We start from the raw sequence: 57,022 nt of genomic DNA, 5'->3' as shown, positions 1-57,022 counted from the left end.
GCTCCGCGTTGCGGCGGTCGATATCGACCAGCCGGCCCGGTTCAAGCTGCGGCGGTGTCTTATGGCGCAGGGCGGCCGACGGACTTGCTGGGCGTAAGGGTTCTCTACTTTTCGCAACCTTTGCCTTGCCCGCAGGTTTTTTGGCGGGCGCGGCCTCTGTTGCCGACGCCGTTTCATCGCTCTGGAGGACGGGTTTCTTTCGTTTGCTTTTAAGGGGCGCCACGGTCTCGGCCACACGAAACCAGAGAATCTCATCCTCCGGAGACAAGCGCGGGCCCCTGGCCATTGTCAGCCCTCGTCGCCGGCGGCAGCGCCAACCAAAATGACATGCAGGCGTTTGGGGCCATGCGCGCCCAATTCGATCCGCTGTTCAATGTCTCCGGTTCGTGAGGGCCCGGAGATCATATTAACCGTTCTTGGCATCACTCCCTCGCCAAGCTTCGCGCGCAAGCGGTCGAAAGCTTCCTCGTAAGGCCCGACAACCTCGTCGCGGCGCAGCACCACGATGTGGGTTTCCGGAAGGAAGGCCAAGGTGACCGGGCTCTCTGGGCCGGATGGCAGCACCAGAGTTCCGGTTTCAGCAACACCCGCAAGCGCCCGGGTGACGGAAACCGGATCCGGTTCTTCGGCCTTGCCGAAAGCCACCGCAAGAAGCGGCTGCGACGACCAATCGAGATCGGCGAGGTCCTTGGCGGGCGCAACCTTCAACTCGGGCGGCAGATTGTGCGATTTAAGGTATGCCGCTATTGCGTCAGGGACCTGCGCCATATCGCCGATCTCGTCGAAACTGGTTTGCACCTTTTCCGCCATCTGCCGAAACAACGCCACCTTTCTGGCCGCACCGCCATCACTGCGGGCCGGGACCAGATTGCGGTCATGTGCCGACAAACGCGCACCAACGCGGTCTTGCCGGTCCATTTCGGAGCCGCTGACCTTTAGAGCACGGCGAACCGCCCCCAGTATGTTGCTACGCGGGCCGCTCATGAGGCAGGCCCTTCCGACCGTTGGCGCTCCGCCCAAAGCTGCTGAAATGTCTTGCCCTCCGGTGCCGGAAAGTCGCGGTGTTTCGTCCAGCCCCCACCCAACAGCAAGGATTTCAAGCGCCCCTTGCGACCGGCAAGCCGTGCCATCATCGCCGCAGCGATGCGCCCGCCCAGATGATAGAGACGGGGGCGCGTCGCAAAGAACCGCCAGGCCGAAAGTCCGGACCGAACCGCTGCCGGTGACAGGTGCTTCTCGAACTCCCGCTCGCGCCAGTGGCGCATAAGCTTCGGCAAGGGAATTCGCATCGGACAGACGCTCTCGCAACGCCCGCAAAAGGTCGAGGCATTGGGCAGTTGTCCGGCCTTTTCGACCCCAATCAGGCTGGGGGTCAACACCGCACCCATCGGCCCGGGATAGACCCAGCCGTACGCATGGCCGCCAACCGCGTGATAGACCGGACAATGGTTCATACAGGCACCGCAGCGAATGCAGCGAAGCATCTCTTCGAACTCGGTACCCAGCATCGCGCTACGGCCATTGTCGAGCAGAATGACATGATAGGCCTCCGGACCGTCGGGGTCTTCTGCGCGGCGCGGCCCGGTGGAAAAGGTCGTGTAGGACGAAAACTCCTGGCCGGTCGCGGAACGCGCCAGAACGCGCAGGATCGTGCAGGTATCCTCCAGGGTCGGGACGATCTTCTCCAGACTGGCGATAACCACGTGGACCTTGGGCAAACTCTGCGTCAGATCGCCGTTCCCCTCGTTCGTAACGATGACCGAAGTCCCGGTCTCGGCGATCAGGAAATTAGCGCCGGTGATGCCGACATCCGCTTCCAGGTAGCGTTGTCGCAGCATTTCGCGCGCCTCGGCGACCAACAATTCGGCCTCATCCAGCTTGCGGTCATCTGGCAGGGTTTTGTGGTGGCTGCGGAAATCAGCCTCTACCTGTTCGCGCGTCACATGAACCGCCGGGGCAATAATGTGGCTCGGCGGCTCCTTGCGAAGCTGGATGATGTATTCACCCAGATCGGTTTCCACGACCGTCAGCCCTTCGGCTTCCAGGTGATCGTTGAGCCCGATCTCCTCGGAGATCATCGATTTGCCCTTGGTTACGGTTTTCGCACCCGCGGAGCGACAGATCTGAGCCACGGCATCTCGGGCATCGGCCGCCGTCGCGCACCAGTGCACCGTGCCGCCGGAGGCAATCACTTTTTCCTCATAGCGCTCTAGGTAGAGGTCGAGATGAGCCAACGTATGGTTCTTGATGTCGCGCGCAGCGTCGCGCAGCGCATCGAACTCCGGCAGAGCGGCGGCGGCAGCGGCGCGCTTGTCGATGAAACCGGTCTTGACGTTCGCGAGCGCTTTTTGCAGCTGCACGTCCTGAAGCGCCGCGCTTGAGCGTTCCTTGAAAGCATGGCTCTGCGACTGCATCAGTTCCGCTCCTCACCGATTGCGGGCTGCTCGATATGTCCTGCTAGAACCTCCGCGACGTGGCGCACCTCGACTTGAGAGCCCAGGCGTTTGAGCTTACCCGCCATATTCAGCAAACAGCCAAGGTCACCCGCCAGCAAGAGTTTTGCGCCGCTGGCTTCGATGTCCCGCACCTTGCTGGTCACCATTTCATTGGAGATATCCGGGTACTTGACGCAGAAAGTGCCGCCAAAGCCACAACAAACCTCGGACTCGCGGAGTTCGGTCAACTGCAGGCCTTCAACACTGTTTAGCAGTTTCCTGGGTTGATCCTTCACGCCCAGCTCGCGCAGGCCCGAGCAGGAATCATGGTAAGTCGCGTGCGCGGAAAGCCGTGCGGAAACGCCTTGAAGACCACGTACATCGACCAGAAACGAAATCAGTTCATGGGTTCGTTCGGCCAGGTGCCGGGCTCGCTCCCGCCAGACATCGCCATCCTTGAAAAGCGTGGGATAATGTTCACGCAACATGGCGGCGCAAGAGCCGCTGGGCGCAACCACATAGTCGAAGCCCTCCATGGCTTCGATGGTCGCGCGCGCCACGGCCTGTGCATCCTTGCGATCGCCAGAGTTGTAGGCGGGTTGCCCGCAACAGGTCTGTGACTGCGGCACTTCTACCACGCAGCCAGACGCTTCCAGCAACTCGACAGCAGCGAAACCCACACTGGGCCGGAGCAAGTCGACCAGACAAGTCACGAAAAGGCCGATGCGTGGTTTGGAATCACTCATATCTTGGACCTTTCCTTCAACATTCCGCCGCACCCGTTCACTGCTGGTTGATGGGGCGGACAATGGTATGACCACTTTACAAATGCAATACCATCTAGCTATCGGGTCGTGATAGTCGCTGGGCCACAGCCTGCGGCAATAGCAACCAGTACTTTCCCGTTGCCTTCATTCGCCCAGCCTCGGCCAATGCCGGTTCGCCCGAGCCGAAAAAGAAATCTCCCCGCACAGCGCCCTTGATGGCGCTCCCGGTATCCTGTGCCACCATCAGCCGCCCTCGCGGCTCGGATTCATCAGGAGTTGCAACCACCAACCACAGCGGCGCACCTAAAGGTATGACGCTGCGGTCCACGGCCAGCGAGCGACGTGGAGTCAGTGCCACCCCCTGCGTTCCGATGGGGCCTTCACCATTGACGATGCGGAAAAAAATGTAGCGATCATTGCGCGCCATTAATTCGCTGGCTCGATCAGGATTGGCACGCAGCCAGTCACGAATGCCCTGCATCGAAAGGGAATCCCGCGGCAGCTCGCCGCTCTCTATAAGTGCCCTTCCGATGGCGTAGAATTCACGACCGTTGGAAGCTGCATAACCTAGTCGCAGTTCGCTTCCGTCCGGCAGTGTCGCAACGCCCGACCCCTGAACTGAGAGAAAGAAAGCATCGACTGGATCGTCGAGCCAGATCAGCTCCAACCCTTGCCCGGACAGCTGCCCCGCATTGATCTCCGCACGGCTGTAATAGGGAACCAAGCGCCCTTGCGCCACTCTTCCGACCAGGGTTTGCTTTGGCAGATCCGCACCAAACGCGCTGAGATCGACCGTCACGCGATCTTGTGGCGGTTGATAGAGCGGCACGTCGTACTCGGCCAACGGCACAAGGCTGGCCCGAACCTCCGCTTCGTAGTATCCGGTGAACAAGCCGTCCGATTGGCCGCCTTCATCGACGACCGCGAAGGGCCGGAAATGAGATTCGAAGTAGGCCCGTACGGTATCGACCCCGGCATCGGATGCCGGCAGGTCGCCGCAGGCTTCGCGCCAGTCGCCTGCTGTCATGGCTAACGCCTCCGGTTCCATCACCCGCTCGAGCGGAAGCGTGTTCAATCGCTCGCAAGACCGGATCAACGCCGGCAACGCCTCGGTTTGGCGGTCCTCCGACCACCCTGGCAGGTCATCAAAGTCGAGAGGCAGTAGGCGTGCCTGCGAGCCCAGGTCTATTCCCGGGGGAGGCGTCGGTGTCAGGTACTCGGTAGGGGTGACGGTTTCCTCCGGCTGCTCCGTCTGTGGCTCATCACAAGCCGCCAACCCGACCAAGAGGAAACCCAACAAAGAAAACCATGCATAATGGCGCCTGGTCTTCTCTCGGCAATCAGTTGCCGCCATCGGTAGCGACCAGCGACCAATTCGGGTCGCGGCTCTTGGTGTTGCGTGCAAACGTCCAGATATCCGTGATGGCGCTGACCTTGTTGGGGTCACCGTCAAGAATCCGCCCTTCCTCGTCCTTGAGAACATTTATCTGCTCGGAAACAAAGGTGATGGTGACATAGGCGGTACGGTCGCGCAGCTCGGCATCGGTGATCTCGGCCTTCTGCATTCCGACGAAAGTCGTTTCCAGCGTTTGCTTGTCGGCCTCGCGCGCCTTAATTGCACCGGCAAAGTCTTCATAGACATCGCGGGCCAACAAGGGGCGTAGCGTCTTCGTGTCGCCGGCAGCAAAGGCCGAGATGATCATTTCGAAGGCCGCCGTGGCGCCCTGCAGGAAGCGGCCCTTATCAAAATCAGGGTCGGCAAGAGCGATCTGGGTCAACCCGGCTTCAGCAGCCTTGGACACCCCTTCGCCCGAAACATCCGGCTTGGCGTTCATAGCCGACTCTCGCCGGTCATTGCCAGGCAACTGGATCACGGAATCTTCGTCTTGAGGGTGCGCCGTCTTCTTTCCCGGACCTTCTTCGGTGTCTTCGAAGCCAGTCAGATCATTCGGCTCATCAAAGCCGGTCCGCCGACCCAAGACGCCTCGTAACCGGAAAAACAACACGCCGGCAATCACAGCCAGAATGAGGATGTCTATGAATTGAAATCCGTTCATGGGGTTGCAGTAATGCCCCTCTTCTCCCAAGTTTCAAGCCGGACCGCCATGAACGGCGGTACAGAGTACGGCTGCACAGGTTATCGTAGCCCTTCCTGAAGATAGGGCTTTTGTTGCATTCTACCAGACCTTCCACAAATAAGAACTACACAGACAAAGAGCAAGCATGCCAATCCTATTACTTCTCGCCATCATCGCTGTTCCGCTGGTTGAAATCGCGGTCTTTATCCAGGTAGGCGAGGCCATTGGTCTCATGGCGACGCTTGTAGCGGTGGTGTTGGGAACGATGGTCGGCGTGGCCGTGGTCAAGCAACAGGGCCTAGCCGTCTTGACGCGCGCTCAACAGCAGATGGACGCCGGCATCGTGCCCGACCGCGAGTTGTTCGACGGCGTGTGTCTGGTTATAGCCGGGTTCTTGATCCTGCTGCCGGGCTTCGTTACGGACACCCTCGGCGTGCTTTTGCTTTTACCGCCCATACGCGACCTATTGCGAAGCGGTACCGGGCGGTTCGTGAAGGTTCGACGCGACGGCACCCCACGCAGGCCTAGTCCGGGCGGCGGGGTAATTGAGGGCGAATTCGAAGAGGTCGACGAAAGCGCGCGCCGTGGTGAAGGGCCTCACGATAGTGATCCAAGGTCGCTACCATGATTCTTTTGCGTCATGCCCAGTCGCACTTCAATTTGCATTTCGGCAAAACCCGGCAAGACCCCGGGATTGAGGATCCCGAGCTGACCGAGGAGGGCTTTCGGCAAGCCCGGGCCGCTGCGGAACGTTTGGCGACCGTTGGCTTCAGCCGCATCCTTTCTAGCCCCTATACGCGAACGCTACAGACCGCCTCGATTCTGTCGGAAGCGCTGAAATTACCGATAGAGATCGAGCCGTTGGTGCGCGAGCAGGCCTATTTTAGCTGCGATATCGGGTCGAGCCGGTCGAAGCTCGCCGCCCGTTTCAGCGGATTGGATTTTTCCGATCTGGAAGAGATTTGGTGGTCCCCAGGGCCGGAAAGTGCCGCCGACCTGCAACATCGCTGCATTTCTTTCGTCGCCAAAACCCGAACCTCCCCCGACACTGACAAGACTCTCGTTGTCAGTCATTGGGCCTTTATCCAGGGCCTTACCGGCGAAGGACTTCAAAACTGCCACCATCTGACGTTCGACCCAAGCCGGCACTGACCGCAGATCGCCGTCGGCTGCTTGCGCCCACAGCATCAGCCGTGCTAGCAGAACGCCAGGAAACCCGTTCAGGAGAAGCGAACCCTCATGGCTGACGAAGCGCCCCGCAGCGCCATTCCCTTTTCAATCAACAATCAATACGTGCGCGATCTCTCTGTGGAGAATCCGAACGCGCCCATGATTTACGGATCCATGAAGAGCTCTCCGGAGATCGGCATTAATGTCAATGTCGAGGCGCGGCGCTTGCAGGAAACAAGCTACGAGGTGGTGCTTTCGCTGCAGGTCGAAGCAAAGTCCGGTGACCAAGCCGCTTTCATGATTGAACTGCAGTATGGCGCACTGGTGACGGTCTCTGCCGAGATGGACGACGAACGTCTACAGCAGATTCTGTTGGTTGGAGTCCCGCACCATTTGTTCCCCTTTGCGCGCTCAATCATATCCAGCGCCACCATAGAGTCAGGCTTCCCGCCGTTGTTGATTAGCCCGATCGACTTCCGCCAGTTGCTGTCCAAGCAGCAAGCCGCCGGGGCCAGCGAGAACGGTTCTGCGGCGAAGGCTTCGACCGAGCAGGGCGACGCGCCGCAAGGCTGACAACACTACTTTTTAGCCCAGAGCGGGTCCTTGAGTTTCTCAAGCATTTGCGCGTGCGCATCGCGTTCAGCCTGGGTGGCTGCATGGTGTCGTGGCTCACGAAACCTCCGCTCCTCGGCGTTTTGCACCTCGGAAGAAACGGTCGAGACGCTGGCCAGGGCCAATCCCTGTTGCTGGCCACCCCTTAGTTCGAGATAAACCTCCGCCAAGAGCTGGCAGTCGAGGAGTGCGCCGTGGTGCGTTCTGTGTGAGTTGTCTATCCCAAAGCGGCGGCACAGCGCATCGAGGTTTGCCGGCGCGCCCGGGAAGCGTTTGCGCGCAATCTGGAGCGTATCAATGGCCTGAGTTGAGGGTAAGGGCGGCCTCTCAAGCAGCGCCAACTCGGCGTTGATAAACCGCATATCGAATTCAGCATTGTGGATGACGAGCTTGTCGTCCTCAATGAAATCCAAAAACTCCTGCGCGACCTCGGCGAACTTGGGGTGCTGTCGCAAAAACTCTTCGGATAGACCGTGAACCGCGAAGGCTTCGGCGGGCATGTCGCGCTCGGGATTGATGAAGCGACGCCAATGACGCCCGGTCTGCACGTGATTCACCAACTCCAGGCAAGCGATCTCGACGATCCGGTGTCCTTCGGTGGGATCGAATCCCGTGGTTTCCGTATCCAGCACGATCTCGCGCATCCAACCTACCTCTATTCCATTCCCATGCCGTATTTCGGCGGCCAATGCCGCGACTCCAGCCCCCTGGCAAATTTGACGATACGTTTGAGACGCTTCAAGGCCCATCCCTTGGAAAGCCCATTTTTCAAAACGAAATCCGCACGACGTTGTTTTTCGTGGTCACTGACCTGTTGTGCCAGAATCGCGTCCAGCCGCGCCTGGGTCATCTCAGTTCGTTTGAGCACCCGTCCGCGCTGCACGAAATCCGGCGCCGTCACAACCAGAACAGCGTCCACCCGCGTCTCCGCGCCCGTTTCGTAAAGCAGGGGAATATCCAACACCACCAGCGGATGCCGCATGCGCGCCTGCCGCCGCAAGAAGGCTGCCGTTTCAGCCCGCACCATCGGATGCAAGATAGCTTCAAGCCGACGTAGTGACGCGGGGTCCTGGAAAACCTTCGCACCTAACGCCTTGCGATCAATGCCACCATTTGCGCCCCGGGTGCCGGGAAAAGCCTTCTCGATAGTCGCGACCGCCGCGCCTCCCGAAGCCATCAAGCGGTGTACGGCCGCATCGGCATCATGGACGGGCACTCCCATACGGCGCAGCATTGTGGCCGTCGTGCTCTTTCCCATACCGATAGAACCTGTGAGGCCAAGGATAACCAAGGCCTATCCTCCCAAAACGAAGGCCCTGAGGTCCTCCGTCACCTCCGGTTCAACGCCAAACCAGGAGGCAAAACCGGGGCGCGCTTGGTGTAGCAGCATGCCCAAGCCATCGACGATTCCGTTGCCACGCATCCGCGCAGCGGCAAGCAGGGCGGTCTCCAGCGGCGCGTAGACGATGTCATTGACCGTAGCTGTCGACGGCAGAGCCGCCAAGTCTATCTCCAGGGGCGGTTGGTCCTGCATGCCAAGCGCCGTGCTGTTCACCAACAGATCGCAATCAGCAAAGGCCGTGCGCCAATCTCCCCAGGGCACGACCCGAACGCGGTTTCCAAACTCATCGGCAAGCGCTGTCGCGCGCGCGACCGTGCGATTGACGATACGAACCTCCGGCACGCCCTCGTCCAATAGCCCCACCAGCACCGCCCGCGCCGCGCCGCCCGCGCCCAGCACGCACGTCGGCGCCGCGCCGGCCCGCCATGCCGGTGCGTTTTGCTTCAGGTTGGAAATAAAGCCAAAGGCATCCGTATTGCTGCCGACGAGGTGCCCCTCAGCATCCACGACAACCGTATTCACTGCACCGATTCGCCGGGCGAGCGGGTCCAGGCGATCACAGAGATCGAGCGCCGCCTCCTTGTGGGGAATGGTTAGATTGCACCCGCGAAAGCCGAGCTTTGGTAGCGCAGACAAAGCCGCACCAAGGTTGTCGGGATGAACGGCTAAAGGAAGGTAAGCGCCGTCGAGCCCATGTTTCCTCAACCAGAAACCATGTAATCGCGGTGATTTAGAATGTGTCACCGGCCATCCCATCACGCCGGCCAGCTTGGTCTTTCCGGTCAATATCTGGTCTGTCATCGCGGCACGACCTCATGGTTTCTCAGAAAATCGAGCAAAGGCAATAGTGGCAACCCCAAGATGGTGAAAAAATCGCCTTCGACTTTCTGGAAGAGCTGGGCGCCGCGTCCTTCAAGCTGATAGGCGCCAACGGACTGCAGCGCCAGGTCGCCGACTTCAGCAAGATAATCCTTGATAAAGACATCATTGAACGGCCGCATTGTCAGGCGTGCCATATCGTTATGATGCCACAAAACCTCGCCGCCCCGCATCACGGAAACGGCGGTCAGGAGTTCATGGCGTTTCCCGGCGAGTTGCCTCAGATGGTCTGCCGCTTGGGTCATGTCGCCCGGCTTATCGAACCAGACCTTCTCGCACACCAGCATCTGATCTGCACCGATCACGAGGGTTTCCGGATGGCGCCTGGATACGTGCCGGGCCTTAAGTTCAGCCAGGGTTTCCGCGACCTGTAGGGCGTTGGCGCCTTCGGCGCGCAGCGCTTCCTTAACCTCCGCTTCATCGACCGGCGCCGGTTCCGCTACAACCTCAACCCCGGCGTCCGCAAGCAGCCGCTGCCGGGAGCGGCTGGCGGAGGCGAGTATCACGGAGGGACTCATGACGCATCGACCTCCCGATGCTTGGCGAGCAGCGAGAGAATCGCAGCGGCCGTCTCCTCGATGGAGCGACGCGACACATCTATGATCGGCCACCCCTGGCGATTATAGAGCCGACGGGCGTCGGCCACTTCTTGCCTAACGGCTTCGGGGTCCACGTAATCGCTCTCGCCATCCTGATCCTCGTCTATTCGCAAACGATTGCGGCGCACCTGTACGAGGCGGTCAGGATCCTTGGTTAGCCCAACGATCAACGGCTTTTTCAGGGAAAAAAGCGGTTCGGGAAGCGGAAGGCCAGGAACAATCGGCACATTGGCGGCGCGAATACCACGATTGGCGAGGTAAATGCAGGTTGGGGTTTTTGAGGTGCGCGAAACGCCAACGAGGATCACATCGGCCTCGGCCAGTTTCTCACTCTGCTGGCCATCGTCATGACCTAGAGCATAGTTGACCGCTTCGATACGATCGAAGTACTCGGCATCAAGCGCGTGTTGAAGCCCCGGACGGCCGCTAATGGTTGCTCCGAAATAGGCTCCTAGCGTGTGTATGACCGGCTCCAGAACCGGGATACAGGGAACGCCCATTTCCCGACAGCCCTCGACGAGGCGTTGCCGCAAGACGTCGTTCAGGACAGTCATTAGCACCGGGCCGGGGGAGTCCTGGATACCGAGCAAGACCTTTTCCATCTGTCCTTTGGTGCGAACCAAACTCCAGACATGCTCTCGTGGCTCCACATTCTCAAACTGAACCAGACAAGCCCGGGCTACGGAGTTTAGCGTTTCCCCCGTAGAATCAGACACCAAATGCATATGTCGAACGATATTTTTCTTCATTGAACCGACTTCATTCATGGTGCCGAAATCTTATCCCCATCAAACGTGCATTACCGGGACAAATCGCTGTCTGTGCACAGGCGCTTCAAAACAATCCCTCAGCGCCAGCGGTGCTATCCTCAAGGCTGCCTGCTGGGTGCAAAGAATACAATGCTCTGGATAAATCCAGCCTTTGCATTTACTTCGTGCAAGTCATGCCCATCTTTCCATGGCGACACTAACACCAACGACTCGCCAGGGTTTCTAGCGCGGTGAAATTCGCTCCCCAGACTTATGCACCAAACGGGGTCATCAAAACGAGAGTCCATATCAGGCTGTGCGTGAATCGCTAACAACTCGCAATTACCGTGATTCACAGCCCCTACTACAACAACCACCTTTCTTTTTTTAGAAAAGGATTCTTTGTTGAAGGGAAGATTATGAAGCAACAGGAACAAGCTTTGGCTAATAGGAACGAAAAGACCCTTCTAGCCGTGCTAAACGGTAAATACGCCAAGCAACCGCCGATATGGTTGATGCGCCAGGCTGGCCGGTACCTGCCTGAGTACCTGGCGACACGGAAGACCGCCGGATCCTTTCTGGATCTTTGCTATACGCCGGAGTTTGCCGTGGAAGTAACGTTGCAGCCGATCCGACGTTTCGGTTTTGATGCGGCAATCCTGTTCTCGGATATTCTCGTGATACCCGATGGATTGGGCCAGAAGGTTTGGTTCGAAGCGGGTTCAGGTCCGCGGCTTGATGCTCTGGAGACCCTTGGTGCGATTGATCGATTGAAACCGGAGGGAATGACCGAGCGCCTGAGCCCGGTCTACGAGGCCGTGAGAGGTTTGCGGGCGGCACTGCCCCCGGAAACAACCTTGATCGGCTTCTCCGGCGCTCCCTGGACATTGGCGACCTACATGATCGAGGGCGGAACCAGTAAACAATTCACGCGGGCGAAAACCTGGGCGTTTTCCAATCCGGATGGTTTTGGAAAGCTCATTAGCCTGCTTGAGGATGCCGTGGTGGCGCACCTTTGCGCTCAGGTCCAGGCGGGCGCCGAGGCGTTGCAGATTTTTGATTCCTGGGCGGGCGCCCTGCCGCCTGCTGCCTTGAAACGTTGGTCGCTGGATCCCCTGACAAGGATCGTTGCGGTAGTGCGCGAGCGCCATCCGAATGTGCCGATCATATTGTTTCCTCGTGGTGCCGGGGAGTTCTACCGGGATTTTGCGACACACAGCGGCGCACAGGGGCTTTCACTTGATAGTGGATTATCCTGCCGGTGGGCCGCGGAGACTCTTGATCGAAACGTTGTGCTACAAGGTAATCTTGATCCCATTTACTTGGTTGCGGGAGGGACTGCGATGGAAGAGGCGGCCCTTGCAGTGCTAGAGGAGCTTTCCGGCAGACCTTTCATCTTCAATCTTGGTCACGGCGTCGTTCCCGAGACACCGCCCGATCATGTCGCCCGGTTGGTGGAGTTGGTGAAAGGCTGGTCGGGCGGGAAGGACTGATGGTGATATGAAGGGTTACGTACGAGAGGTTTGGCCGCAAGGTCATCCAGACCTGCCTGAGCCAGGAATTGGCGTCTTGTTGGTCAATCTCGGAACGCCTGCGGCGACCGATTATTGGTCTGTTCGGCGCTATCTGTCGGAATTCCTTAGCGATCGCCGTGTCATAGAGCTTTCGCCCTGGCTTTGGCAGCCGATCCTCCAGGGTATCATTCTCACAGTTCGTCCCGGGAAAAGCGGCCGCGCCTATGACGCTATCTGGGACCGTGAGACGAATGAGAGCCCGCTGCGGCGTATCACCCGTGAGCAGAACGATGCCCTGGCCGGCAGGCTAGGCGAAAAGTATCCAAGCGTTCAGGTGCGCTGGGCCATGCGGTATGGCGTGCCGTCACTGAAATCCGAAATTGGAAGCCTGATAGAGAGCGGTTGCAGACGAATTCTCCTGTTGCCGCTTTATCCTCAATACAGCGCTGCAACGACAGCCACGGCCTGCGATGAAGCCTTTCGTGTCCTCATGAAACAGCGCTGGCAAGCGTCGCTACGGGTCACGCCGCCATACCATGACGATCCGGCCTACATTTCAGCCCTGGTTGCGTCGTTACAAGGCATGTTGGAATCGCTCTCCTGGGAACCGGAAGTCGTCCTGGCCTCCTTTCACGGTTTGCCGCGCGAATGTCTTGAGAAGGGCGATCCCTATCATTGCCACTGCCAAAAGACCGGGCGACTGCTTCGCGAGGCGCTGGGTTGGAGCGAGGATAGGCTGAGAGTCACCTTCCAGTCGCGGTTTGGCCCGAAGGCCTGGCTTCAGCCCTATAGCGACGATACGGTGAAGCAGCTTGCCGGGGAGGGAATAAAGCGTCTGGCTATCCTGAGTCCCGGCTTTGCCGCTGATTGCCTCGAAACACTGGAGGAGGTGGCGATTGGTCTCAAGGAAACCTTCCTGGCTGCAGGGGGTGAGGAATTTTGCTATGTGCCCTGTCTCAATACGCGAGACGACCACATGGATTTTCTTGAGGGTTTGATCGAACGTGAGTTGAGCGGCTGGCTTTAAATCTCCGGCGGCAAGTCGGGGACAAAGAATTGTGAGGTGTTTGGAAGATGTCGGAAATTCTTGGGGCTGGCTTCCTTTGGTTCAAGGCGATCCATGTCATCTCGGTCATCGCCTGGATGGCTGGCCTGCTCTATCTTCCGCGCCTGTTCGTCTATCATTGCGACGCCGAGAAGGGCTCGACCCAATCCGAAACCTTCAAGGTCATGGAACGCCGCTTGCTGCGCGGGATCATGAACCCGGCGATGATCGCCACCTGGATCTTCGGCTTGCTCTTGATGGTCGATCTGGAAGCCTGGCGGGAGCCTTGGTTTCACGCCAAGGCGCTTCTAATCCTGGTCTTGACCCACCTCCACCACCTCTATGGTCGCTGGCGCAAGGATTTCGAGCGGGATGCCAACGAACGCTCGCCCCGGTTCTACCGGATCATGAACGAGGTTCCCGCCGTGGTGATGGCGATCATTGTCATCCTGGTGATCGTGAAGCCCTTTTGACCATGCCTTTGATTGTTGAAGCTGCTTCCTCCCTTTTCAAATAGTTGACCTGAACCCCTGTTTTGCGTTATGACCGCCTGCAAGTCTTCTTCCGCTGATCGCTGGCGGCTTTCCCACGTGACAGAGTAAAACCACGCGAGATCATCGACAATATTCAAAGAGCGGGCTTCCGTTCCACTTCCTTGTCCCAAGCGCCTGCACAAGACACCCCCCCTTCAATGACCTGAAACCCCTCAAAGAGGTTTCCAGCTTCCAGCCCCCACATAGCAAGATCGCTCAAAACCATGAACCTCCAAGAACTTAAAGAGAAAACTCCGATTGAACTTCTGGCTTTTGCCGAAGAGTTGGAGATCGAGAACGCGAGCAACCTGCGCCGTCAGGACATGATGTTCGCGATCCTTAAACAGATGGCCGAAAACGACGTGGCGATTTATGGATCGGGCGTCTTGGAGGTGCTGCAGGACGGCTTCGGGTTCCTGCGCTCGCCGGAGGCCAACTACCTGCCGGGTCCGGACGACATCTATGTGAGCCCAAGCCAGGTCCGTCGTTTTGGTTTACGCACCGGCGATACGGTCGAGGGGCAAATCCGTTCGCCAAAGGATGGAGAGCGCTACTTTGCGCTCTTGAAGGTCAACACCATCAACTTCGACCCGCCCGATGCAACCCGTCACCGCATTAACTTCGACAACCTGACGCCGCTCTATCCCGATCAGAAGCTCACCCTTGAGATCGAAGACCCGACCATCAAGGACATGACGCCAAGGGTGATCGATCTGGTGGCGCCGCTCGGCAAGGGGCAGCGCGCCTTGATCGTGGCGCCGCCGCGTACTGGTAAGACGATGATCCTGCAAAACCTAGCGAAAGCCATCGCGGCCAATCATCCCGAGGTCTATCTCTTGGTGCTGCTCATCGACGAGCGCCCGGAAGAAGTGACCGACATGGATCGTTCGGTCCAGGGTGAAGTGGTGTCCTCGACCTTCGACGAACCGGCGCAGCGTCACGTGCAGGTTGCCGAGATGGTGATCGAGAAAGCCAAGCGCCTGGTCGAGCATAAGAAGGATGTGGTGATCCTGCTGGATTCGATCACCCGTCTGGCGCGCGCTTACAACACCGTCGTGCCGTCCTCGGGCAAGGTTTTGACCGGTGGCGTGGACGCCAACGCACTACAGCGTCCCAAGCGGTTCTTTGGCGCGGCGCGAAACATCGAGGAAGGCGGCAGCCTGACGATCATCGGCACCGCCCTGATCGACACCGGTAGCCGCATGGACGAGGTTATCTTTGAAGAGTTCAAGGGTACGGGTAACTCCGAACTGGTCCTCGATCGCAAGCTTGCCGACAAGCGGACCTTCCCGGCGATCGACATCGGCAAGTCCGGCACTCGTAAGGAAGAGTTGCTCGTCGACAAGGGCACGCTCTCCAAAATGTGGGTGCTGCGGCGTATCCTGATGCCGATGGGCGTGACGGACGCGATGGAGTTCCTCGTGGACAAGCTCAAGCAATCGAAGAACAATGCAGACTTCTTCGACAGCATGAATCAGTAGCTTCCCGGGTGTGCCTTTCTCGGTTGCAGATTGACCGTGCAGGCAGGCGAGGGGAGCAGGTGAACCGAGGATGGTTGAACGCGGCAAAGAGGGAGACGGCGGGCCACCTTTCGGGGGGTTGGAGCCCAGCTCGGCCCTTTCCCGTGCCGGTGATTTGCTGCGCGAGGGCCGAACCGGAGAGGCCGAAGCGGTTGTCGCCGCCGCGCTGGAATCCGTCCCCGGCCATGTCGAATTGCTTGCCGCCCTTGGTGAGCTAAGACTGCGCCAGGGTCGTGCCGCCGAGGCGCTCGAGCCTCTGAAAAAGGCCGCAAAGAAAGCACCACAGGCCCTCGCCTTACAGAACAATCTTGCCACCGCGTTGCGCCTTTGCGGAGAGGCCGTTACCGCTGAGCAGGTTATCCGAAAGGCGCTGGCCGGGGCCGGGCGCGACCCCGCGGCGACGGCGATGCTGCACGCAACATTGGGGTCGATCCTGTTGGAGCGGGGCAAGCCGGGCGACGCCTTGGCAAGCTTCGATAAGGCCGCCGCCGGTCAACCAAACAACCCGCAAGTTCAAGTCAGTCGCGGTATCTGCCTGCGGGATCTGGGGCGCACCGACGAAGCGCTGGCAGCGTTGGACAAGGCGCTGGCTGCCCATCCCGGTTTCGGATCGGCTTTCTATCAGAAGCTTTTGGTTCTGGAGCGAGCCAGCCGTCTGGAGTCGGCGCAGTCCGTCGCGTCCATCGCCCTGAAGAAAGTACCCGATCATCCCGGCGTCCTTTTGACGACAGCCCGTCTGTACCGGAGGCTTGGCCGCAAGGACGAGGCGGTCGCAATGCTGGAAGGCATGAAGGCGACCGGCGATTTCGCTTATGAGCGGCCCTTCCAGTTGGGCCGGCTGTACGACGAAATGGACCGTCCGGCGGACGCCTTCGCAGCCTTTTCTGAAGGAAACCGTCTGCAGTCCGAGACGGTGATCGGCCGGGCAACGCGCAAGGAGCGTTTTCTGGAGCGCATTGCAAAGCTCGAAGAAACCGTCACCGCCGAATGGGTGGCCGGTTGGCAGCCCTTGGCGCAGCCCGACGATTGGTTGCGGGACCCGGTGTTTCTGGTCGGATTCCCCCGCTCGGGCACGACTTTGCTGGATCAGATTCTAAGCGGTCACTCCGACATCGAGGTGATTGAAGAGCAGCCGCTGTTGGAATCCCTGCGCAAGAAAATGGATAGCGGCGACCCGGGTTATCCGGAGCGGCTTTCGACGCTGTCGGTAAAGGACGCGGGGCGTTTGAGAACGCTCTATTCCGATGCTTTGAAGGAGGCCCTTGCCCAATCAGGCTGTACGGGAACAACGGCGATCCGGGTCGACAAGTTTCCCTTCAACCTGCTTGACCTGCCCTTGATCATGCGTCTTTTCCCGCAGTCAAAGGTTATCATGGCCTTGCGGCACCCTTGTGATGTGGTCTTGAGCTGCTTCATGCAACAGTTTCAGCTCAACAATGCAATGGCGCATTTCTTGAATCTGGAGGATGCCGCAAAGCTCTATGCGCGGGTTATGGCTTTGGGCCGCCGTTATGAGACGCTGTTGAGTTTACCGCTGCACCGGTTGCGCTACGAGGACCTGGTGACCGACACCGAGGGCCAGGCGCGCAAGCTGCTGACATTCCTGGAGCTGCCCTGGCAGGCTTCCGTCCTCGATCACGTCGCGACGGCAAAGGCACGCCATATTGCCACGCCCAGCTACGAACAGGTCACACAGCCGATCTACAGCCACGCAAGCGGCCGCTGGCACCGCTACGAAGAACAGCTTTCGCCGCTGCTCCCGATACTTCAGCCCTCCATAGAAGCTTACGGCTACACGATCGATTGAGGTTGGTCGGGATGTAGGGCCCCGCCAGGCGATTTCAGGCGGGGCCCTGCGATTCACTGAGATCAGGGCAGGAAAACCGTAGAGCCGGTGGTTTTGCGCCCTTCCAGATCGCGGTGCGCCTGAACGGCCTCGGCAAGCGGATAGGTCTGGTTGACCTCGATCTTGACCGCGCCGCTGGTGACCACGTCGAAGAGTGCCGTCGCGCTCTCCACCAGATCCTCTCGTGAGGCGGTGTAGGTCATCAGAGTTGGTCGGGTCAGATACAAGGAGCCCTTTGCCGCCAGCGTACCCGGGTTGAATTGGGAAATACCGCCGGAAGCGTTGCCGAAGTTCACCAATAGACCGCGCGGCGAAAGGCAGTCAAGCGACCCTTCCCAGGTATCCTTGCCCACACCGTCGTAAACCACGGGGACGCCCTTGCCGCCGGTCAGTTCCTTGACGCGCTCGACAAAATTCTCCTCACGATAGTTGATCATGTGATCAGCGCCGTGGGCCTTGGCCAGCGCCATCTTTTCGGGCGACCCGGCGGTGCCGATCACGGTCGCGCCCAGTTTCTTGAGCCACTGGCAGGCGATCAGCCCGACGCCACCGGCGGCGGCATGGAACAGAACGGTCTGGCCAGTCTCGACCCGAAAGGTACGGCGGATGAGATACTCCACCGTCATGCCCTGCAGCATCATGGCGGCACCGGTCTGGAAATCGATGCTGTCGGGTAACTTGACCAACCTGTGCCAAGGCATGTTGCGGGCTTGGGAGTAGGCGCCCAGCGGCGGATTTGCATAGGCCACCCGGTCGCCTTCCTTGAACTGCGTGACGCCCTCGCCGAGAGCTTCGACAGTGCCTGCGCCCTCCAGGCCCAGGACCAGGGGCGGTTGGACCGGATAAAGCCCGCTGCGGTGGTAGACGTCGATATAGTTGAGGCCGACAGCGGCATGCTTAACCCGCACCTCGCCCGGGCCCGGGTCGCCGAGGTCCACCGTTTCATAGGACATGACCTCGGGGCCGCCGGTTTCTTTGATGATGATCGCTTTTACCATGTGTTTTATGCCTCGATTAGATTGGTTTCAGGAAAGCTGTTGCTTGAAGAAGGCCGCGGTTCGCGCATTCGCGGCTGCTGCGGCCTGTGCGTCGTAATGGGCGCCGCCTTCGCGGGCAAAGGCATGATCGTTCCCTTCGTAGACATGAAGGGTGACGTTCGGGTGGCCCTTCAAACCCTCGCGGATTTTGACCTGAGCGTCCTTGGGAACGAATTGATCCTCGGAGGCCATGTGCATCAGGAGCGGCTTGGAGATGCTTCCGGCCTCGCCGAGCAATTCATCAAGACCGACGCCGTAGTAACTGACATTGCAGTCGGCATCCGAGCGCGCGGCCATCAGAAAGGCCATCTTCCCGCCAAGGCAGTAACCGACCGAACCGACCTTGCCCGTGCTGGCTGGGTGATCACGGAGCGATGCCAATGTGGCCTTGAGGTCTTCCGTTCCTTTGTCCGGGTCGAATTTCCCAAACAGTTCGAAGGCTTTGTTCCACTCTGCCTCGGTTTTATCGGTGATATCGACTTCGGGCTCGATACGCCAGAATAGGTCTGGACAGCAGGCGATGTAGCCCTGCGCGGCGAGGTTATCACAGATGTCGCGCATGACGCGATTGACGCCGAAAATCTCCTGAATAACCAGGATGGCAGGTGCAGGGGTTTTGGTTGGAAGAGCGAGATAGGCGGAAAACGCACCGTCGGGACAGGAAACGGTCATCTTGGTCATGGGTCCAGATCCTCTAAATGTCGTTGTCGTGGTCATGTGTTTCCAGGGGAAGTCTAGCCCCCCGGTGCAAGCTTGTCAGCCGAGCGGCAGTCCAGGGCGCCCGGCTTCGAGATCAAGGAGCAGCTGTTTGTCGCGGACGCCACCGGCTGCGGAAAACCCGGTCAGCTTTCCATTGCTTGCAAGCACGCGGTGGCAGGGTATGACGATGGGTATAGGGTTGGCGCCGCAAGCGCCGCCGACGGCGCGCGCAACGGAAGATGTCGCTGCGGCTATTTCGCCATAACTGCGCGTTTGTCCATAGGGAATGGCGTAAAGGGCTTCCCATACGCGTTGCTGAAAACGGGAACCCGTGGGGGCGAGGGGAAGGTCGAAGTTCCGAAGTGTTCCGGCAAAGTAGGCCTCCAGCTGTTCGCGGGTTTTTTCAAAGAGTGGCTCAAGGCTGTGATCGCCGCTCTTTTCAGGGCTTGCTGATGCCTTGCTAGACCAATAAAGGCGTATGATCGCACCATCCACAGCCTGGACCGTAATCGGACCCAGCGGGCTAGCAAAGGTGGCTTGGGCTGGATGCATGGCTAATCTCCAAGCGCCGATTCCAGCGCCGCGGGATCATGCATCGGCAGCGAACAGGTCTGATTACGGCAAACGAATGCAAGGGGTCTGTCATCGGAGGGGCTTTTGCCGGCTGCCGGATGTTCCGGCGGTAGGTTGAATCCGGGCGATATCTGCTGGAGAACAATGTCGGAGTCGCCACTGCGCCGCACAATGTCCATAAGCGCCTTTGTCGCGGGCGCGCCGGGGCTGCCGACCACCACCACTTGGATAGCGTGATTGAGTAGATCGGATCCGTTTATCAGGCTGCAAAGGGCGAAAAAATTTCGCTCGAGCTCGCCGGTAAAAGCGGCAATGCAGGTGGCTGCGGCTTGCCGATAGGCATCCTTGCCGGTCAAGTGGAAAAGCTGAGCATAGTTGCGCACCATTACGCCGTTTCCCGAAGGTGTCGCTGTATCGTGGGCATTCTTGGCACGCACGATCAAATCATCGGCGTCGGCGGCGGTGGTGAAGAACCCACCCTTTGCGTTATCACGAAAGTGCGCCTCGACCGAAGCAACCCAAATAAGTGCCTGGTCCAAGTAGCGTGGATCAGAATCGATTTGATAAAGCGCTAGAGCCGCGTCGATCATGTTGGCGTGGTCGTCCAGTGTTCCTTTGTGTTTTCTGACGCCTCGCCGCCAGGAATGAAACAAACGGCCATTTTCATCAAGGGTCGTGGCGATAAACTCGAAAGCCTTCCGTGCGGCATTTAGCCAATCCTGCCGCTCGGCGGCAAATCCGCTCCTGGCGAGAGCCGCGATCATCAGGCCGTTCCAATCGCTGAGCACTTTGTCGTCCCAACCGGGCCAAACACGCTGGTCGCGGGCTTGGCGCAGTTTCTGCCGCATGGCGAGCAGGCGGTCTTCCTCCTCCTGGCCCAGCCAGTCGGTGGAGTGGAGCCGGTTGAGAATGGTTTTGCCTTCCCAGTTGCCGGTCGCGCCGACATCGTAGACCCGCTTAAAAAGCGCGGCGTCATCCGGCTCCAACAGGTCATCGATTTGCGATTCCTGCCAAACGTAGAATCGCCCCTCCTCACCCTCACTGTCCGCGTCCAGGGTTGCCGCAAAGGCGCCGGTGGGCTGGCCGTTCGCGTCTTCGGCTATCATCTCGCGCAGCAACCAGGAAACCGTCTCCTCTCGCCGCTGAGCAAAGAGCGGAGACCCGGTTTCCAGATGAGCCAAGGTAAGCAAATCTAGGAGTTGGGCATTGTCATAAAGCATCTTCTCGAAATGCGGCGCCAGCCAACGCTCGTCTACGGAATAGCGAGCATAACCGCCGCCGAGATGGTCGTAGATACCGCCCTGACTCATGCGCGTGAGCGTCAGAAGCGCCGCATCGCGGCAGGCGGTGTCGCTGTTTCTTTGCCACTGACGCCATAGCAGTGTCAGGGCCGTTGGCTGAGGAAATTTTGGAGCCCGCCCTAGCCCGCCGTTCACTGGATCCATTTCGCGCAGCAGCCGGTGTGCCATCTGCTGTTGCTCGGCGTCCGTGATGGCACCGCCAGGGGCCGGGTTTGCAAGGCGCTCGAGGGCCTGACCGATGGCCTGAACATTAGTTGTGATTCTGTCGGTGTCGTTGACATAGGCTGCGGAGACAGCCTGCAGTATTTGCGGGAAGCCCGCTCGACCGTAACGGGGCTCAGGCGGAAAGTAAGTGCCGCCCCAGAAGGGCTCCGCCGCGGGCGTTAGGAACATGGTCAGCGGCCAGCCGCCGTGTTCGCCCAGAACCGCCAGGGCATTTTGGTAAATGGCGTCGAGGTCGGGCCGTTCCTCGCGGTCGACCTTGATGTTGATGAAATGCTCGTTCATCACACTGGCGATAGCTTCGTTCTCGAAGGATTCGTGGGCCATGACGTGACACCAATGGCAAGCCGCATAGCCAACGGAAAGCAGGATCGGCTTGCCGGTTTGCTTTGCCAGCGCCAAGGCTTCAGGGCCCCAAGGGTGCCAGTCGACCGGATTGTGCTGGTGCTGCAGCAGATAAGGGCTGGTTTCGCCGGCAAGGCGGTTTTGTTGCATCGGGTTCCTTCTTCGTCTTCGAATGGCGGTCCGGCGTTGCCGAAGCGACCGCACGGCGGCTAAGGTCTGCCTACTCAACCTATTTTTGGCCGCTGTGGTCCGGAAACAACCGTAAAATAGGGTGGGATGCTATTTTTAGCCGACTTAGGTGGAAAGAGGGGGCTTGAAGTTATGCAGATCAAGATCGACATCGATTGCACACCCGAGGAAGCGCGCAGTTTTCTAGGACTTCCCGATGTTGCGCCGATGCAGGCTGTGCTGATGAAAGAAATCGAACGTAGCATGACCAGCAGTTTGCATGCGATGGAGCCAGAGCAGCTTTTCAAGACGTGGTTGCCAGCCGGATTGCAGGGATTGGAGTCCATTCAGCAGGCGTTTTGGAAACAGATGGCGGGTGCGACAGGCACGCCGGCGGACAAGAAGAAGGACAAGTAATGAAGAGTGTTGATCCAGGCCGCAGTAGGCCTGGCGATGCGGCGGCATATTACCGCTGTCATGTATTCTGTTGCATCAACGAGCGCCCGGAAGGGCACCCGAGAGGCTGCTGTAAGGAAAGAGGCAGTGTGCGTTTGCGGAACTACATGAAAGCGCGCGCCAAGGAATTGGGTCTTGATGGGGTTCGGATCAATCAGTCGGGCTGCCTTGACCGTTGTGAACTGGGGCCGGTGATGGTCATTTATCCCGAAGGGATCTGGTATCGTTATGACACACTCGAAGACGTGGACGAGATCCTTCAGCAACATGTAATCGGCGGCGGTCGGGTGGAGCGCCTTCTTTTGCGCCCTGAAGACGGGCCGAAGTAGCGGCGGATTTCCGGACATCAGGATTTCAGGGGTGGCGTATAGGCGCCTTGGAAGCATGGTTAGCGATACCATTTTTGCGATGTCGAGCGGGGCCGGTCGTGCAGGCATAGCGGTTGTCCGAACGTCGGGCCCGCGGGCCGGTGAGGCCTTGGGCGCGATGCTCGGCGGCAAGGGATTGCCGCAACCGCGCCGGGCGCTTTTGACAGCGGTGGTCGACCCAAGAGACGGCATCACCATTGATCGCTGCCTGGTCCTCTGGTTTCCGGCACCCTCTAGCTTTACCGGTGAAGACGTTTTCGAGCTGCATTTGCACGGCGGACGGGCGGTGCTCGATGCCGCGCTTGCCGCGCTTGCCGCCTTTCCCGGCCTACGCCCCGCCGAGCCCGGGGAATTCACACGTCGTGCCTTCGACAATGGTCTCCTCGATTTGACGGCGGTCGAGGGCCTGGCGGACCTGATTACGGCGGAGACCGAAGCACAGCGGCGTCAAGCCCTTCGCCAGTTGGAGGGGGGGTTGTCGGCCAAGGTACAGGCTTGGCAGACTCGTTTGGTAAAACTCCTCGCGGAGATTGAGGCCTGGATCGATTTTCCCGACGAGGATTTGCCCGAGAATCTGGTTGCAGGGCATGCCCGTGAGGTGGAGAAACTTGCTCTGGAGATTGAGGGCGCCCTCGCGAGCGGGCTTTCTGCCCGACGGCTTCGTGAAGGAGTTATGATCGCCATCATTGGCCCCCCTAATGCTGGAAAATCTAGTATTATCAATAGGTTAGCAAAAAGAGACGCAGCTATTGTGTCAGAGATTGCGGGCACCACGCGCGATGTGGTGGAGGTGCATTTGTCGCTCTCTGGATTTCCGGTGACCGTTGCGGATACGGCCGGACTGAGGGAGGCGGAAGCGGGCGAGCTTGACCCGATTGAACGTGAAGGTATTCGGCGCAGTCGAGATAGGGCTAGCTCCGCGGATTTTCTGCTCGGCGTGTTCGACCTGCGGGATTTTCCGGAGCTCGATCGCGAGACCTTGGGTTTGCTAAGTGAGAAATCCTTGGTGCTGCTGAACAAAGCCGATTTGGTTTCGGAGCCGGATGCGTCGCTTCTTCAGTGGCAGTCGGGTATAGCGCCGGAAACTATCTGCATCTCTGCGGTATCAGGGGCCGGATTTAATGCCCTGGAAGCGGCCCTTGAAAAGCGCTTGAGAGCCGAGCTGAGCGACGCTCTTGCGGCCCCGGGATTTTCTCGATTGAGGCATGAGCAATGCCTGAGGGACTGTGTTGTCGCACTCAGACGCTTCGATCCGCGCGCTGAGGTAGAGTTGCAGGCGGAGGAGCTGCGGATTGCCCTACGAACGTTGGGGCGGCTGCTCGGGCGGGTCGATGTCGAAGACTTGCTCGATGTGATATTTCGCGATTTCTGCATAGGTAAATGAACGCGGTAAAGTTGTCGGTGGGTTTGAGTTCTATGTTTCACGTGAAACATTGTGATGGTTTCATCGCACGCCGGTTTTGACAGCGATGGCGGACTGCCTTATCTAGGCGGCATGAAGCGGACTCTTTCATATGATGTGATCGTTGTCGGTGGCGGCCATGCCGGCTGTGAGGCTGCTGCGGCGGCAGCGCGTATTGGCGCGCGTACGCTGCTGGTAACTCATAAGCCAGAAACCATCGGTGTCATGTCTTGTAATCCCGCAATAGGCGGGCTTGGGAAAGGGCATCTCGTTCGGGAAATCGATGCGCTGGATGGCTTGATGGGTCGGGCAATCGATCGCGCAGGCATTCAATTTCGTGTATTGAACCGTAGCAAGGGTCCGGCCGTGCGCGGACCGAGGGCGCAGGCCGATCGGCGGCTATATCGTGAAGCCGTTCAAGCGCTGCTGGCCGATCAGGAGGGCCTTGATACGCTGGGTGCAGGGGTTGAAGACCTGCTTCTGTCGGATTCAGGCCGGTGCAGGGGCGTATTGTTGGGTGACGGAAGGACGGTGTATGCCGGTGCGGTGGTCCTGACAACCGGCACGTTCCTGAAAGGAGTCATACACCGGGGCGAGACGCGCTTTCCCGCCGGCAGGTTGGGAGAAAAGCCGGCTGTAGGGTTGTCCGAGACACTCGCACGGTTCGGTTTTTCGCTGGGGCGCCTGAAGACCGGGACGCCGCCGCGCCTCGATGGACGAACGATAGATTGGGACGGTTTGGAGAAACAGGAAGGGGACAGCCCGCCAGTGCCCTTCTCGACCATGACGCGCAGGATTACGACGCCGCAGGTTAATTGCGCTATTACGCACACCAGCGATCGCACTCACAGCATCATCCGGGCGAATCTGCATCGCGCGCCGATTTATTCGGGGCAGATCGAAAGTGTGGGCCCGCGCTATTGCCCATCGATCGAGGATAAAGTTGTTCGGTTCGCTGACAAGCATCATCATCAGATCTTTCTGGAACCTGAAGGGCTGGACGACCATACGGTTTATCCAAATGGTATCTCAACGTCTCTGCCGATGGAGGTTCAAGTTGCTCTTCTGGGCACAATTCCCGGGTTGGAACGGGCGGAGATACTGCAGCCAGGGTATGCGATAGAGTATGATTACGTTGACCCAAGGGAATTGATGCCGACCTTGGAAACGCGAAAGATTCCAGGGCTTTACCTGGCAGGACAGATCAATGGTACGACAGGTTATGAAGAGGCGGCGGCACAAGGTCTGATGGCTGGGATCAATGCGTCGCTCAATTGTGGCGGCGAACAACACGATGGTGCCGTGATTGACCGCGCGCAAGGCTATACGGGCGTGATGATTGACGATCTTGTGACCCGCGGTGTGACCGAGCCCTATAGGATGTTCACTAGCCGGGCGGAGTATCGGCTTCGGCTGCGTGCTGATAACGCGGACCAGCGACTCACGGATTTGGGCATTGCCTGGGGATGTGTAGGGACGGGGCGGCAAGCCGCCTGGTCGCAGAAGCAGCTGCGTTTGGCCGCGGGCCGTGCGTTGGTCGAGAGCTTGAAGGTGACTCCGGACGCGCTCGCGAAATATGGGATCGAAGTGAATCGTGACGGCCAGAGGCGCAGTGCTTTCGATCTGCTTCGCTATTCGGATATCACCCTGGAGCGATTGACGGCGGTTTGGCCGGAGCTGGGTGAGCTCAAAGGGGATGTCGCGGAACAGATCGAGATCGATGCCCACTATGCGGGCTATTTGGAACGGCAAGATGCCGACATCCGGTCGTTCCGCAAGGATGAATCCTTGGTTCTGCCGCAAGATCTGGACTTCCTGTCCATACCAAGTCTTTCCAAGGAAATTCAGCAGCTCTTATCCCGGGCCCGTCCGGCAACTTTGGGCGCCGCCTCCAGGCTGCCCGGCATGACGCCCGCCGCGGCCGTGGCTTTGCTGCGGTTTGTTCGTCGCAAGCAAACAGCGGCCTGAGGACGCGGGAAATGGCGCCCCCAATGACGCCGGAAGAATTTTCAGACCTTGCCGGTGTTTCACGTGAAACAATGGAAAAGCTGCAAACCTACTTGGATTTGCTGCAGCGGTGGAACAAAGCGATCAATCTTGTCGGTCGCGAGACCCTAAAGGATCCCTGGCGCCGCCATTTTCTGGATTCGGCGCAATTGTGGTCCCTGTTGCCGGGCGATGCGCCGTCGCAAAGAATTGTGGACCTGGGAAGCGGCGCCGGGTTTCCCGGGTTGGTGCTGTCGATCATGGGGGCAAGAGAGGTTCATCTGATTGAGGCCGACCAGCGAAAAGTAACTTTCATGCGGCATGTTTCACGTGAAACAGGCGCACCGACGGTCTTCCACAATGATCGCATCGAAGCGCTGACGCCCTTCACGGTGCCGGTTGTAACCGCCCGGGCCCTGGCACCCCTGCCGAAGCTTCTTGGCTATGCTGCACCATTTTTACAACAAGGCGGAATTTCTCTTTTTTTGAAGGGTCGCGAAGCAGAGCAGGAATTGACCGCGGCGGCAACAGAATGGAAGATGAAGGTCAAGCGCCATCGTAGCAAGAGCAGCGACGAGGCGATCATATTGGAAATAGGGGATCTTGCCCGTGTCTCGTGATCAGAAAACCATCGACCAGGATAAACGGGCACGGGTACTCGCCATAGCCAATCAGAAGGGTGGGGTCGGAAAGACGACGACCGCTGTAAATCTCGCAACCGCACTGGCTGCTTGCCACAAGAAGGTGCTCATCATCGACTTGGACCCACAGGGAAATGCCAGCACCGGACTGGGCATCGATCGCGCCCATCGGCAACGGGACATTTATCGCGTGCTGCTCGATGACATGGTAATGGCCGATGCCGTCACGCCGACGAAAGTGCCAAGGCTGTCGTTGGTGCCGTCGTCCTCGGATCTCTCCGGCGCTGAGTTGGAGTTGGTGGAGACCGAGAGACGCGTCTATCGACTGAAGGACGCCTTTCATAGCGTGTTAAGAGATTTCGATTATATTCTGATTGATTGCCCGCCGGCATTGGGTCTTCTTACGTTAAATGCATTGGTTGCGGCGGACGGTTTATTGGTTCCTTTGCAGGCCGAGTTCTACGCCCTGGAGGGGCTAAGCCACTTAATGCAAACCGTCGAGCGCGTGAAGCAGCTATACAATCCAGAGTTGAAACTGCACGGCATCGCCGTGACCATGTACGATCGTCGCAACAATCTATCGGATCAGGTTGCCGACGATGTACGTGAGTATTTCGGCGATCTTGTTTTCAAAACAGTTATACCGCGCAACGTGCGCATGTCGGAGGCGCCGTCTTTTGGCTTGCCGGCCCTGCTGTATGATTGGCGCTGCCAGGGATCACAAGCCTACATAAAGCTGGCCGCGGAGGTTTTGAAGCGGGATGGCGAGCGCTTCCGCAAGCCAGCGGCGGCACTGTAAAAAAGGGGGTGGTACGATGGCGCAGACACCGAAGAAACGCGGTTTAGGGCGTGGATTGGCAGCGCTCTTCAACGAGGAAGGCGCAGAGTCGGCCGTCCGCGAAGCCGAGGCGGCGGAACCCAAGAAAAGTAGCAAGAAAGGCGCCTCCGCAGCCCCGGCCTCAACGCCGCGCACAGGCCAGCTCGTTCCCGTTGAGCATCTGGAGGCCAGCCCGTTTCAGCCGCGCCACAATTTCGACGAAGATGCGCTGGATGCCCTGGCGCAGTCCATAAAAGAAAACGGCCTTTTACAGCCTATACTAGTACGACCGCACGCGACAAAGAAGAACCGCTTTGAGATCGTGGCGGGTGAGCGGCGCTGGCGGGCTGCGCAGCGCGCGCAGCTGCACGAGGTTCCGGTCATCCAGCGCGATTTCGACGATGCGCAAACCTTGGAAATTGCCATCGTAGAGAACGTCCAGCGTCAGGACCTCAATGCGATAGAAGAGGCGGAGGGTTACCGTCGCCTCCAGAGTGATTTCGGCAACAGTCAGGAAGCCATCGCCCGGGTGGTCGGGAAAAGCCGCAGCCACATCGCCAATGCCTTGCGGCTCTTGTCCCTGCCAAATGCGGTAAAAGGCATGATCGAAGAGGGGACCATCAGCGCGGGGCACGCACGCGCCTTGATCGGCGCTCCAGATCCGCTGGCGATTGCCAAGCGCATTGCGTCGCAGGGCCTGTCCGTGCGAGAGACGGAGCGGCTGGCACAAGCGATCAAGCAGCCCGGCAAGACGCTCAAGAAGGTACGCAGCGCGGTCGAAAAGGATGCCGACACGATTGAGTTGGAGCGGGAACTGCAGGCAGCGCTTGGTTTGAAGGTTTCAATCAATCACAAGGGCGAAGCCGGCGACTTGGTCCTGCACTACACGACATTGGAGCAACTCGACGACCTGATCGCTCGTCTGCAGCGCCCGGGGCGTTGACCTCGTCGGAATCGGCGGCTTGGAAGGAAAGCCGCACCCCCCGGTGGGAGTGCGGCAATTTTTCTCGTAATATCAAATAGTTACAATCACGCCGACTTGGCGAGGTTCCGGAGCACGTAGTGCAGGATCCCGCCGTTCGCGTAATATTCGACCTCGCCTGCAGTGTCGATCCGGCAGGTGAAGACAACCTCTTCCTTGCTGCCGTCGGGGCGATGCAGCGTGCAGGCGATATCCTGGCGTGGCGTGATGCCTCCTTCGATACCGGTGAAATCGAAAGTCTCCTCGCCGGTCAACTTCAAGGTATGGCGATTCTGGCCTTCCTTGAACTGCAGCGGCAAGACGCCCATGCCAACAAGGTTTGAGCGATGAATGCGCTCGAAGGATTCGGCGATGACAGCCTTGACGCCCAACAGGCGGGTGCCCTTTGCGGCCCAGTCTCGAGAGGACCCGGTGCCATACTCCTGTCCCGCGACGATCACCAGCGGCGTGCCTTCCTGGGCGTAATCCATGGCGGCATCGTAAATTGCCCGCTGCTCGCCGGTCGGCACGTACATGGTATAGCCGCCCTCGACACCCGGCACCATCTCATTGCGAATGCGGATATTCGCAAAGGTGCCGCGCATCATCACTTCATGGTTGCCGCGTCGGGCGCCATAGGAGTTGAACTCCGCCGGCCGAACCTGATTGGCCAAAAGATACTCGCCCGTAGGACCGTCCTTCTTGATGGAGCCCGCCGGTGAGATGTGGTCGGTCGTGACTGAATCGCCAAGAATGGCAAGGGGCCGCGCGCCCTTGATATCCTGGATCGGATCGGGGTCCGCACCCATGCCTTCAAAAAACGGCGGATAGGCGACATAGGTGCTGCCGGGATCCCAATCAAAGGTTTCGCCGGTCGAGGTGGCGATAGAACGCCACTGTTCGGGCCCCTCATAAACGTTGGCATAGCGGGATTCGAACATCTCGCGAGACAAGGATTTTTCCATCGTCTCGTGAATTTCCTTATTTGACGGCCAAATATCCTTCAGGAAGACGGGGTTGCCCTCCTTGTCCGTACCCAGCGGATCATTCAGAAGGTCCGCCTTCATTGAACCCGCGAGGGCATAGGCCACGACCAGGGGCGGCGACGCCAAATAGTTTGCCCGGCAGTGCGGGTTGATGCGCCCTTCGAAGTTCCGGTTGCCCGACAGAACCGAACAAACCGTCAAATCGCCCGCCTCGACAGCGGCGGAAATCTTCTCCGGCAAGGGCCCGGAGTTGCCGATGCAGGTGGTGCAGCCATAGCCGACCAGGTTGAATCCCAACCCATCGAGATCGGTCTGCAAACCGGCTTTCTCCAAGTAGTCGCTGACCACCTGAGATCCGGGCGCCAACGAGGTCTTCACCCAAGGCTTAACCTGGAGGCCCTTGGCCAAGGCCTTGCGTGCCAATAGACCCGCACCGACCATGACGCTTGGATTGGATGTATTCGTGCAGGAGGTGATGGCGGCGATGACCACGGCGCCGTCGTCCAGAGTGTAGGCTTCGTCCGCGACCGCTGAGCTTCGCCAGAAACCGTCAGCGGAATGCTCGGCCGCCGACGGGCTTTCAGCCGCGAAAGTTCCTTGCGCGCCGACGGGATCAACGCCGCGATCCTTCGCCACATACCGGGAAAAGGCCCCGGAGGCGGCCGAGAGCGCTATCCGGTCTTGTGGCCGCTTCGGTCCCGCCAGCGCGGGCTCCACGGTCGAGATATCCAAGCTTAGGCTATCGCTAAAGACAGGGTCGGGCGTGCTTTCGTCGTGCCACATTCCCTGCGCTTTGGCATAGGCCTCAACCAACTTTACCCGCGCCTTGTCGCGGCCGGTGAAATCAAGATACCGAAGCGTCTCGGCGTCGATCGGGAAGATAGCGCAGGTTGAACCAAACTCCGGCGACATGTTGCCAAGCGTGGCGCGGTCGGCCAGGGTCAAATGCTTGAGGCCGGGACCGTAGAACTCGACGAACTTACCGACGACGCCCTTTTTGCGCAGCATCTCCGTGCAGGTGAGCACTAGATCGGTGGCCGTTGTGCCTTCCTTCAACTCGCCGGACAGCTTGAAACCAACGACGTCGGGGATCAGCATGGTTACCGGCTGTCCGAGCATGGCGGCTTCTGCCTCGATACCACCGACGCCCCAGCCCAAGACACCCAGCCCGTTAACCATGGTCGTGTGGCTGTCCGTGCCCACCAGAGTATCGGGATAGGCGATATTCTTGCCGTCAATCTTACTCGTCCAGACGGCTTGCGCGATGTATTCGAGGTTCACCTGGTGGCAAATACCGGTGCCTGGGGGAACAACCGAGAAGTTATCGAAAGCTTTCTGGCCCCAGCGCAGGAACGCATACCGTTCCTGGTTTCGCTCGAACTCGCGTTCGACGTTCTTTTCAAAAGCGCCCGCACCGCCGAAATAATCAACCATCACAGAGTGGTCGATGACCAGATCGACCGGCGAAAGCGGGTTGATTTTTCGGGGGTCGCCACCCAGGCCCACCATCGCTTCGCGCATTGCCGCCAAGTCCACCACGGCGGGGACGCCGGTGAAGTCCTGCATCAACACGCGCGCCGGTCGGTAGGCGATTTCGCGATCATCCGGGCTGCCGCCCTGTACACGGGCAGCCAGCGCCTTGATGTCATCGACACTGACACTATCGCCATCCTCGAACCTCAAAAGGTTCTCAAGCAATACCTTGAGCGAATACGGCAAACGGGATAGGTCGCCAAGTCCAGCCTCGGCGGCCGCCGGAAGGCTGTAATATTCGTACGACTGTCCCTCGACCGAAAGATTGCGGCGGGTTTTGAGGCTATCCTGACCTAACTTCACGGAGGAAACTCCCTTCTCTTGGCTGCGTTCCAAGACGTGAGAGTGCCACGGGCTCTTGTAAAGAGAGGGACAGCACACGCACGCCAGGGTGGCGCGTCGGTTCATCTGCTCGATAACATACTTAAAAGCGCGCGCAAGTCCAGTTGCCGCGCTGCAGCATTCAAGAGGTTGTGCCGGATTCTTTAGCGATCCGGCGTCTTGCCGAAAGTCTTGTTCTCCCGCGAAACACTGGATCCTGAGTTGTTGCTGCTCTTGGCTCCCGCGGACCCGCCTCTCAGATCCTGTAGCAAACGGCCGATGAAACCGCCGACGCTTGAGTCGTCGGATTGGTCGTCCCGGGCGCTTGGCGCAGAAGGCGCAATAGCGATTTCGCTGCCCGGCAGTGCGCCGCCCGGCGCCCCCTCGGATGCGGGCCTCATAAAGGCTGCCCAGGTTGTCGCAGGCAGGCTGCCCCCTGAAACCCGCTTCATCGGCTTGCCGTCGTCGTTGCCGAACCAAACACCGGTCACGAGATCGCGCGTATAGCCGATGAACCAAGCGTCACGGAAATCCTGACTGGTCCCAGTTTTTCCGGCGACCGGTCGGTCTATCCGTGCGGCCTTGCCCGTACCCCATTCGACGGTTGCCCGCATGACATCGGCCGCTTTGGCTAAGGCTTGCTCGTCGATCAAGCGCTCGGTTGGTTGCTCATCATGCCTGAAAAGAACGTGGCCGTTTGTGTCACGCACCTCGACAATACCGTACGCCCACGCTCCAAACCCATTGTTTGCCAGCGCAGCATAGGCGCCTGTCAACTCGATAAGTGTTACCTCTGACGTTCCAAGCGCCAGTGACGCGTCGCTGGTCAAGGGTGTGGTTATGCCCATTTTCTGGGCCTGGGCAGCCACATTGCGCACGCCAACGGCCTGGGAAAGGCGGACGGTTGCCGTATTCAGCGACAAGGCATAGGCCTCTCTCAAGGTGATTTCGCCGCGATACCGCTCGTCGTAGTTCTCCGGCGACCATTTGCCGATGGTCACCGGCGCGTCGAGGATCTGCGCGTCCGGGTGCCACCCCTTCTCGAAGGCGGCAAGAAACACAAAGGTCTTAAAGGCAGACCCTGGCTGACGCAGGGCTTGGGTCGCTCGGTTGAACTGACTTTCCTGATAATCGCGGCCGCCAACCATTGCCCTGACGGCGCCATCTGGCGTCAGCGAAACCAATGCGGCCTGCTGGACCCCGCGATCACCACCAACTCCCTTTAAAGCACTCTCCACAGCGCGTTCCGCCAGGCCCTGTAGCCGTGGGTCCAGCGTCGTTTGCACGATCAGGTCGCGGTCGGGGAAACCAACAAAATTACGCACCTCGCCAATGACCCAATCGGTGAAATAGCGTGCGCGCAGACTTTGGCGTGAAAGTTTGCGGCTTTTGTTCTTGTGGGCTTCGACCGCTTCGGCCTGGGTGATGAACCCGGCCTCGACCATCGCATTCAGAACGACTTTTGTCCGAGCATCCGCCGCGCCGGCATCGCTGGTCGGCGACAATCGAGAGGGCGCTTTGAGTAGTCCCGCCAACATTGCCGACTCATAAAGCGTCACCTCGGTAGCGGATTTTCCGAAATAGCGGCGTGCGGCAGCGTCGACGCCATATGCGCTTGCGCCCAGGTACACGCGGTTCAGATAAAGCGTCAGAATCTGGTCCTTGGAAAACTTTCGTTCCAGCCAGAACGCGAGCATAAGCTCCTGTACCTTTCGCTTCAGGGAGCGCTCAGGTGAGAGAAACAGATTCTTGGCAAGCTGCTGGGAGATAGTGGAGCCGCCTTGAACAAGCCGCCCTGCCTGCAGGTTCGTCAACATTGCGCGCGCCAGCCCCAGAAGATCCAGGCCTGGATGTTCGTAAAATCGCCGGTCTTCGATCGCCAGTACGGCCTGAGGCAGGTGCGGAGGGAGTTCCTCGACCCGTAAAGCCTCGCCGGTCAATTGGCCGGAGGCCGCCAGGATGGAGCCGTCCCTTGCCAGCAGAGTGACGGCGGGCTGGCGCTCAAGCACGGCCATCCGCGACACGTCGGGAAGATCGTAAGCATAGTAAGCCAGCAACCCACCCAGGCCGACAGCGCACCAAACGCCCAGCACAACCAGCCAGCGCAGCGCCCGGCCAAGCGTCAAGCCGCGCTTTTGTTTGCTCTTCTTTCGCGGCTGACCGCGCTCAGAGGCTCGGGGCGCTCGACGCGACGTGGAACGTCCGCCGCCGGGCCGTTTAGTCCCGGTCGTTCGTCGCGTTTGGCGGCCCTTGCTCTTATCATCATCACGTCTTGCCATGCCATCAAGGTCTAGCGGAAAGGGGGCCAACAGGCCAGGGGCAAGAATAAGACGACAGAGGGAATCCTCGGCCTTTCAACCGGCGGTCTTTTGTTGCAAAGTCGCGCCATTGAATTTCATGGACCACAGGGAGAGTGGCAATGGCTGAGACCGTGACCTTAACAGCCGATCAGCGCGATCAGTTGACGCGCATTTCAACAGCGACCCTGACGACGGTTCTGCTCAAAAAAGGTTTGCGGAATAATTACCTGCGCGGCCCGTTGCCCTTGATGGAAGATCAAGGACGCATTGTCGGTGAGGCCTTCACGATGCGATTCGTGCCGATGCGCGAGGACTTGGCGACGCCGGAAAGCTGGTCGTCCCCGCGTTCGACCCGCGCCGCGATCGAAGAGATGCCGGACGGCGCCGTCGTGGTGATCGATGCCATGGGCGTCGACGATGCGGGCGTGTTTGGCGATATCCTCTGCGCGCGCATGGCCGTGCGCGGCGTCGCCGCGCTTGTGACAGACGGTGTACTTCGCGACGGCGAGGGCGTGGTCAGCAGCGGTTTGGCTGTCTGGTGCCGTGGCATTGCGGCGCCGCCTTCCATAGCGGGCCTGACCTTTGTTGGATGGCAGGAGCCGATAGCCTGTGGCGGTGTTGCGATCTTTCCGGGCGATGTGATCGTGGCTGATGGCGATGGCGCCGTGCTGATCCCCAAAGCAATGGTTGCCCAGGTTATCGAGGCCGGAGCGGAGCAGGAACTCTTGGAAGCCTGGTTGCTTTCCGAGGTTAAGGCTGGCGCCAAACTTCCCGGGCTTTATCCGCCGAACGAGGAAACCCGCAAGCGTTACGAGGCCTGGAAAGCAACACAGGAGTAAAGGCAAGAGATTGCGCCGGTTGTCGTGCGTTACTCGCCCGGTACGCCCTTGGTCGTTGAATACTCCCAATGCAGCTCTTCATCTGGATGAAGTTGGCTGCGGATTGCGTGAGCGGCCATAGCGGCTTCTGAGAATCCGCACAGGATCAATTTTAGCTTGCCAGGATAGTCGGCGATATCGCCGATGGCGTAGACGCCCTGCAAGTTGGTCTGGCAGGTTTCGGGCGTCACAGTGATGTGGCCGTGCTCCAGCGCCAGGCCCCAGTCGGCGATTGGGCCCAGGTTCATCGAGAGACCAAAGAAAGGCAGCAGGACATCCGCATCCAAGCGGCGTTCGTTGCCCGCCAAATCCGCGACGATCACGGCTTCCAGTAGACTGCCATCGCCCTGGAGCCCTCGGAGCTGATAGGGGATGACCATCTCAACCACTGACCCTTGTTCGGCGAGTTGGTTCAAACGGGCAACGCTCTCAGGCGCGGCCCGGAACTTTGGGCGGCGGTGGACGACATATACCTTCTCGGCCAGTTCGGCCAAGGAAAGTGCCCAGTCGACGGCCGAATCGCCGCCGCCGGCAATCACGATGCGCTTACCGCGATAGTTTTCGCGCTGGGTGACCATGTAGCGCACACCCAGTCCGGGCCCCGCGTTCTCGTAACACTCGATCCCCGCCAGTGGGGGGCGATTCGGCCCGAAAGCCCCGACGCCACCAGCGATCATGACGGCTTTGACAAGAAGCCGAGTCCCTTTGGAAGTTTCCAGGAGCCAGCGACCATCAGTCTGCTGCTCCAGGCCCACAACTTGCTGCCCATAATGATAAACGGGGGCGAAGGGTGTGGCCTGCTCGGTTAGCTTTCCGATCAGATCGGCAGCCATGATCTCCGGGTGGGCAGGAATATCGTAGATCGGTTTTTCCGGATACAGAGCGGAGCATTGGCCGCCAGGACCGTCCAAAGCATCGATCACATGCGCCGTGATCTTGAGCATTCCCAGTTCAAACACTGCGAAGAGGCCCACCGGTCCTGCGCCGATGATAGCGACTTCACCTTCCTGGACGTTGCTCATCCTGGCTGTTCCTTTGTTTCTGGTCGAAAGTCGATGCTGGTGATAGGCGATAGGCTAGGATGCGGAGCGATTCAGGGCTTTGCAAGTCTTGCGGCGACAGGTCGCGCTGTCACGGCGGCATCAACCGTGACTCTGTCGCCCTGGGCTTTCTTCCCTATTCATTGCAGGGGCCACCGATCAAGGGATAAAAGAGGCTATGATCGATCCGAGCGACACCGCAATCCATCAAGAGCAGCTACCCGACGAAGCGGCGACGGTTGCCTTTGCAAAGCGGTTGGCGCGCCTGGCGGCGCCTGGTGATGTCTTTGCGCTCTTCGGCGATCTGGGTGCGGGGAAAACGGCCCTGGCGCGTGCCTTTATCAATGCATTGCCCGACGAGTCCGGGCAACCCTGCGCAGAGGAGGTGCCGAGCCCGACCTTTACCCTTGTCCAGCAGTATCAGCGCAAGCCCGGACTTGTATGGCACTTTGACCTTTATCGGATCGAGGAGGCGGAAGAGGTCTGGGAGCTTGATTTTGAGGATGCGTTGGCCAGCGGTATCAGCCTCATCGAATGGCCTGAACGGTTGGCAGGATTGTTGCCAACGACGGCCCTTCGGATTCTGCTGGAGGTTGCGCCGTCCACGAGCGCTCCCGCCGGTCGGCGGATCAGCCTCTATGGGGCCAACACCTGGAAGGATCGCTGGGCCTCCCTCGATGAAGGCGCATGAACCGATAATGATAGAAAACACGAAGGAGATTGAGACTATGAGGCCTAAGCGCGCAATGGTTCTGGCGGCCGGGTACGGCCTACGCATGCGCCCTTTGACCGACAAAACTCCCAAACCGTTGCTGCCGGTTCAAGGTCGCAGTCTTTTGGAACGCATCCTCGACCGCCTTGCCGAAGCCGGTGTCGAAGAGGCCGTCATCAACCTCCACCACCTCGGAGAGCAAATCGAGCAACGTCTAAGCGATCGCAAGAAACCCAAGATTCGATTCTCTTGGGAGCGTGAAGAAGTCCTGGAAACCGGTGGCGGTGTCGCTAAGGCCCTGCCGCTATTGGGCGACGAGCCGTTTTTTGTGATCAATGGCGACGTGCTGTGGCTGAATGGTTATCAGCAAGCGCTGCACCGGTTGGCCGATGCCTGGGACGCTCGGCAAATGGACGCGCTGCTGCTTGTCCACTCGACACCTTATGCGGTCGGGTATGAGGGTAAGGGTGATTTCTTTCTTGCGGCTGACGGACGTCTTTTGCGCCGCTCGCCCGAGGAGGTGGCGCCGTTTGTTTTTGCAGGCATTCAAATTCTACACCCGCGCCTGTTCGAAGGTGCTCCTGAAGGACCCTTCTCGCTCAATCGAATCTATGATCGTGCGGCGGAGTCCGAGACGCTGTTTGGGCTGCGTCACGATGGCGAGTGGTTCCATATCGGCACACCTGGAAGTCTGAAGGAAACCGAGGAGCTGTTTGATTCCCGAGACTTTCCCATCGTTCTCAGATAGGGACGACATGAGCGACGAAAAAACGCGCCCCAATGTCTTCACGCTGCCGCCAGAACGGCCCTTTGCGGACACGCTGGCATTGGGGCTGAGCGCGCGCTTTGCGAAGCACCCCGAAAGGCTTGCCGATGTCTTGCTGCTGCTGCCGACACGCAGAGCCTGTCGAAGCTTGCAGGAAGCCTTTCTCCGGGTTTCCGAAAACCGGCCACGCTTACTTCCCCGCCTTTTGCCGCTGGGCGATCTCGATGAGGAGGAGTTGACCCTGACAGACCCGTTGGGTCTTGATCCAGAGGCGGAAACGACTTTACCACCGGCCATGTCGCCGTTGGCTAGACAGTTCCATTTGGCGCGGCTTGTTGCGCGTTGGCGTGCTGGTATCGCTGGTGGGGGCCAAAGCGGTGGAAGTGACGCGCAAGACCTAATGTTGGCCGCAGAACTTGGCCGCCTGCTGGATCAGGTTGAGACCGAAGGGCTCGATTTTTCGAGGTTGTCTCAATTGGTGCCGGAGGAGCATGCGGATCATTGGCAGGCGACCTTGCGGTTCCTGGAGATCGTAACCCAGTTCTGGCCGGAAATCGAAAAGGAAGCTGGTTCCATCGGGGCGGCGGCAAGAAGACGGCGCCTTCTTGAGTGGCAAGCCAAAACATGGCGCCGCAATCCACCCCGGCACCCCGTCATCGCAGCGGGTTCCACGGGAAGCATTCCCGCGACGGCCGATTTGCTGTCAGTGATCCAGGGCTTGCCGGAAGGTGAGGTCGTGCTGCCGGGTCTGGACATCGATTGTGAGGCCGAGACATGGGAGACCATATCCAAGGATCCAAGCCATCCGCAGTTTGGAATGGCCAAGCTTTTGAAAGGGCTGGGTGTTGCACGTACGGACGTACAGGTATGGAACGGTGCTTCCGTGGGTGGTGAGCCTTACGGGCGAAGCCAAGTCGTAAACCTGAGCCTCTCCCCTGCGGAACTGACCCACCGCTGGATTGACAAGGGAGTCCGCTTTGAAGCCGAGAATGTCGGACGCGCCTTCACGCGCGTCCAGCGCATCGACTGTCCCGGCCTTCGGGAAGAAGCGATAGTGGCAGCATTGGCTTTGCGTCAAGTGTTGGAGGAAGAGGGCCGTACGGCTGCGCTCGTGACGCCGGATCGTGATCTGGCACGGCGGGTGGCGGTGGAGCTGGATCGTTGGGGTATCAAGATCGATGATTCCGCAGGACGGCCGCTCGGCGGCACACCAGTCGGCGCTTACCTGCGGTTGGTCGGACGTCTGCTGGCAGAGGGGCCGTCGCCGCTTTTGCTTCTGGCGGTGCTGAAGCACCCCAGGGCCGCGGCGGGCATGGCACCGGCTGGATTTCGCAAACGCGTTCGCAGCTTCGAGAGGCTGGTGTTGCGCGGACCGCTCCCAGCGGCCAGCCTGCCGCAGCTAAAGGGTTTGCTCGATGATGCTCTCGCTCTGGCGATTGCCGAGGGCGGCGAAAAGGAGATTGCCGAGCTTCGCAAGCTAGAGACTTGGTTTGCCGGGCTCTGCAAACTTCTGGAGCCGATTCAACGGGTCCGCCCCGCCAAGCAGCCGCTTGAACTCCTGTTGAAGGATCACACGGCCTTGGCAGAGGCTTTGGCACGCAGCGACGACCTAAGCGGGCCGGATCAACTTTGGAAGGGCGATGACGGTGAGGTCGCCGCGACCTTCTTGCGCCAGATGCTGGAGGCCGCGCACCTCTACGGCGAGGTGCGCGTCAGGGACTATGCGGAGGTCTTCGATACACTGCTGCAGGGGCAGACTGTTCGTCCGCGTTACGGCCTGCACCCGCGATTGTTTATCTGGGGCCCGATGGAAGCGCGCCTGCAAAGGGCGGATCGGTTGATCCTGGGCGGCCTGAACGAGGGGACCTGGCCGGGGGATGCCGATCCGGGCCCCTGGATGAGCCGGCCCATGCGCGCAGCCTTCGGGTTACCGTCCGCCGACCAGTCGATCGGGCTATCCGCGCACGATTTCGCCCAGGCGATGAACGCCTCGGAAGTTTTTTTGACCCGCTCCGAGCGCGTCGGGGGGACGCCGACGGTTCCCTCGCGCTGGCTGCTGCGGTTGGATACCTTGCTGGCGGCTTTGGACGTACCTGCGGACCTATTGACCAGGGATGCTGCCCAATGGCTGAACTGGGCCGAGGCGTTGGACGCCCCAGAAAGCGTCACGCCAGCGCCGCCGCCGGCGCCGAGACCACCCGCCGAGCGCAGACCCCGCAAGGCTTCCGTTACGGCCATCGAACGATGGTTGCGCGACCCTTACGCCTTCTATGCGGGCTCTGTGCTGGGATTGCGCAAGCTCGACGACCTTGATGCGGAGCCGGGCGCCGCAGAACGCGGCACCTTGATTCACGAACTTCTTGAAGGCTTCACCAGAGATTATCCGAAGGCCCTTCCGGAGAATGTGGAAGCGGAATTGGAGCAGCGGATGGGATTGCTCCTCGACAAGTTGCAGCGCAGGCCGGCTTTGGCGGCCTACTGGGAACCGCGATTGCAACGCATCCTCGAATGGGTTGTTGAGCAGGAAAAGCAACGGCGGTCCGCAACCCTGGGGATTCATGCAGAGCTGCGAGGGAGCCTTGAACTCAAGGAAGCAGACGGTTTCTCGTTGTACGGCAAGGCCGACCGCATCGAGACGTTGAAAAACGGTTCCCTGGCGATTCTCGACTACAAGACTGGGACGCCACCGAACAAGAAAGAGGTCTTGGAGGGACGTGCACCGCAGCTTCTGTTGGAGGCGATTATGGCAGAGGCCGACGGTTTCGCGGGCTTGCAGGGCCAAAAGGTCGAAGAACTGGCCTATTGGCATCTGTCGGGCGGCGCGACGAAGGGAAGCGAGACATCGATCCCTATAGACGAAGCCCTGGTGGCCGAAACGCGCCAGCGCCTGGCCTCATTTGTGCTTGCATATGCTGATCCGGACAGCCCTTTTCTGGCCCGACCGCGGCCGGGCTTTGATCTGCGCTTCAACGATTATGCCCATCTAGCCCGCATCAAAGAGTGGGCCGCGGACGGTGGAGAAGGCTAGCATGAGCCAGTCACTCCAAGGCGCGACGAAAGCAGCCTACGACAAGACCAGCGCGAACCAGAAAGTGGGCGCTGACCCAAGTTTGTCGGTATGGGTTGGTGCCTCCGCCGGCAGTGGCAAGACCCAAGTTCTGAGTGATCGGGTCTTACGGCTATTGCTGGCTGGATCGTCGCCGACCCGCTTGCTTTGTCTAACCTTCACCAAGGCCGCCGCAGCGGAAATGGAAAAGCGCATCGCGGGTCGGCTTTCCTCCTGGACGGCAGCATCGCTGGGTGATCTTGAGCTGTCATTGGAGAAGCTTCTGGGCCGGTTTCCGCACCCGGAGGAAACGACCAGGGCGCGCAGTCTTTTTGCGCAGATGCTGGATGCCCCAGGCGGCCTTAAAATTCAGACCATCCATAGCTTTTGCCAGTCGATCCTGAGCCGTTTTCCGTTGGAGGCGGGGATTACGCCGAACTTCGAGGCGCTTGATGAACGCAGCGCCCAGGAACTGCTGGCGCGTGCGCGCGAGGAGGTGCTGGAGGCCGTTTATCGCGCCGCGCCCGCGTCTGAACCCTGGGCTTTTGACCTCCACCAAGCGCTGCATTACCTGGCGGGCGGGTTGGGTGAGGAGGATTTTGCCAAGCTGTTGTCGGGGGTGACATCCCATAAGGACCGGCTCCGCTTAATGGTGGAAGGCTTCGGCGGCCTGGAGCATGCCGTGGTCGAAATCTATCGGCGTCTCGACCTCACGCCTGATCTCACGCAAGAGGCGTTGGTGGCCGAGGCGGGCGCCGAGGGTAACTTTAACCGGGCGGGCTTGACCCGGCTCGCCGAAGCCTATGGCAGCGGCACTCCATCGGAGCAGACTCGGGGAGCTGCCCTTGCCGACTGGTTGGCCGGCGGGCATCTCGATCCGCAATCATTTGCCGGGTACTGCGCTCTTTTTCTCACCAAGGACGGAGAACCCAGGAAGAGTCTCCTGACCAAGGCGCTCCATGAAGCTCATCCGGAGCTGTTGGAGGTGGCGCAGACCGAAGCGGCTCGGCTGATAGCAGTCCGACAGCGGGCGGCAGCGTTGGGAGAAGCCGTGCAGACAGCGGCTTTGTTGAGGCTCGGCTGGCACATGACGGAAGCCTATCAGCGCGCCAAACGCGCAGCCGTTGCGCTGGACTATGACGACATGATCCTGCTGGTGCGCGACCTGCTTGATCGCCCTGGTGTCTCTTCCTGGGTTCATTACAAGCTGGACGGCGGCATTGATCATGTCTTGGTCGATGAAGCGCAGGATACCAGCCCGCCGCAGTGGCAGGTAATTGAGGGATTGATCGAAGAGTTCTTCACGGGCATGGGTGCTTCGGAAGATCGCAGCTCGGGTGAGCTCCCGCCGCGCAGCCTATTTGTCGTCGGCGATCCGAAGCAATCGATCTTCGGCTTTCAGGGGGCTGCGCCCAGATTGTTCTCCGAGAAGAACCGAACTTACGAGCAGCGTGCCCGTGAGGCGGAGCGACCGTTTGCGAGCCTGACGTTGGATATGTCCTTTCGCTCAACCCAACCGATCCTTGATGCGGTTGACGCCGTGTTCGACCGGGACGGTATGGAACAAGGCGTCAGTTTCGACGAAACATGGCGGCCTCATAAGGCCTATCGCGCGGGTCAAGCGGGAAGCGTCGAGCTCTGGCCACCTGTCGAACCCGAAGAGGAAACCCCCCTGGATCCCTGGGCTCCGCCTCTGGTGCCGCAGGAGCGCAGACTGCCCCGTACCCGCTTGGCCGAACTGATCGCGGCGAAGATCCACTATTGGACCCGCGACCCCGCTGGAAAATCGGATCCGGCTTGTCGGTTGGCAGCGCGCGATCGCCGACTACGCCCCGGCGACTTCATGGTTCTGGTCCAGCGGCGCAACGCTTTTGTTTCAGAGTTGGTTCGCGCCCTGAAATCCCGTGATGTGCCGGTGGCCGGTGTTGATCGAATGCGCCTCATGGAACAGCTGCCGATCATGGATCTCGTCGCTTTCGGCAACTTCCTCCTGTTGCCGGAGGACGATTTGACACTGGCGACGGTCTTGAAAGGCCCGTTAGTGAACTTTGACGAGCAACAGCTTGCCGAGCTTTGTTGGGCGCGTAAGGGCAGCCTATGGCGCGCGCTGGCGGCCCGCAAGGATGACGATCCGGCCTTTGCGGTCGCGTTCGAGTTTTTGTCCGAGCAATTAGGAAAGGTCGATCATCTCGATCCCTACGAACTCTATCAAGGCCTCTTGAGCGCGAATCAGGGGCGCCGACAGATTCTTGCGCGCCTTGGGCCAGAGGCTAATGACCCGCTGGACGAGTTTCTTGCGCTGGCTTTGGAGTACAGTCGCCAACACGCTCCCAGCTTACAGGGACTGCTGCACTGGCTGAACGCCGACGGGCGCGAAATCAAGCGCGATCTGGAACAGTCCCAAGGCGTCGTCAGAATCATGACCGTGCATGCGGCCAAGGGGCTGCAGGCGCCAGTGGTCTTCCTGCCGGACACCTTCGGGTCCGACAAGCATGATCGCAGCCTGCTTTGGTTGGAGGGAGCGACCAAGGGCGGTAATGAACCGCCACTTTGTCTATTGCCGGGCGCTAGCAAGCAACGCAGCGCCCTCAGCGCTGCACTCCTGGCGGAGAAAGAGACCGAATCCCTGGAGGAGCGTCGTCGCTTGCTTTACGTGGCAATGACCCGCGCCGAGGACAGGCTTATCGTTTGCGGCTACAAGGGCAAGCAGAACAATCGCCGAGAGCCCTGGTATGATCTTGTAAAAGCGGGCCTGGAGGCGATGGACCCGCCCGCAGTCCAACAGGAGTTCGATTTCTCTGAATTTCTGGGAGAGAATGGGTGGCGTGGTCCCGGGCTTGTGATCTCGTCGGACCAGCAGGGCGCGCCAAAGACAGACGCCGGTACCACTGTTAGAAGTCGTCCTGTTGCTTTACCAGATTGGGCGCTGCGGAAGCCTCAGAAGGAATCGAGTCCGTCACGGCCTTTGGCGCCCTCGCGTCCAAGCGAGATCGAACCGGCGGTAATCTCCCCGCTTGGCACAGACGAAACAAGTCGCTTCAAGCGCGGATTGCTGGTGCATAGGCTGTTGCAGACCTTGCCCGACTTGCCAGAAGAGCAACGCCGGGTGCGTGGACTGGCCTTCCTTCAACAACCGCTTCACGGGCTGTCGACGGAAGACGCCGAAGCGCTGCTGGCGGAGACGCTGGCGGTCATCGCCGCGCCGGCGTTTGCGGCGGTTTTTGGACCTGGCAGTCGTGCGGAGGTGCCGGTCACAGGCTGTATCGAAAAATCGGATGGCACGCATGATGTCATTTCCGCGCGGATCGATAGGCTGGTGGTGACGGATAGCGAAGTCTTGATCATCGACTATAAATCCAACCGGCCCGCCGCCAAGACCGAGGCCGACGTGCCGGGAGTTTACCTGCACCAGATGGCGAGCTACCGCGCATTGCTGCTAAAAATTTACCCGAGCAAGGATGTTCGCTGCGCGTTGCTTTGGACGGAAGGACCGCGTCTGATGCAATTAACGCAAGCCAGACTTCTCGAGCACGCTCCTTGACGCTCGTGGGTATGGATTTCTATATGGAAGGCGAGGCGGGTCGCTAACAAGGCCCGACAATAAGAAGAACGACCCACCAGAAAGGAGTGCCAGATGAGCACCACGAAGATTAGCGATACCAGTTTCGATCAGGACGTTCTGAAAGCAGAAGGTCCGGTGATCGTTGATTTCTGGGCCGAATGGTGCGGGCCTTGCAAATCGATTGGTCCGGCCCTCGAAGAGATCGCTGCAGAGAAGCAGGGCGCCGTGACGATTGCCAAGCTGAATATTGATGACAATCCGCAAACTCCGCAGAAGTACGGAGTCCGTGGGATTCCAACCTTGATGCTTTTCAAGAATGGTCAGGTTGCCGCCACCAAAGTCGGCGCGCTTCCCAAACAACAGTTGCTGGCTTGGGTCGAGGAAAACATCTGATCGAACCTAGTCTTTAACCATTCGACGAGATCCCCGGAGCAATTGTGTGCAATCTGTTGCTCCGGGGGCGCACTAGTCGGAGCAGTTCTTACTTTCTCTCTATTTGCTTTACGCAGCGTCTCTTTTCGGGTTTCTATTCGGTAGCTTTTCTAGCACTAGGCTGGATTGGCCGCTTAGAACCGCTCCCTTATTATCTGGGACCAGCGGCCAAGAAGTGTGTTCCCGGGAGAGGTTTTGTATTTTGTCTTTTTTTAAGAGTTTGAGTTGTGGGGGAGTGCGACCTAGCGTCCTCCTTACAGGCTTTTTCGTTATGTTCGCGGTGTTGCTTCTAAGCGCACCCGTCCACGCGCAGGTTCCTCCGGAAAAGCCGACGCCGCCCGCAATCAGTAAGCCCATGGCCGTTACCGTTTATGGGGGGCGGCTTTTGAACGGTAATTTCTCCCGGTTGTTCTACGACCCTTTCAGTGCGGATGCGTTGAACACGGGGTTGGTCGCAATAACAGGATCCTACCGAGTTCATCGTTTTGACTTCGGCCTCTCGTTTGAAGTCGAGGCGGGCGTTGCGCAGCGGTTTGGGGACGAGGACCTGACCGAAATCTGGGCGGCCGCCGTTGCACGCTGGGACCGCTTTCCGTGGAACGACTACGTTTATACGACGCTGGGCGTTGCCTTCTGGGGCCCGAACTATTCGACCAAGATTTCGGATCACGAGCAGAGCCGCAACAGCGGCAAGAAAACCCATTGGATGAACATGTTCTCGCCCGAAGTCACTTTCGCTCCGCCCGACCAGAAGGACCTCGAGCTGGTCCTCCGCCTACACCACCGGTCGGGCGTATTCGGTCTCTACAACGGAACCGACAGCGGCTCTACCTTCTGGACCGCCGGGGTGCGTTATCACTTTTAGGCCGAAAGGTCCGGCAATTCGTTCAGGGCCAGAACACGTCCGGCCAGATATAGGGATCCGCAGATAAGAACCCGGCCGGGCGGCTCGGAGCGGTTTGCTGCGGCCTTGGTGAGGGCCCGAAGCGCGTCCGGGACCGATGGGAAGGCCGTGGCGTCAAATCCCGCTTCCCTAGCGAAGGTGGCCGCTTCTTCAGCGCTCAACGAGTTTGGTTCGCCGGGAATCGCGACTGCTTGCAGGTTATGGGCGCTTTTTGCCAAAGGCGCTAGGAAGGCCCCGGCGGCCTTGGTGTTCAGCATTCCATAAATCAGGTGAAGCGGCTTGTCCGACCAGGCGCCCAGTGTTGCGGCCAAAGCTTTCCCGGCGCTTTCATTGTGTCCACCGTCAAGCCATAGCTCCCAGCCGTGAGGCAACAGCGAAGCCAAGGTCCCAGCCGTTATATGCTGCAGCCTTGCGGGCCACTCCGCTGAAACCAGCCCAAGTCCCCGTGCTGAAGCTGAAATCTCAAATCCCTGCTTTTCCAGCAACCGGGCAGCCATGAGCGCGACACCCGCATTCTCCGCCTGATGTGTACCGTAGAGGTTGGGCCGCGGTACGACCTCCTCAGTGCCATTGCAGGTAAAAACCAAGCCTTCGCCGTGAGACTCGATCTTCCAATCGGTACCGTAAGCATGCAGTGGGGCGGCGATAGTCTTTGCGTGGCGCGCGATGGTCTCCATCGCCAACGCGGGCTGTGGCCCAATCACGGCGGGAATGCCCGGCTTTAGGATACCGGCCTTCTCGAAGGCGATGCTTTCCAGTGTCGTACCCAGGTATTGCATATGGTCCAAGGATACCGGGGTAATGATGGAGAGCGCTGGCTGAGACACAACGTTGGTCGCATCCAACCGACCACCCAAGCCGACTTCCAGCAGGAGGATGTCTGCGGGCTCCTCCGAGAATGCGAGAAAGGCGGCTGCGGTCGTGATTTCAAAGAACGTAATCGGCTCACCGCCATTGGCTTGCTCGCAACGCTCCAAAAGGTCCGACAGCCGTGTCTCGTCGATCAGCTTTCCGGCCAGGCGAATACGCTCATGAAATCGAACGAGATGCGGAGAGCTATAAACATGGACACTCAGCCCCGCCGTCTCCGCCATGGCGCGTAGGTAGGCGATGCAGGAGCCCTTACCGTTCGTGCCGGCGACATGTACGACGGGAGGAAGCGACCGCTCAGGATTCCCCAGAAGCGTAAGTAAGCGCTCCAATCTGCCAAGCGATAGATCGATTATCTTCGGATGTAGATGGAGCAGCCGCTCAAGGATGACGTCACTTGGAATCGTCGTCGTCTTCAAGATCTGCCTCGCTGCGCGCCGCTTTATTGGAATCCTTCGTCTTCTTTTCCTCAGAAGACGACTTGCTCGCAGTTTTCTGACCTGACCCGGCACGTGACGCCTTTTCCGGCTTCATCAACAAAGAGAGGACGCGGCCCAAATCTTCCTTGAGCTCACGGCGATCCACGACCCGATCAACCATCCCGTGTTCCAAAAGATACTCGGCAGTCTGGAAATCGGGAGGCAGCTGCTCGCGGATGGTCTCTTCAATGACGCGCCGACCGGCAAAGCCGATAATGGCGCCTGGTTCCGAAAGCGTAATGTCGCCCAGCATCGCAAAGGAAGCGGAAACACCGCCAGTCGTTGGGTCGGTCAACAGCACGATATAGGGAAGCCCCGCCTCTTTCACCTGATCCAGTGCGATGATGCTTCTTGGCATCTGCATCAGGGATAAAATTCCCTCCTGCATGCGCGCGCCGCCCGATGCCGGTATCACCAGCAAAGCGGCTTTTCGCGAAACGGCCGTGCGCGCCGCGGTCAGCAATCCCTCGCCAACGGCCATACCCATCGAACCACCCATGAAGGAAAAGTCGAAACAAGCTATGACGGTCGGCAAGCCCGCGACCTCGCCGTGTGCAACGAGGATCGCATCCTGCTCACCCGTCTTGCTCTGCGATTCCTTCAGGCGGTCGCTATATTTCTTACGATCACGGAACTTCAACGGATCTATATTTATCTTAGGCAGATCAACCCGGGTGTAGTCGCCGTCATCAAACAACATCGCCAAGCGGTCTTTTGCCGCGAGCCGCAAATGATGATTGCAATGGGTGCAGACGCGAAGGTTCTTTTCCAGTTCCTTATGGAAGATCATCTGTCCGCAACTTGGACATTTATCCCAAAGATTGTCAGGAACCTCGCGGCTTTTCACCAGCGCGCGAATCTTTGGGCGAACGTAGTTGTTGATCCAGTTCATGCTACCCCTTAAAGCCTTTCCGACACCCGGCTTTGCGCTTTTTGTCTACGAACGGCCGGACCGAACGCCTGCGGCCAAACCTTTGACGAAGTCTAGCACAGTATTGATCGTAGCTGGCTGTGCCTTGCCGTCTTCGTCGAGCGTGGCCTTGAGGCAGTCCACCAACGCGGAACCGACAACCGCAGCATCGGCAACGCGGGCTATCTCCCGCGCCTGCTCGGCGGTTTTGATTCCAAAACCAACCGCGACCGGCAGGTCGCTATGCCGCTTCAACCTGGCGACCGCTTCGGCCACATCCGTGGCGGCGGCGGAGTGTGTTCCGGTAATCCCAAGGATCGAGACATAGTAAACAAACCCGCTGGTGTTCTGCATCACCTTTGGCAGGCGCTTCTCGTCGGTTGTCGGCGTTGCCAGCCGGATAAAATTCAAACCGGCTTTTAGCGCCGGAATACAAAGCTCGGCATCCTCTTCAGGAGGAAGGTCGACAATAATAAGACCGTCCACGCCGCTTTCTCTGGCTTCCTTCAAGAAGCGTTCGTTGCCGTAGGCGTAAATCGGATTGTAGTAGCCCATCAGGACCAAAGGCGTTTCCTGATCTTGCTTGCGAAACCCGCGAACCATTTCCAGGGTCTTGGCAAGCGTCATGCCGCCCTTGAGCGCACGCAGGCCGGCAGCCTGAATGGCGGGGCCATCTGCCATAGGATCCGAAAAGGGCATGCCTATTTCAATGACGTCGGCGCCTGCCGCAGGCAGGCCTGCAAGAATGGCAGACGCGGTGTGCAGGTCCGGGTCGCCGGCCGTCATGAACGTCACGAGTCCGCCTCGATTCTCCGCCGCCAGGCTGGCGAAACGTTTGGTCAGGCGTCCGGAATCGGCATGGCTTTCGATCATAGCTGTCTGGCCCCTTTCCTGCGCTCTAGAGCTTAACGCCAAGGTGTTCTGCGACACTGAAGATATCCTTGTCGCCGCGACCGCAGAGATTCATCACCATGATGTGGTCGTTGCTTAGGTCGGGGGCGAGCTTCGAAACCACGGCTAGGGCGTGTGCCGGCTCGAGAGCAGGCAGAATGCCCTCCAACGCAGAACATAGCTTGAAAGCCTCCAGCGCTTCCTGATCGGTGACGGCGAGGTATTTGACGCGCCCTTGTTCATGCAACCAGGAATGCTCGGGCCCGATGCCCGGATAGTCGAGCCCGGCGGAGATCGAATGTGCGTCGAGGATCTGTCCGTCTTCGCTTTGCAGCAAATAGGTTCGGTTGCCGTGCAGAACCCCGGGCCGTCCACCCGTCAGCGACGCGGCGTGCTTGTGCGTCTCCAATCCAAGGCCCGCCGCTTCCACGCCGAACATCTGAACACTCGGGTCGTCAAGGAAGGGATGAAACAGGCCCATGGCATTGGATCCGCCGCCGATCGCTGCGACCAGACTATCAGGCAAGCGGCCCTCACCTTCCTGTTCTTCCAACTGCCAGCGTACCTCCTGCCCGATCACGGACTGGAAATCACGGACCATCGCGGGATAGGGATGCGGACCGGCCACGGTGCCGATGATGTAGAATGTGTCCTCGACGTTTGCGACCCAATCCCGCAGCGCTTCGTTCATGGCATCCTTGAGGGTCCGGGTTCCCGATTTCACAGGAACGACTTCGGCCCCTAGCAACTTCATGCGAAAGACGTTGGGCGCCTGACGCTTGATGTCTTCCTCGCCCATGTAGACGACGCAGGGCAGATCGAAGCGCGCGCAAACGGTGGCCGTGGCCACGCCATGCTGCCCGGCACCGGTTTCAGCAATAATGCGCTTTTTGCCCATGCGCTTGGCGAGCAGCATTTGGCCCAGGCAGTTGTTGATCTTGTGCGCGCCGGTGTGATTGAGCTCATCGCGCTTGAAGTAGACCTTGGCGCCGCCCAGATGGTCGGTCAGTCGCTCGGCGAAATACAAAGGACTGGGCCGCCCGACATAATGCTTGAGGAAGTACTCGAACTCGGCCCAGAACCCGGCGTCGTCCTTGGCGGCCTGATAGGCCTTTTCGACCTCCAAGATCAACGGCATCAAAGTTTCGGCGACGAAACGCCCGCCGAAGATGCCAAAGCGCCCCTGTTCATCGGGGCCGGCGCGGAATGTATTGGGTGAATGAGACATGGTTCTCGAACTTTCCTAGATCACGCGGGCGCACTCTGCCGCAAGACGGTGACCGCTGCAAGACGCAGGCTACCGCCGGTTGCCGATCAAACGGCCGGATTCAAAGCGATCGGGCCTTTTGTAGGAAGAGGGCGATGCGCTCCGGATCCTTCTGCCCGGGTTTTACTTCAACCCCTGACGACACATCAACCGACCTTGCGCCGGAAACCTCAACTGCCTCGGCTAGGTTCTCCGGATTGATGCCGCCTGCCAGCATCCAGGGGCGCGACCAGCTTTTACCCGCCAGGATACGCCAGTCAAAGGCGACGGCATTGCCTCCCGGAAGCGCATCGGCCTTGCCTTTTGGCGCCTTAGCATCGAAGAGCAGCCTGTCGGCCACCGGCAGGTATGCCTCGACGCCCGCGAGGTCTTCGGGAACTGAGATCTTCAGGGCCTTCATGACGGGCCGGCCGTAACGCTCACGAATGTCGGCGACGCGGGCCGGCGATTCATCGCCATGCAATTGAATCATATCCAGCGGAACGGCGCGGGTAATGCTGGCGAGAGTATCATCGTCCGGATCCACAAACAGCCCTACGCAGCCCGCCCGACCCGCAGCATGGCGGGCCAATTCGGCAGCCGTTGCCGGTGTGATCGAGCGGGGGCTGGGTGGATAGAAGACGAAGCCGATGTAACGCGCGCCGCCCTTCAGCGCCGCGTTCACGGAAGCCGCATCCCTAAGACCGCAAATTTTTGCCTCTATAGCCATGGCGCATAGGTAATGCAGCAAACCCCATCCGTCCAGTGGTAGAGAGGGGTTCACAGGCTGATCGACCCAAGCATGGCCCTACTCTGGCGAGACCCAGCCACTGATCTGGCGGAAGGCGACGGAGAGCGTGGAGATGAAGGGCAGCACCATCAAGAGCTGGGCAAATGAAAAAAGTAGGATGACCGAAAGCGGCAAGCCATAAGGCTTGGCCGGATCGTGCCCCAGGGTATCGGCCAACATGGCCGCTACCATCAAGGTGACTAGAACGACGGGAACACTGGTCATCAGCGCCACGATGAAAATGCGGAGTGTCTGGCCTTTGGTCTGGCGCCAGGAATCGCCCAGACCGTAACGCTCGCCCAATGCGCTGGCTGGAAAGACGAAGCAAAGCCTCAAATAGACGGCCGCCGAGGCTGCGAATGCCAATGCCAGAATGATCGGGAAGGCGGCGTCGGCCAGCCCGGAATCGCCCAGCGCTGCGATCAGCAAGGATAGCGGCGTCGTCACCAGGAGTACGGACAGAAAGACGATAAGCCAGACGACCCAGAACCATATATAAAACGCCAAGTAGGGCCGCCCGACGCGCGGAAGCGATCCCGGCGCCTCGCCCAGCAACTGGAATCGGTGCCAAGTCACGGCGGCCAACGTCATCGGCAGAACGGCCAAGGGTAGTGCAAAAAACCGCGCGGGATCGTCGAGTGGCAGGTCTTTCTGCAGCACAGCCAGGAAGCTGGTCAGTAGCGCGGGCAGAAAAAGCGTCCGCAAGACCGCGCCGGGATGCTTGAAGATCGATGCGAAGACGGCCCGAACGGCTGCGCCGATATCCAGGTTTGCAACGGGGCCGGGCGGCGGTCCGGCATGACCTGAGGAACGACTTGAGGGAGCGCCGGGTGACAAACTCATACCGCTTCCAGTTCTGCGCGAATACGTTTGGCCGCGCTGGCGGGGTCGGGGTCACCGGTAATGGGACGCCCTATGACCAGATAATCGGCACCCGCTGCGACGGCTTCCGCCGGTGTCATGACCCTCTTTTGATCACCGCTCGCGGTCCAGGAGGGCCTTATTCCAGGGACGACCAATGCGAAATCCGGACCGCATGCCTTGCGCAGGATTGCGATCTCCTTGGGGCTGCAAACCACGCCGTCAAGACCACTTGCCTTGGCCAACTTGGCCAAGCGGACGACCACCTCCGCGGTGTTGCCTTGCTGACCGATCTCCGCCAGATCGGCATCGTCCAGGCTGGTCAGGACCGTCACGCCCAGCACCAGCGGTCGATCCATCTCCAAATCCTCTGCCGCTTCTCGGGCCGCTTCCGCGGCCGCCTCCATCATCGCGCGGCCCCCCGAGGCATGGACGTTCAGCATTTGCGGATGGAGGTGCAAGGCTGCCCGTACGGCGCTGGCAACCGTGTTCGGGATGTCATGGTATTTCAGGTCCAGAAACAAGGGATGGCTGCCAACGCAAGCGCGCACGCCGTCAGGTCCGTGGCTGGTGAAGAATTCCTTGCCAATCTTGAAACCGCCAACGCTCCCGCGAAGATCGCTGACTAGCGCCGCAGCGCGTTCAAGGTCTTGGGTGTCGAGTGCGACCAATACGCGCTCATGGGGCGTGAGACGGCTCATGCTACTTCTCCAGGCCGGTTGCAGAACTCAATGATGGCGCTTGGGACCCTGGCATGCCCGTCAGGGGAATTGCTGTCAAGCCTCCTCGAGTGTCTCCAGATAAGGCAGCAGCGGGCCGAGGTGCTTTTCGTAACGCTTCCACCGACCGCGGCTTGATTGATAGACGGGTTGGCGGACCTGCCAATGGCTGGCGGTCTTTACCTCGTGCGACGCCTCGTGGTGGCTCAAAACGGCCGGATCCCAGGGCAGATCTAGGAAAGTGAGCAAGCGTCTGGCTTCGCGTTCGGTGTCCTCCACCAATGCTTCGTAATCGAGGTCGAACATCGGCAGGGGCAGCACGTTCTTCCAGTGTGCCATGAGGCGCCGGTAATCCTGATAAGCCGCGCCTAATTCTTCAAGGTCATAGGCGAAGGGTAAGTAGCCACCGAACGACTGGAAAAAGATCGACAGGCAAGTGTCGGCTGGGTCCCGGCGGCAATGTATGATGCGCGCGCCCGGTAGCGCCAGCGCAATCAACCCCAACCTTTGGAAGTTGTGTGGCATCTTATCGATGATTCTCTCGGCCTCAGGTCCGGCCATGGCGACGACATGATCCAGATAAGCGGCGCCAAGCGCTTCGGCCTCCTGCGCCACGAGCGTCAAGGGGTCCTGGGGAGCATGTTTGGCGATCCGGCTCATGGCCCGGGCTTCCCCGACACCGACAACGGACGGATGGGCCGCCAGAATCTGCTCCGCCAAGGTCGTTCCCGAACGCGGCATTCCGACCACGAAGACCGGTCTGCGGTCCATTGCGCCGATACCCTGCTTCGCCTTGAAAAGGGCGGCATCGTAGCGTGCTATCAGTTCTTCGTTCTCGGCGCGCGCCTCATTTCGGTCGTACTGATACTCCGGCCGCCGGAGACGATTGCCCTCCGCATAGAACGCAAAGGCGGAATCATGGTTGCCACAATCGGCTTCTGCTTTACCGAGCGCAAAGGCCAGGGCATGTCTGTCGTCTCCCTCGGGACGCGCATCCTGCCAAAGGCGATGCATTTCCTTTAGCAGAGGATCATCGGCCTTAAATTTCTGTATGTGAGCAATCCGATTGATCGCCGGATAGGTGTGAGGATTAATCGCCAGCGCTTTGCGCAGCAATGTCCCGGCTTCTTCAAAGGCTCCGAACTGCTGGGCAAGGCCGCCGCATTTGGTCAGGAGGCGGGGGTTGTCGCCGAACCGGGCGACGGCTTCCTTGAGCAGCCTCCAGGCGGCTTCATCCTGATCAAGTTCGACCAGCACGTCTGCCAGGCCCTCCCAAGCCGTTGCCAGTGACGGGTCGCCCTGCAGCGCGGTGGTGAAGGCATCGCGGGCCTCCTGGAACTTCTGGAGCTTTAGCAGGCTGTTGCCGAGATTGTTGTTGAGAGCCGGGTGGGCCGGGAAATGCTCGAGGGCCGACCTGAACTGGCGGACGGCCTCTTCATGTTCGCCGCTCTTGCCCAGAAGCTCGCCTAGATTTGCGCGCGCGGCCACAAAGTTTGGGTCAAGGGCAATTGCTTTTTCAAGCTGAACGCGGGCCTTCCCCGTTTGGTCAAGAGCCAGCAGAATTTGCGCCAGGGAACGGCGAAAGGCAGCGTTGCTCGCCTGTACGGCAACGGCTTCCTCCAGAACTTTCAGGCCCTGTTTACTGCGCCCGGTCAGATGCAGAACGGTCCCCAGAAGATGCAGCGCGTCTGGATTTCGGCGGTCCAGCTTGAGCACCTGACGATAGAACCCTTCGGCTTTCTTCAAATCGCCGGCACGCTGTAGAGCCGCGCCCTTTTGTAAGAGGGTTCCAATCTTGCTCTGGTTCATCATGGGCGCAGTTTTAGGCTCCGGATCACGAATGGCGGGTTCTGTTCGGGCGTTGCGGGGAAGCGCCTTCGATCAGGCGCGCAGGCTCGTAGCTTGGGCTTTGGGAAGGGCAGCCGTCGCCGTGGCAGCTGCGGGGCCGGTCGTATCTTGCTCTTGTTCCCGCTTCAGGCGGGCGACCTCGGCATTCAGTGACCGGACTTGCCGCTCTGCTTGGCGCGCCCTTTTACGGCTGGCGCCTGACGAAACCCACATCGCCCCTGCGCCAACCACAAACCCAAGAATAAGCGCCAGTATCATGACCAGATACAGTGGACCGGATAACGATAACTCAAGCGGCCAGACATCGATCTCTACGACCTGACGGTTCGATAGCACAAAGACCACGATAAGTATCGTGACCGGAATGGTTATGATCCAGGATATCCGCTTCACCCTAGGCTTTCCCGCTTCAACTCAATGACGCCCAAAGCTAGCAGGCGAGCAGCGTCTTGGGTAGAGCCCTTACCAGAAACCGCTTTTACTAATCGTTCAAAAGTTCGCGGAGCTGTTTGCCTGTCTTGAAGTAGGGCACGGCCTTGGCATCGACCTTAACCTTGTCTCCGGTGCGCGGGTTGCGGCCAATACGTGAGTCACGTTGCTTGATCGAGAACGCCCCGAATCCTCGCAATTCGACGCGGTCGCCGCGTGTCAAAGCTTGGGTGATTTCCTCGAAAATAGTATTGACGATGCGCTCAACGTCGCGGTGGTACAAATGCGGGTTCATTTCCGCGATACGCTGAATCAGTTCCGATTTCGTCATGCTGGCGTCTCCCCTGCCAGGTGCCGCCCGATGACGGGCGTGCCTCCCTTGATTCCCTTATTATCGGCTTATCTGGAACGGCCCCCAAAATCCGCTCCAACAAAGCTTATTCAGCGACGCTGCCAGAGCGGAGCCGCACAGTCAACCCTAAGTACTTCTTTTGGAAGGATTTTCCCAAAATACAACGTTGTTTCTCCGATATCGTGGCTCCTATGGAACAGGTAAAGAAAAGGCCCCGTTCCATCGCTGGAAGGGGGCCTGATCTTCAACGGTACATCACAGCGCCGGATGTAACCCGGTCGCCGTATGCCTTAGGCGTCGTTCTCGTCCTCGCCTTCGGCTTTCTCATCAGCCTTATCGTCAGCTGCGTCATCGGCCTTCTTGGCCTTCGTTGCGGCTTTCTTCGGCTTTGCGGCGGCCTTCTTCGGCTCTGCCTTTTCTTCGGCACCCTGCTTGGCCTGTGACAGAGCGGCCCCGAGGATTTCGCCCAGGGAAGCGCCGGAATCGCTGGACCCGTAGGTGTCCATCGCTTCCTTCTCTTCCTCAATCTCACGCGCTTTGATCGACAGCGAGAGCTTGCGGCTCTTGCGGTCCACGTTGGTGATCTTGGCATCGACCTTCTCGCCAACGGCGAAGCGGTCGGGGCGCTGATCGCTACGGTCGCGTGCCAGGTCGGCCTTACGGATGAAGCCGACGGCTCCATCTGCGATGGCAACCTCGACACCGGCGTCGTTCACTTCGGTAACCGTGCAGGTGACGACATCGCCTTTCTTGACGCCTTCGACGGCGCTTGCGAAAGGATCGCTCTCAAGCTGCTTGATTCCGAGGCTGATCCGCTCCTTGGTGACGTCGACGTCCAGGATCTTGACCTTGACCATTTCTGCCTTGGTGAAGTCCTGAATGGCGTCTTCGCCGGACTTTTCCCATGACAGATCGGAAAGGTGCACCATGCCGTCGATGTCGCCGGGAAGGCCCACGAACAAACCGAACTCGGTGATGTTCTTGATCTCGCCTTCGAGTTCCGTGCCGACCGGGAAGTTGTCCTGGAAGGACTCCCATGGATTGTCCATGGTTTGCTTCAGGCCAAGGCTGATACGGCGCTTCTGCTCGTCCACGTCAAGCACCATCACTTCGACCTCCTGTGAGGTGGAAACGATCTTGCCTGGGTGGATATTCTTCTTGGTCCAGCTCATCTCGGAGACGTGCACAAGACCTTCGATTCCGGGCTCCAGCTCCACAAAGGCACCGTAGTCGGTGATGTTCGTGACGCGGCCGACGAACTTCGTTCCGACCGGGTACTTCGCGGCAACGCCTTCCCAGGGATCAGCCTCAAGCTGCTTCATGCCCAAGCTGATACGCTGTGTTTCGGAATTGAAGCGAATGACCTGAACATCGACGGACTGGCCGATGGCCAGGACCTCGGAAGGATGGTTGATACGCTTCCAGGAAATATCCGTGACGTGCAACAGACCGTCGACGCCGCCCAGATCAACGAAGGCGCCGTAGTCGGTGATGTTCTTGACCACGCCCTGCAGGACCTGGCCTTCCTGAAGATTGGAAACAACCTCGGCGCGCTGCTCGGCGCGGGTCTCTTCCAACACGGCGCGGCGTGACACGACGATATTGCCGCGGCTGCGGTCCATCTTGAGAATCTGGAACGGTTGCGGCGTGCCCATTAGGGGGCCGACATCGCGCACCGGGCGGATATCAACTTGGCTGCCAGGCAAAAAGGCCACGGCGCCGCCCAGGTCGACGGTGAAACCGCCCTTGACCCGGCCAAAGATTGCGCCGGTGACGCGCTCGGCGGCCTCAAAAGCCTTCTCGAGTTGGTTCCATGACTCTTCCCGGCGGGCCTTCTCACGACTCAGCATGGCTTCGCCGTTGCGGTTTTCCATGCGTTCGAGATAAACCTCGACCTCGTCGCCAGGCTTTAACTCGGCCTGCTTTCCGGGGCTGCTGAATTCCTTGAGCGCGACCCGGCCTTCCGATTTCAGGCCGACGTCAACCAGAACGTCGTCGCCTTCAATGGAAATGACGGTCCCGCGCAGCACGCTGCCTTCCAGGCGCTCGGTCTCACCGAGGCTCTCGTTGAGCAGTGCTGCAAAATCTTCTTTTTTGGAGGTGTCGCTTGCAGTGTTGGCCATTGTGAAATGGCTCCTTTTGGAACAAATCGCAACTATTCGGGCCTACCGGTTTTTCCGGCGGTCTTCCCGGCTTCGTTCCCGCAAAGGCTTTTGCGGGGGGAACGGTCGGGCGGTCGATCGAACAGCTAACGCGTTACGGAACCCTTTCCTATGTCCTTCGTGCCGGCTCGCGGGGTTCCATGCGCGAGAGCACAACAGCAAGAGCCTTTTCAAAAACGGCCTCTATGCTGAGATCGGTCGTATCGAGAAGAACGGCATCTTCGGCTGCGACAAGCGGAGCAGCGGATCTTTCGCTATCCCGGCGGTCGCGTTCACGCATTTCTTCCAGAACGCGGGCGTATATAGCCTTCTCGCCGCGATCTAGCAACTCTTTATGGCGTCGGCGCGCACGTTCTTCTGCGCTCGCCGTCAGGAAAAGCTTGGCTTCGGCCTCCGGGCAGACCACCGTGCCAATGTCCCGGCCATCTAAAACCGCACCTTCCTTATTCCCTGGCGGCAGGGTGGCGAAGCTTCGTTGAAAGTCGAGCAGAGCTTGGCGCACGGGAATAAGAGCCGCGACTTTACTGGCGCCTTGCGACGTGGTTTCGCTGCGTAGGTCCGCGCGTGCCATGTCCGCGGGAACCAAAGCACGAGCGACGGCCGTAGCGGTCTTCTCGTCTGCTGGATTGCCACCTTCGCTCAACACACGCGAAGCGACGGCGCGATAGAGCGCGCCGGTATCGAGATAGGCAAAGTTCAATCGTTCGGCAAGCCGCCGCGCCAAGGTGCCCTTGCCCGCACCGGACGGACCATCAACCGCGACGATCATCAAGGGGCTCCCGTGGTGATCCGGGCACCGAGATTGTTCATCAGATCAACGAACCCGGGAAAGGAGGTGTCGATTGGCGATCCATCGTCGATACGGACCCCTTTTTCACTAATTGACCCAAGCACGAGAAAGCTCATGGCGATACGGTGAT

53 protein-coding genes (2 of these 53 only partly in view) are annotated in these 57,022 nt (G+C 59.5%); 22 read left to right on the top strand and 31 right to left on the bottom strand.

Translation table 11 applies throughout. From position 1 onward, the window contains the following. The 6 genes from FHR98_RS01580 to FHR98_RS01555 form a co-directional block, all read right to left on the bottom strand. A protein-coding gene (locus FHR98_RS01580; protein WP_183414869.1) for a Smr/MutS family protein crosses the window boundary here: on the bottom strand, nt 1–286 show its beginning. It extends 302 nt beyond the left edge of the window; only the first 286 of its 588 coding nucleotides appear in the window; its start codon is at nt 284–286; its stop codon lies off the left edge, out of view. A gap of 2 nt (nt 287–288) precedes the next feature. Then, nucleotides 289–984 carry a LutC/YkgG family protein gene (locus tag FHR98_RS01575; protein WP_183414868.1) on the bottom strand — a complete coding sequence of 232 codons (696 nt, stop codon included), beginning with the start codon at nt 982–984 and terminating at the stop codon, nt 289–291. Next, nucleotides 981–2,414, bottom strand: a complete 1,434-nt coding sequence (locus FHR98_RS01570; RefSeq protein WP_183414867.1) for a LutB/LldF family L-lactate oxidation iron-sulfur protein — start codon at nt 2,412–2,414, stop codon at nt 981–983. The genes FHR98_RS01575 and FHR98_RS01570 overlap by 4 nt, the downstream gene beginning before the upstream one ends. Continuing rightward, on the bottom strand, nt 2,414–3,181 hold the full coding sequence (locus FHR98_RS01565; protein WP_183414866.1) for a (Fe-S)-binding protein: 768 nt from the start codon (nt 3,179–3,181) through the stop codon (nt 2,414–2,416). The genes FHR98_RS01570 and FHR98_RS01565 overlap by 1 nt, the downstream gene beginning before the upstream one ends. A gap of 94 nt (nt 3,182–3,275) precedes the next feature. Continuing rightward, nucleotides 3,276–4,499, bottom strand: coding sequence for a murein transglycosylase A (gene mltA, locus FHR98_RS01560; RefSeq protein WP_183414865.1), 1,224 nt, complete (start codon nt 4,497–4,499; stop codon nt 3,276–3,278). Between the two features lie 43 nt (nt 4,500–4,542). After that, entirely contained in the window at nt 4,543–5,259 is a 717-nt protein-coding gene (locus FHR98_RS01555) for a Tim44/TimA family putative adaptor protein (RefSeq protein WP_183414864.1), read from the bottom strand. 166 nt (nt 5,260–5,425) lie between these two features. Here FHR98_RS01555 and FHR98_RS01550 point away from each other — a divergent pair, with 166 nt between their 5' ends. From FHR98_RS01550 to secB, 3 genes are all read left to right on the top strand, one after another. Beyond that, the gene (locus tag FHR98_RS01550; RefSeq protein WP_183414863.1) at nt 5,426–5,908 is read left to right on the top strand and encodes an FxsA family protein; all 483 of its coding nucleotides are present in this window, start codon (nt 5,426–5,428) and stop codon (nt 5,906–5,908) included. Then, on the top strand, nt 5,905–6,432 hold the full coding sequence (locus FHR98_RS01545) for a histidine phosphatase family protein (protein ID WP_183414862.1): 528 nt from the start codon (nt 5,905–5,907) through the stop codon (nt 6,430–6,432). The genes FHR98_RS01550 and FHR98_RS01545 overlap by 4 nt, the downstream gene beginning before the upstream one ends. Nucleotides 6,433–6,519: 87 nt before the next feature. Next, nucleotides 6,520–7,023 (top strand): protein-export chaperone SecB, encoded by a 504-nt coding sequence (gene secB / locus FHR98_RS01540; protein WP_183414861.1) that lies wholly within the window; start codon nt 6,520–6,522, stop codon nt 7,021–7,023. Nucleotides 7,024–7,028: 5 nt separating this feature from the next. Here the strand turns inward: secB and dnaQ are convergent, their stop codons facing one another. Genes dnaQ through FHR98_RS01515 form a run of 5 tightly spaced genes read right to left on the bottom strand, consistent with a single transcriptional unit; the run spans nt 7,029 to nt 10,631 of the window. Beyond that, nucleotides 7,029–7,706: a DNA polymerase III subunit epsilon gene (dnaQ, locus tag FHR98_RS01535; protein WP_183414860.1), complete on the bottom strand. Its 678-nt coding sequence runs from the start codon at nt 7,704–7,706 to the stop codon at nt 7,029–7,031. A gap of 11 nt (nt 7,707–7,717) precedes the next feature. Next, nucleotides 7,718–8,353, bottom strand: coding sequence for a dephospho-CoA kinase (coaE, locus tag FHR98_RS01530; RefSeq protein ID WP_183414859.1), 636 nt, complete (start codon nt 8,351–8,353; stop codon nt 7,718–7,720). A gap of 3 nt (nt 8,354–8,356) precedes the next feature. Beyond that, nucleotides 8,357–9,205: a shikimate dehydrogenase gene (locus tag FHR98_RS01525; protein WP_183414858.1), complete on the bottom strand. Its 849-nt coding sequence runs from the start codon at nt 9,203–9,205 to the stop codon at nt 8,357–8,359. Further along, nucleotides 9,202–9,801, bottom strand: coding sequence for a Maf family protein (locus FHR98_RS01520; RefSeq protein ID WP_183414857.1), 600 nt, complete (start codon nt 9,799–9,801; stop codon nt 9,202–9,204). The genes FHR98_RS01525 and FHR98_RS01520 overlap by 4 nt, the downstream gene beginning before the upstream one ends. Continuing rightward, entirely contained in the window at nt 9,798–10,631 is an 834-nt protein-coding gene (locus tag FHR98_RS01515; protein WP_183414856.1) for a pyruvate, water dikinase regulatory protein, read from the bottom strand. Before FHR98_RS01515 ends, FHR98_RS01520 begins: the two co-directional genes overlap by 4 nt. A gap of 419 nt (nt 10,632–11,050) precedes the next feature. Between FHR98_RS01515 and hemE the strand changes: the two genes are divergently transcribed. From hemE to FHR98_RS01490, 5 genes are all read left to right on the top strand, one after another. Next, on the top strand, nt 11,051–12,124 hold the full coding sequence (gene hemE / locus FHR98_RS01510; RefSeq protein WP_183414855.1) for a uroporphyrinogen decarboxylase: 1,074 nt from the start codon (nt 11,051–11,053) through the stop codon (nt 12,122–12,124). Between the two features lie 7 nt (nt 12,125–12,131). Continuing rightward, on the top strand, nt 12,132–13,172 hold the full coding sequence (gene hemH, locus FHR98_RS01505; protein ID WP_183414854.1) for a ferrochelatase: 1,041 nt from the start codon (nt 12,132–12,134) through the stop codon (nt 13,170–13,172). 47 nt (nt 13,173–13,219) lie between these two features. Then, complete coding sequence (hemJ, locus tag FHR98_RS01500) at nt 13,220–13,663, top strand: protoporphyrinogen oxidase HemJ (protein ID WP_183414853.1); 444 nt, start codon at nt 13,220–13,222, stop codon at nt 13,661–13,663. Between the two features lie 284 nt (nt 13,664–13,947). Further along, entirely contained in the window at nt 13,948–15,204 is a 1,257-nt protein-coding gene (gene rho, locus FHR98_RS01495) for a transcription termination factor Rho (protein WP_183414852.1), read from the top strand. A gap of 70 nt (nt 15,205–15,274) precedes the next feature. After that, the gene (locus tag FHR98_RS01490; protein WP_183414851.1) at nt 15,275–17,050 is read left to right on the top strand and encodes a tetratricopeptide repeat-containing sulfotransferase family protein; all 1,776 of its coding nucleotides are present in this window, start codon (nt 15,275–15,277) and stop codon (nt 17,048–17,050) included. Between the two features lie 62 nt (nt 17,051–17,112). On the opposite strand, the gene FHR98_RS01485 is transcribed toward FHR98_RS01490, so the two are convergent. From FHR98_RS01485 to FHR98_RS01470, 4 genes are all read right to left on the bottom strand, one after another. Continuing rightward, nucleotides 17,113–18,087, bottom strand: a complete 975-nt coding sequence (locus FHR98_RS01485) for a quinone oxidoreductase family protein (RefSeq protein ID WP_183414850.1) — start codon at nt 18,085–18,087, stop codon at nt 17,113–17,115. A gap of 27 nt (nt 18,088–18,114) precedes the next feature. Then, on the bottom strand, nt 18,115–18,807 hold the full coding sequence (locus tag FHR98_RS01480) for a dienelactone hydrolase family protein (RefSeq protein WP_183414849.1): 693 nt from the start codon (nt 18,805–18,807) through the stop codon (nt 18,115–18,117). 75 nt (nt 18,808–18,882) lie between these two features. After that, nucleotides 18,883–19,377, bottom strand: a complete 495-nt coding sequence (locus FHR98_RS01475) for a methylated-DNA--[protein]-cysteine S-methyltransferase (protein WP_183414848.1) — start codon at nt 19,375–19,377, stop codon at nt 18,883–18,885. A 2-nt stretch (nt 19,378–19,379) separates the two neighbouring features. Continuing rightward, entirely contained in the window at nt 19,380–21,416 is a 2,037-nt protein-coding gene (locus tag FHR98_RS01470) for a thioredoxin domain-containing protein (RefSeq protein WP_183414847.1), read from the bottom strand. Between the two features lie 171 nt (nt 21,417–21,587). On the opposite strand from FHR98_RS01470, the gene FHR98_RS01465 reads away from it, so the two are divergent. The 7 genes from FHR98_RS01465 (at nt 21,588) to FHR98_RS01435 (ending at nt 28,047) form a co-directional block, all read left to right on the top strand. After that, nucleotides 21,588–21,851 (top strand): DUF6489 family protein, encoded by a 264-nt coding sequence (locus FHR98_RS01465; RefSeq protein WP_183414846.1) that lies wholly within the window; start codon nt 21,588–21,590, stop codon nt 21,849–21,851. Next, nucleotides 21,851–22,219, top strand: coding sequence for a (2Fe-2S) ferredoxin domain-containing protein (locus FHR98_RS01460; protein ID WP_183414845.1), 369 nt, complete (start codon nt 21,851–21,853; stop codon nt 22,217–22,219). The genes FHR98_RS01465 and FHR98_RS01460 overlap by 1 nt, the downstream gene beginning before the upstream one ends. Nucleotides 22,220–22,274: 55 nt before the next feature. After that, entirely contained in the window at nt 22,275–23,642 is a 1,368-nt protein-coding gene (gene mnmE / locus FHR98_RS01455) for a tRNA uridine-5-carboxymethylaminomethyl(34) synthesis GTPase MnmE (RefSeq protein ID WP_183414844.1), read from the top strand. 111 nt (nt 23,643–23,753) lie between these two features. Further along, the gene (mnmG, locus tag FHR98_RS01450) at nt 23,754–25,628 is read left to right on the top strand and encodes a tRNA uridine-5-carboxymethylaminomethyl(34) synthesis enzyme MnmG (RefSeq protein WP_183415173.1); all 1,875 of its coding nucleotides are present in this window, start codon (nt 23,754–23,756) and stop codon (nt 25,626–25,628) included. 23 nt (nt 25,629–25,651) lie between these two features. After that, the gene (gene rsmG, locus FHR98_RS01445; RefSeq protein ID WP_183414843.1) at nt 25,652–26,266 is read left to right on the top strand and encodes a 16S rRNA (guanine(527)-N(7))-methyltransferase RsmG; all 615 of its coding nucleotides are present in this window, start codon (nt 25,652–25,654) and stop codon (nt 26,264–26,266) included. Beyond that, nucleotides 26,256–27,086 carry a ParA family protein gene (locus tag FHR98_RS01440; protein ID WP_322091201.1) on the top strand — a complete coding sequence of 277 codons (831 nt, stop codon included), beginning with the start codon at nt 26,256–26,258 and terminating at the stop codon, nt 27,084–27,086. The genes rsmG and FHR98_RS01440 overlap by 11 nt, the downstream gene beginning before the upstream one ends. A gap of 16 nt (nt 27,087–27,102) precedes the next feature. After that, nucleotides 27,103–28,047, top strand: a complete 945-nt coding sequence (locus FHR98_RS01435) for a ParB/RepB/Spo0J family partition protein (RefSeq protein WP_183414842.1) — start codon at nt 27,103–27,105, stop codon at nt 28,045–28,047. Between the two features lie 86 nt (nt 28,048–28,133). On the opposite strand, the gene acnA is transcribed toward FHR98_RS01435, so the two are convergent. Together acnA and FHR98_RS01425 are read right to left on the bottom strand one after the other, a co-directional pair. Beyond that, nucleotides 28,134–30,887 (bottom strand): aconitate hydratase AcnA, encoded by a 2,754-nt coding sequence (gene acnA, locus FHR98_RS01430; protein ID WP_322091200.1) that lies wholly within the window; start codon nt 30,885–30,887, stop codon nt 28,134–28,136. A 182-nt stretch (nt 30,888–31,069) separates the two neighbouring features. Next, nucleotides 31,070–33,184: a transglycosylase domain-containing protein gene (locus FHR98_RS01425; protein WP_183414840.1), complete on the bottom strand. Its 2,115-nt coding sequence runs from the start codon at nt 33,182–33,184 to the stop codon at nt 31,070–31,072. Nucleotides 33,185–33,324: 140 nt separating this feature from the next. Here FHR98_RS01425 and FHR98_RS01420 point away from each other — a divergent pair, with 140 nt between their 5' ends. After that, complete coding sequence (locus FHR98_RS01420) at nt 33,325–34,044, top strand: ribonuclease activity regulator RraA (protein ID WP_183414839.1); 720 nt, start codon at nt 33,325–33,327, stop codon at nt 34,042–34,044. A 29-nt stretch (nt 34,045–34,073) separates the two neighbouring features. On the opposite strand, the gene FHR98_RS01415 is transcribed toward FHR98_RS01420, so the two are convergent. Next, nucleotides 34,074–35,105 carry an NAD(P)/FAD-dependent oxidoreductase gene (locus tag FHR98_RS01415; RefSeq protein WP_183414838.1) on the bottom strand — a complete coding sequence of 344 codons (1,032 nt, stop codon included), beginning with the start codon at nt 35,103–35,105 and terminating at the stop codon, nt 34,074–34,076. Between the two features lie 196 nt (nt 35,106–35,301). On the opposite strand from FHR98_RS01415, the gene tsaE reads away from it, so the two are divergent. From tsaE to FHR98_RS01385, 6 genes are all read left to right on the top strand, one after another. Further along, nucleotides 35,302–35,814: a tRNA (adenosine(37)-N6)-threonylcarbamoyltransferase complex ATPase subunit type 1 TsaE gene (gene tsaE / locus FHR98_RS01410; protein WP_183414837.1), complete on the top strand. Its 513-nt coding sequence runs from the start codon at nt 35,302–35,304 to the stop codon at nt 35,812–35,814. A gap of 37 nt (nt 35,815–35,851) precedes the next feature. Beyond that, on the top strand, nt 35,852–36,583 hold the full coding sequence (locus FHR98_RS01405; RefSeq protein WP_246377299.1) for a nucleotidyltransferase family protein: 732 nt from the start codon (nt 35,852–35,854) through the stop codon (nt 36,581–36,583). Nucleotides 36,584–36,590: 7 nt separating this feature from the next. Then, nucleotides 36,591–39,629 carry a double-strand break repair protein AddB gene (gene addB / locus FHR98_RS01400; RefSeq protein WP_183414835.1) on the top strand — a complete coding sequence of 1,013 codons (3,039 nt, stop codon included), beginning with the start codon at nt 36,591–36,593 and terminating at the stop codon, nt 39,627–39,629. A 1-nt stretch (nt 39,630) separates the two neighbouring features. Further along, the gene (addA, locus tag FHR98_RS01395; protein ID WP_183414834.1) at nt 39,631–43,188 is read left to right on the top strand and encodes a double-strand break repair helicase AddA; all 3,558 of its coding nucleotides are present in this window, start codon (nt 39,631–39,633) and stop codon (nt 43,186–43,188) included. A 93-nt stretch (nt 43,189–43,281) separates the two neighbouring features. After that, the gene (trxA, locus tag FHR98_RS01390; RefSeq protein WP_183414833.1) at nt 43,282–43,602 is read left to right on the top strand and encodes a thioredoxin TrxA; all 321 of its coding nucleotides are present in this window, start codon (nt 43,282–43,284) and stop codon (nt 43,600–43,602) included. Between the two features lie 310 nt (nt 43,603–43,912). Continuing rightward, nucleotides 43,913–44,506: a hypothetical protein gene (locus tag FHR98_RS01385; protein ID WP_183414832.1), complete on the top strand. Its 594-nt coding sequence runs from the start codon at nt 43,913–43,915 to the stop codon at nt 44,504–44,506. On the opposite strand, the gene FHR98_RS01380 is transcribed toward FHR98_RS01385, so the two are convergent. From FHR98_RS01380 to aroA, 13 genes are all read right to left on the bottom strand, one after another. After that, nucleotides 44,503–45,834 (bottom strand): bifunctional folylpolyglutamate synthase/dihydrofolate synthase, encoded by a 1,332-nt coding sequence (locus FHR98_RS01380; protein WP_221205666.1) that lies wholly within the window; start codon nt 45,832–45,834, stop codon nt 44,503–44,505. The two genes, FHR98_RS01385 and FHR98_RS01380, sit on opposite strands and share 4 nt — an antisense overlap. After that, complete coding sequence (gene accD, locus FHR98_RS01375) at nt 45,809–46,786, bottom strand: acetyl-CoA carboxylase, carboxyltransferase subunit beta (protein WP_183414831.1); 978 nt, start codon at nt 46,784–46,786, stop codon at nt 45,809–45,811. Before accD ends, FHR98_RS01380 begins: the two co-directional genes overlap by 26 nt. A gap of 45 nt (nt 46,787–46,831) precedes the next feature. After that, the gene (trpA, locus tag FHR98_RS01370) at nt 46,832–47,677 is read right to left on the bottom strand and encodes a tryptophan synthase subunit alpha (RefSeq protein ID WP_183414830.1); all 846 of its coding nucleotides are present in this window, start codon (nt 47,675–47,677) and stop codon (nt 46,832–46,834) included. Nucleotides 47,678–47,702: 25 nt separating this feature from the next. Then, the gene (gene trpB, locus FHR98_RS01365; RefSeq protein WP_183414829.1) at nt 47,703–48,923 is read right to left on the bottom strand and encodes a tryptophan synthase subunit beta; all 1,221 of its coding nucleotides are present in this window, start codon (nt 48,921–48,923) and stop codon (nt 47,703–47,705) included. A 100-nt stretch (nt 48,924–49,023) separates the two neighbouring features. Continuing rightward, nucleotides 49,024–49,671 (bottom strand): phosphoribosylanthranilate isomerase, encoded by a 648-nt coding sequence (locus FHR98_RS01360; protein ID WP_183415170.1) that lies wholly within the window; start codon nt 49,669–49,671, stop codon nt 49,024–49,026. 78 nt (nt 49,672–49,749) lie between these two features. After that, entirely contained in the window at nt 49,750–50,574 is an 825-nt protein-coding gene (locus FHR98_RS01355; RefSeq protein ID WP_183414828.1) for a hypothetical protein, read from the bottom strand. Further along, nucleotides 50,571–51,293 carry an orotidine-5'-phosphate decarboxylase gene (gene pyrF, locus FHR98_RS01350; protein WP_183414827.1) on the bottom strand — a complete coding sequence of 241 codons (723 nt, stop codon included), beginning with the start codon at nt 51,291–51,293 and terminating at the stop codon, nt 50,571–50,573. The genes FHR98_RS01355 and pyrF overlap by 4 nt, the downstream gene beginning before the upstream one ends. Nucleotides 51,294–51,368: 75 nt before the next feature. Further along, complete coding sequence (locus tag FHR98_RS01345) at nt 51,369–53,123, bottom strand: tetratricopeptide repeat-containing sulfotransferase family protein (RefSeq protein ID WP_183414826.1); 1,755 nt, start codon at nt 53,121–53,123, stop codon at nt 51,369–51,371. Between the two features lie 69 nt (nt 53,124–53,192). Next, complete coding sequence (locus tag FHR98_RS01340) at nt 53,193–53,552, bottom strand: LapA family protein (RefSeq protein ID WP_183414825.1); 360 nt, start codon at nt 53,550–53,552, stop codon at nt 53,193–53,195. An 88-nt stretch (nt 53,553–53,640) separates the two neighbouring features. Next, complete coding sequence (gene ihfB, locus FHR98_RS01335; RefSeq protein ID WP_183414824.1) at nt 53,641–53,919, bottom strand: integration host factor subunit beta; 279 nt, start codon at nt 53,917–53,919, stop codon at nt 53,641–53,643. Between the two features lie 311 nt (nt 53,920–54,230). After that, complete coding sequence (gene rpsA, locus FHR98_RS01330) at nt 54,231–56,063, bottom strand: 30S ribosomal protein S1 (protein ID WP_183414823.1); 1,833 nt, start codon at nt 56,061–56,063, stop codon at nt 54,231–54,233. Between the two features lie 148 nt (nt 56,064–56,211). Then, complete coding sequence (gene cmk, locus FHR98_RS01325) at nt 56,212–56,871, bottom strand: (d)CMP kinase (RefSeq protein WP_183414822.1); 660 nt, start codon at nt 56,869–56,871, stop codon at nt 56,212–56,214. Continuing rightward, a protein-coding gene (gene aroA, locus FHR98_RS01320) for a 3-phosphoshikimate 1-carboxyvinyltransferase (protein WP_437126608.1) crosses the window boundary here: on the bottom strand, nt 56,871–57,022 show its final stretch. The gene runs 1,171 nt beyond the window's last position; the window shows 152 of its 1,323 coding nt (coding positions 1,172–1,323); its start codon lies off the right edge, out of view — the gene reads right to left on this strand; the stop codon is at nt 56,871–56,873. Before aroA ends, cmk begins: the two co-directional genes overlap by 1 nt.

The organism is Limibacillus halophilus (genome assembly GCF_014191775.1).
GTDB lineage: Bacteria > Pseudomonadota > Alphaproteobacteria > Kiloniellales > CECT-8803 > Limibacillus > Limibacillus halophilus.
This window is presented reverse-complemented; position numbering and strand designations above follow the sequence as displayed.

Coding starts and splice junctions, on each gene's coding strand:
- FHR98_RS01470 (WP_183414847.1), bottom strand. CDS start 21,416: ATGCAACAAAACCGCCTTGCCGGCGAAACCAGCCCTTATCTGCTGCAG.
- FHR98_RS01420 (WP_183414839.1), top strand. CDS start 33,325: ATGGCTGAGACCGTGACCTTAACAGCCGATCAGCGCGATCAGTTGACG.
- rsmG (WP_183414843.1), top strand. CDS start 25,652: ATGACGCCGGAAGAATTTTCAGACCTTGCCGGTGTTTCACGTGAAACA.
- rho (WP_183414852.1), top strand. CDS start 13,948: ATGAACCTCCAAGAACTTAAAGAGAAAACTCCGATTGAACTTCTGGCT.
- cmk (WP_183414822.1), bottom strand. CDS start 56,871: ATGATCGTCGCGGTTGATGGTCCGTCCGGTGCGGGCAAGGGCACCTTG.
- secB (WP_183414861.1), top strand. CDS start 6,520: ATGGCTGACGAAGCGCCCCGCAGCGCCATTCCCTTTTCAATCAACAAT.
- addA (WP_183414834.1), top strand. CDS start 39,631: ATGAGCCAGTCACTCCAAGGCGCGACGAAAGCAGCCTACGACAAGACC.
- FHR98_RS01485 (WP_183414850.1), bottom strand. CDS start 18,087: ATGGTAAAAGCGATCATCATCAAAGAAACCGGCGGCCCCGAGGTCATG.
- trpB (WP_183414829.1), bottom strand. CDS start 48,923: ATGTCTCATTCACCCAATACATTCCGCGCCGGCCCCGATGAACAGGGG.
- FHR98_RS01345 (WP_183414826.1), bottom strand. CDS start 53,123: ATGATGAACCAGAGCAAGATTGGAACCCTCTTACAAAAGGGCGCGGCT.
- FHR98_RS01550 (WP_183414863.1), top strand. CDS start 5,426: ATGCCAATCCTATTACTTCTCGCCATCATCGCTGTTCCGCTGGTTGAA.
- hemE (WP_183414855.1), top strand. CDS start 11,051: ATGAAGCAACAGGAACAAGCTTTGGCTAATAGGAACGAAAAGACCCTT.
- FHR98_RS01490 (WP_183414851.1), top strand. CDS start 15,275: ATGGTTGAACGCGGCAAAGAGGGAGACGGCGGGCCACCTTTCGGGGGG.
- tsaE (WP_183414837.1), top strand. CDS start 35,302: ATGATCGATCCGAGCGACACCGCAATCCATCAAGAGCAGCTACCCGAC.
- pyrF (WP_183414827.1), bottom strand. CDS start 51,293: ATGAGCCGTCTCACGCCCCATGAGCGCGTATTGGTCGCACTCGACACC.
- mnmE (WP_183414844.1), top strand. CDS start 22,275: ATGGTTAGCGATACCATTTTTGCGATGTCGAGCGGGGCCGGTCGTGCA.
- FHR98_RS01525 (WP_183414858.1), bottom strand. CDS start 9,205: ATGACAGACCAGATATTGACCGGAAAGACCAAGCTGGCCGGCGTGATG.
- FHR98_RS01575 (WP_183414868.1), bottom strand. CDS start 984: ATGAGCGGCCCGCGTAGCAACATACTGGGGGCGGTTCGCCGTGCTCTA.
- FHR98_RS01555 (WP_183414864.1), bottom strand. CDS start 5,259: ATGAACGGATTTCAATTCATAGACATCCTCATTCTGGCTGTGATTGCC.
- FHR98_RS01435 (WP_183414842.1), top strand. CDS start 27,103: ATGGCGCAGACACCGAAGAAACGCGGTTTAGGGCGTGGATTGGCAGCG.
- trpA (WP_183414830.1), bottom strand. CDS start 47,677: ATGATCGAAAGCCATGCCGATTCCGGACGCCTGACCAAACGTTTCGCC.
- rpsA (WP_183414823.1), bottom strand. CDS start 56,063: ATGGCCAACACTGCAAGCGACACCTCCAAAAAAGAAGATTTTGCAGCA.
- FHR98_RS01565 (WP_183414866.1), bottom strand. CDS start 3,181: ATGAGTGATTCCAAACCACGCATCGGCCTTTTCGTGACTTGTCTGGTC.
- FHR98_RS01570 (WP_183414867.1), bottom strand. CDS start 2,414: ATGCAGTCGCAGAGCCATGCTTTCAAGGAACGCTCAAGCGCGGCGCTT.
- FHR98_RS01520 (WP_183414857.1), bottom strand. CDS start 9,801: ATGAGTCCCTCCGTGATACTCGCCTCCGCCAGCCGCTCCCGGCAGCGG.
- FHR98_RS01355 (WP_183414828.1), bottom strand. CDS start 50,574: ATGAGTTTGTCACCCGGCGCTCCCTCAAGTCGTTCCTCAGGTCATGCC.
- FHR98_RS01425 (WP_183414840.1), bottom strand. CDS start 33,184: ATGGCAAGACGTGATGATGATAAGAGCAAGGGCCGCCAAACGCGACGA.
- FHR98_RS01515 (WP_183414856.1), bottom strand. CDS start 10,631: ATGAAGAAAAATATCGTTCGACATATGCATTTGGTGTCTGATTCTACG.
- FHR98_RS01415 (WP_183414838.1), bottom strand. CDS start 35,105: ATGAGCAACGTCCAGGAAGGTGAAGTCGCTATCATCGGCGCAGGACCG.
- accD (WP_183414831.1), bottom strand. CDS start 46,786: ATGAACTGGATCAACAACTACGTTCGCCCAAAGATTCGCGCGCTGGTG.
- hemH (WP_183414854.1), top strand. CDS start 12,132: ATGAAGGGTTACGTACGAGAGGTTTGGCCGCAAGGTCATCCAGACCTG.
- dnaQ (WP_183414860.1), bottom strand. CDS start 7,706: ATGCGCGAGATCGTGCTGGATACGGAAACCACGGGATTCGATCCCACC.
- hemJ (WP_183414853.1), top strand. CDS start 13,220: ATGTCGGAAATTCTTGGGGCTGGCTTCCTTTGGTTCAAGGCGATCCAT.
- FHR98_RS01460 (WP_183414845.1), top strand. CDS start 21,851: ATGAAGAGTGTTGATCCAGGCCGCAGTAGGCCTGGCGATGCGGCGGCA.
- addB (WP_183414835.1), top strand. CDS start 36,591: ATGAGCGACGAAAAAACGCGCCCCAATGTCTTCACGCTGCCGCCAGAA.
- mnmG (WP_183415173.1), top strand. CDS start 23,754: ATGAAGCGGACTCTTTCATATGATGTGATCGTTGTCGGTGGCGGCCAT.
- FHR98_RS01480 (WP_183414849.1), bottom strand. CDS start 18,807: ATGACCAAGATGACCGTTTCCTGTCCCGACGGTGCGTTTTCCGCCTAT.
- FHR98_RS01465 (WP_183414846.1), top strand. CDS start 21,588: ATGCAGATCAAGATCGACATCGATTGCACACCCGAGGAAGCGCGCAGT.
- FHR98_RS01360 (WP_183415170.1), bottom strand. CDS start 49,671: ATGGCTATAGAGGCAAAAATTTGCGGTCTTAGGGATGCGGCTTCCGTG.
- trxA (WP_183414833.1), top strand. CDS start 43,282: ATGAGCACCACGAAGATTAGCGATACCAGTTTCGATCAGGACGTTCTG.
- FHR98_RS01545 (WP_183414862.1), top strand. CDS start 5,905: ATGATTCTTTTGCGTCATGCCCAGTCGCACTTCAATTTGCATTTCGGC.
- ihfB (WP_183414824.1), bottom strand. CDS start 53,919: ATGACGAAATCGGAACTGATTCAGCGTATCGCGGAAATGAACCCGCAT.
- FHR98_RS01405 (WP_246377299.1), top strand. CDS start 35,852: ATGAGGCCTAAGCGCGCAATGGTTCTGGCGGCCGGGTACGGCCTACGC.
- FHR98_RS01475 (WP_183414848.1), bottom strand. CDS start 19,377: ATGCATCCAGCCCAAGCCACCTTTGCTAGCCCGCTGGGTCCGATTACG.
- FHR98_RS01385 (WP_183414832.1), top strand. CDS start 43,913: ATGTTCGCGGTGTTGCTTCTAAGCGCACCCGTCCACGCGCAGGTTCCT.